The sequence below is a fragment of the Pseudomonas palleroniana genome, assembly GCF_003031675.1.
GTDB lineage: Bacteria > Pseudomonadota > Gammaproteobacteria > Pseudomonadales > Pseudomonadaceae > Aquipseudomonas > Aquipseudomonas palleroniana.
Window position 1 is genome coordinate 55,722 of the sequence record NZ_PYWX01000015.1, and the last position, 57,671, is coordinate 113,392.

General features: G+C 62.2%; 40 protein-coding genes and 1 pseudogene (2 of these 41 cut by a window edge). 7 read left to right on the forward strand and 34 right to left on the reverse strand.

Annotated features, from left to right (window positions below):
* The 19 genes from C9383_RS05260 to C9383_RS05355 all read right to left on the reverse strand — a co-directional run.
* On the reverse strand, positions 1 to 5,114 hold the 5' portion of the coding sequence (locus C9383_RS05260) for a two-partner secretion domain-containing protein (protein WP_090367623.1). The gene continues 4,108 nt to the left of window position 1, outside the view; the window shows 5,114 of its 9,222 coding nt (coding positions 1-5,114); its start codon is at positions 5,112 to 5,114; its stop codon lies off the left edge, out of view.
* 30 nt (positions 5,115 to 5,144) lie between these two features.
* On the reverse strand, positions 5,145 to 6,863 hold the full coding sequence (locus C9383_RS05265; RefSeq protein WP_090367625.1) for a ShlB/FhaC/HecB family hemolysin secretion/activation protein: 1,719 nt from the start codon (positions 6,861 to 6,863) through the stop codon (positions 5,145 to 5,147).
* Positions 6,864 to 7,303: 440 nt separating this feature from the next.
* The gene (gene pgaD, locus C9383_RS05275; RefSeq protein ID WP_060755505.1) at positions 7,304 to 7,792 is read right to left on the reverse strand and encodes a poly-beta-1,6-N-acetyl-D-glucosamine biosynthesis protein PgaD; all 489 of its coding nucleotides are present in this window, start codon (positions 7,790 to 7,792) and stop codon (positions 7,304 to 7,306) included.
* 2 nt (positions 7,793 to 7,794) lie between these two features.
* Complete coding sequence (gene pgaC, locus C9383_RS05280; RefSeq protein WP_090367629.1) at positions 7,795 to 9,135, reverse strand: poly-beta-1,6-N-acetyl-D-glucosamine synthase; 1,341 nt, start codon at positions 9,133 to 9,135, stop codon at positions 7,795 to 7,797.
* A gap of 2 nt (positions 9,136 to 9,137) precedes the next feature.
* Positions 9,138 to 11,135, reverse strand: coding sequence for a poly-beta-1,6-N-acetyl-D-glucosamine N-deacetylase PgaB (pgaB, locus tag C9383_RS05285; protein WP_090367631.1), 1,998 nt, complete (start codon positions 11,133 to 11,135; stop codon positions 9,138 to 9,140).
* Positions 11,136 to 11,147: 12 nt separating this feature from the next.
* A complete protein-coding gene (gene pgaA, locus C9383_RS05290; protein ID WP_090367633.1) occupies positions 11,148 to 13,628 on the reverse strand; it encodes a poly-beta-1,6 N-acetyl-D-glucosamine export porin PgaA in 2,481 nt (826 codons plus the stop codon).
* A gap of 301 nt (positions 13,629 to 13,929) precedes the next feature.
* A complete protein-coding gene (locus C9383_RS05295) occupies positions 13,930 to 15,426 on the reverse strand; it encodes a YdgA family protein (protein WP_090367635.1) in 1,497 nt (498 codons plus the stop codon).
* 148 nt (positions 15,427 to 15,574) lie between these two features.
* Positions 15,575 to 16,207, reverse strand: a complete 633-nt coding sequence (locus C9383_RS05300; protein WP_060755500.1) for a hypothetical protein — start codon at positions 16,205 to 16,207, stop codon at positions 15,575 to 15,577.
* 95 nt (positions 16,208 to 16,302) lie between these two features.
* Positions 16,303 to 17,745 (reverse strand): efflux transporter outer membrane subunit, encoded by a 1,443-nt coding sequence (locus tag C9383_RS05305; RefSeq protein WP_060755499.1) that lies wholly within the window; start codon positions 17,743 to 17,745, stop codon positions 16,303 to 16,305.
* Complete coding sequence (locus tag C9383_RS05310; protein WP_060755498.1) at positions 17,742 to 18,632, reverse strand: efflux RND transporter periplasmic adaptor subunit; 891 nt, start codon at positions 18,630 to 18,632, stop codon at positions 17,742 to 17,744. Before C9383_RS05310 ends, C9383_RS05305 begins: the two co-directional genes overlap by 4 nt.
* Entirely contained in the window at positions 18,629 to 18,838 is a 210-nt protein-coding gene (locus C9383_RS05315) for a DUF1656 domain-containing protein (protein WP_060755497.1), read from the reverse strand. The genes C9383_RS05310 and C9383_RS05315 overlap by 4 nt, the downstream gene beginning before the upstream one ends.
* Positions 18,835 to 20,913: an FUSC family protein gene (locus C9383_RS05320; RefSeq protein WP_090367637.1), complete on the reverse strand. Its 2,079-nt coding sequence runs from the start codon at positions 20,911 to 20,913 to the stop codon at positions 18,835 to 18,837. Before C9383_RS05320 ends, C9383_RS05315 begins: the two co-directional genes overlap by 4 nt.
* Positions 20,910 to 21,320: a MarR family winged helix-turn-helix transcriptional regulator gene (locus C9383_RS05325; RefSeq protein WP_060755495.1), complete on the reverse strand. Its 411-nt coding sequence runs from the start codon at positions 21,318 to 21,320 to the stop codon at positions 20,910 to 20,912. The genes C9383_RS05320 and C9383_RS05325 overlap by 4 nt, the downstream gene beginning before the upstream one ends.
* 137 nt (positions 21,321 to 21,457) lie before the next feature.
* Positions 21,458 to 21,715, reverse strand: coding sequence for a DUF2789 domain-containing protein (locus tag C9383_RS05330; RefSeq protein ID WP_060755494.1), 258 nt, complete (start codon positions 21,713 to 21,715; stop codon positions 21,458 to 21,460).
* A gap of 9 nt (positions 21,716 to 21,724) precedes the next feature.
* The gene (gene cysC / locus C9383_RS05335) at positions 21,725 to 22,336 is read right to left on the reverse strand and encodes an adenylyl-sulfate kinase (protein WP_090367640.1); all 612 of its coding nucleotides are present in this window, start codon (positions 22,334 to 22,336) and stop codon (positions 21,725 to 21,727) included.
* The gene (locus tag C9383_RS05340; RefSeq protein WP_090367642.1) at positions 22,320 to 23,834 is read right to left on the reverse strand and encodes a TolC family protein; all 1,515 of its coding nucleotides are present in this window, start codon (positions 23,832 to 23,834) and stop codon (positions 22,320 to 22,322) included. Before C9383_RS05340 ends, cysC begins: the two co-directional genes overlap by 17 nt.
* 41 nt (positions 23,835 to 23,875) lie before the next feature.
* Positions 23,876 to 31,765: an Ig-like domain-containing protein gene (locus C9383_RS05345; RefSeq protein WP_090367644.1), complete on the reverse strand. Its 7,890-nt coding sequence runs from the start codon at positions 31,763 to 31,765 to the stop codon at positions 23,876 to 23,878.
* 50 nt (positions 31,766 to 31,815) lie between these two features.
* Complete coding sequence (locus C9383_RS05350) at positions 31,816 to 32,679, reverse strand: sulfotransferase family protein (protein WP_090367646.1); 864 nt, start codon at positions 32,677 to 32,679, stop codon at positions 31,816 to 31,818.
* Between the two features lie 86 nt (positions 32,680 to 32,765).
* Positions 32,766 to 34,379 (reverse strand): glycosyltransferase family 39 protein, encoded by a 1,614-nt coding sequence (locus tag C9383_RS05355; RefSeq protein ID WP_090367648.1) that lies wholly within the window; start codon positions 34,377 to 34,379, stop codon positions 32,766 to 32,768.
* 200 nt (positions 34,380 to 34,579) lie between these two features.
* Here C9383_RS05355 and C9383_RS05360 point away from each other — a divergent pair, with 200 nt between their 5' ends.
* Together C9383_RS05360 and C9383_RS05365 are read left to right on the forward strand one after the other, a co-directional pair.
* Positions 34,580 to 35,167, forward strand: a complete 588-nt coding sequence (locus C9383_RS05360) for a phage tail protein (RefSeq protein ID WP_090367650.1) — start codon at positions 34,580 to 34,582, stop codon at positions 35,165 to 35,167.
* Between the two features lie 50 nt (positions 35,168 to 35,217).
* Positions 35,218 to 35,526, forward strand: coding sequence for a hypothetical protein (locus C9383_RS05365; protein ID WP_060755488.1), 309 nt, complete (start codon positions 35,218 to 35,220; stop codon positions 35,524 to 35,526).
* Here C9383_RS05365 and C9383_RS05370 read toward each other — a convergent pair.
* Genes C9383_RS05370 through C9383_RS05385 form a run of 4 tightly spaced genes read right to left on the reverse strand, consistent with a single transcriptional unit; the run spans position 35,502 to position 40,213 of the window.
* The gene (locus tag C9383_RS05370; protein ID WP_090367652.1) at positions 35,502 to 36,017 is read right to left on the reverse strand and encodes a GNAT family N-acetyltransferase; all 516 of its coding nucleotides are present in this window, start codon (positions 36,015 to 36,017) and stop codon (positions 35,502 to 35,504) included. The two genes, C9383_RS05365 and C9383_RS05370, sit on opposite strands and share 25 nt — an antisense overlap.
* A 13-nt stretch (positions 36,018 to 36,030) precedes the next feature.
* A complete protein-coding gene (locus C9383_RS05375; RefSeq protein ID WP_090367655.1) occupies positions 36,031 to 38,127 on the reverse strand; it encodes a site-2 protease family protein in 2,097 nt (698 codons plus the stop codon).
* The gene (locus tag C9383_RS05380; RefSeq protein ID WP_090367657.1) at positions 38,127 to 39,446 is read right to left on the reverse strand and encodes an efflux RND transporter periplasmic adaptor subunit; all 1,320 of its coding nucleotides are present in this window, start codon (positions 39,444 to 39,446) and stop codon (positions 38,127 to 38,129) included. Before C9383_RS05380 ends, C9383_RS05375 begins: the two co-directional genes overlap by 1 nt.
* Positions 39,443 to 40,213, reverse strand: coding sequence for an efflux RND transporter periplasmic adaptor subunit (locus tag C9383_RS05385; protein ID WP_090367659.1), 771 nt, complete (start codon positions 40,211 to 40,213; stop codon positions 39,443 to 39,445). Before C9383_RS05385 ends, C9383_RS05380 begins: the two co-directional genes overlap by 4 nt.
* A gap of 163 nt (positions 40,214 to 40,376) precedes the next feature.
* Here C9383_RS05385 and C9383_RS05390 point away from each other — a divergent pair, with 163 nt between their 5' ends.
* From C9383_RS05390 to C9383_RS05410, 5 genes are all read left to right on the forward strand, one after another.
* A complete protein-coding gene (locus tag C9383_RS05390) occupies positions 40,377 to 42,533 on the forward strand; it encodes a PA5441 family protein (RefSeq protein WP_090367661.1) in 2,157 nt (718 codons plus the stop codon).
* The gene (locus C9383_RS05395) at positions 42,530 to 43,231 is read left to right on the forward strand and encodes a DUF3142 domain-containing protein (RefSeq protein ID WP_060755482.1); all 702 of its coding nucleotides are present in this window, start codon (positions 42,530 to 42,532) and stop codon (positions 43,229 to 43,231) included. The genes C9383_RS05390 and C9383_RS05395 overlap by 4 nt, the downstream gene beginning before the upstream one ends.
* A gap of 82 nt (positions 43,232 to 43,313) precedes the next feature.
* Positions 43,314 to 44,039 carry a hypothetical protein gene (locus tag C9383_RS05400; protein ID WP_090367663.1) on the forward strand — a complete coding sequence of 242 codons (726 nt, stop codon included), beginning with the start codon at positions 43,314 to 43,316 and terminating at the stop codon, positions 44,037 to 44,039.
* A 26-nt stretch (positions 44,040 to 44,065) separates the two neighbouring features.
* Positions 44,066 to 44,740 (forward strand): hypothetical protein, encoded by a 675-nt coding sequence (locus C9383_RS05405; RefSeq protein WP_412047452.1) that lies wholly within the window; start codon positions 44,066 to 44,068, stop codon positions 44,738 to 44,740.
* Between the two features lie 8 nt (positions 44,741 to 44,748).
* The gene (locus C9383_RS05410; protein WP_234016596.1) at positions 44,749 to 45,408 is read left to right on the forward strand and encodes a protein phosphatase 2C domain-containing protein; all 660 of its coding nucleotides are present in this window, start codon (positions 44,749 to 44,751) and stop codon (positions 45,406 to 45,408) included.
* A gap of 7 nt (positions 45,409 to 45,415) precedes the next feature.
* On the opposite strand, the pseudogene C9383_RS05415 reads toward C9383_RS05410, so the two are convergent.
* From C9383_RS05415 to C9383_RS05465, 11 genes and pseudogenes are all read right to left on the reverse strand, one after another.
* Positions 45,416 to 45,616, reverse strand: a pseudogene (locus tag C9383_RS05415) (hypothetical protein); the annotation flags it as partial.
* Positions 45,609 to 47,054 (reverse strand): efflux transporter outer membrane subunit, encoded by a 1,446-nt coding sequence (locus tag C9383_RS05420; RefSeq protein WP_060755478.1) that lies wholly within the window; start codon positions 47,052 to 47,054, stop codon positions 45,609 to 45,611. The pseudogene C9383_RS05415 and the gene C9383_RS05420, both read right to left, overlap by 8 nt.
* Entirely contained in the window at positions 47,051 to 48,109 is a 1,059-nt protein-coding gene (locus C9383_RS05425; RefSeq protein ID WP_090367667.1) for an HlyD family secretion protein, read from the reverse strand. Before C9383_RS05425 ends, C9383_RS05420 begins: the two co-directional genes overlap by 4 nt.
* Positions 48,110 to 48,124: 15 nt before the next feature.
* A complete protein-coding gene (locus tag C9383_RS05430) occupies positions 48,125 to 49,660 on the reverse strand; it encodes an MFS transporter (protein WP_090372281.1) in 1,536 nt (511 codons plus the stop codon).
* 234 nt (positions 49,661 to 49,894) lie between these two features.
* Complete coding sequence (locus tag C9383_RS05435) at positions 49,895 to 50,815, reverse strand: LysR family transcriptional regulator (protein WP_060755475.1); 921 nt, start codon at positions 50,813 to 50,815, stop codon at positions 49,895 to 49,897.
* 51 nt (positions 50,816 to 50,866) lie between these two features.
* The gene (locus C9383_RS05440) at positions 50,867 to 51,718 is read right to left on the reverse strand and encodes an ABC transporter permease (protein WP_090367669.1); all 852 of its coding nucleotides are present in this window, start codon (positions 51,716 to 51,718) and stop codon (positions 50,867 to 50,869) included.
* Positions 51,719 to 51,730: 12 nt separating this feature from the next.
* Positions 51,731 to 52,582 (reverse strand): ABC transporter ATP-binding protein, encoded by an 852-nt coding sequence (locus C9383_RS05445; RefSeq protein WP_090367672.1) that lies wholly within the window; start codon positions 52,580 to 52,582, stop codon positions 51,731 to 51,733.
* A gap of 26 nt (positions 52,583 to 52,608) precedes the next feature.
* A complete protein-coding gene (locus C9383_RS05450; RefSeq protein ID WP_060755472.1) occupies positions 52,609 to 53,502 on the reverse strand; it encodes a TauD/TfdA dioxygenase family protein in 894 nt (297 codons plus the stop codon).
* Positions 53,503 to 53,727: 225 nt separating this feature from the next.
* Complete coding sequence (locus C9383_RS05455) at positions 53,728 to 55,092, reverse strand: HlyD family type I secretion periplasmic adaptor subunit (protein ID WP_060755471.1); 1,365 nt, start codon at positions 55,090 to 55,092, stop codon at positions 53,728 to 53,730.
* Positions 55,082 to 57,238: a type I secretion system permease/ATPase gene (locus C9383_RS05460; protein ID WP_060755566.1), complete on the reverse strand. Its 2,157-nt coding sequence runs from the start codon at positions 57,236 to 57,238 to the stop codon at positions 55,082 to 55,084. Before C9383_RS05460 ends, C9383_RS05455 begins: the two co-directional genes overlap by 11 nt.
* Before the next feature lie 41 nt (positions 57,239 to 57,279).
* Positions 57,280 to 57,671, reverse strand: the end of a protein-coding gene (locus C9383_RS05465; RefSeq protein ID WP_060755470.1) for a TolC family outer membrane protein. It continues 967 nt past the right edge of the window; 392 of the gene's 1,359 nt are visible here — the last part of the coding sequence; the start codon falls outside the window, past its right edge; its stop codon occupies positions 57,280 to 57,282.

Below are 57,671 nucleotides of genomic sequence, written 5' to 3' on the forward strand. Positions count from 1 at the left end.
ATGCTGTCCTGGGCCAGCAGGCTGAGGTTGTTGCCGGCCTCGACCAGGCCGCCCGTGTAAATGCTGCCGCTGCTGACGGCGGAGAGGTTGTTGCTGGCGCGCAGGGTGCCGACGTTGATCAGGTCGCCGCCGGTGACCAGGTTGAGGTCGCGGCCCTGGATCAGGCTGTTGCCGCGCACGTTGCGTGAGTCGGCCTGGGCCAGGTACAGCACGGGCACGAGGACGGTCTGGCCGTCGACCACGCGGTTTTCCATCCACACGATGTCGTGGGTCAGGGCACCGACTTGCTGGCTGGTCAGAGACACGCCGAGGCTCAGGCGCAGGGCGTCTTTGCTGGCGAGGCCGTTGTCCATCAAGTAGCGGAACTGGTCGGCGTCGCTGGCCAGGCCGCCGGCGAGGAAGCGTTGGCCGGTTTGTGCGAGGACGGCGTCGCGGATCAGGCGGGTTTCGTATTGGCCATCACCCAGTCGGCGCCAGGCGTTGTCAGCGTTGTAGCCGAGTTTGCCGAGCATGTAGTCGGAGCTGAAGAAACCGGACGCCGAGGTGAACTCGGGGTTGGTCTCGATCAGGTAGTGGCTGGTAGGGTCGGCGCTCTTGACGAACAGGCCGTACTCGCCCTTGGGCAGTTGGAAGTTGGGCGAAGTGGTGGGGTCGACCGCCGCGAACGCGGTGCCGGTGTAATCCACGGGCACGAAGCCGCCGCCGGGGGCGGCACCGACAACCGGCAATACCGTGCCGGGTGCCTGGGCGCTGGCGTCGTTGGCGTGCTTACTCAGGTTGATGTTGATACCGCCGACGGGGATACCCGTCTGGTCGTCGCCGAGGGTGCCGGTCAACTGGGCCAGGGTGTTGTTATGCAGCGTGCCGTTTTGCAAAGTGCGGGCGACGTTGAGGTTGACGCTGCCGCCGGCTTGCAGGGTGGCGTCGTAGCCGGGGCCGCCGTTGTTGGTCCAGGTAGTGACGTTGCTTTGCTCGACAAAGCGGCCGTCGGAGGAACGCGCCTTGAGCGCTTCGAAACGTGCCACGTCAAAGTTGCCCGCAGCAACGGCGGCATTGAATGCCGGAATATCGTGGAACTCCATCTGGTCCCATTCGCCGGTGTTGATCCTGCTCGGCGTACCGATGGTGATGGTGTTCTGGCCGGTACGGGTGCCGGCGCCCTGGTTGAGCAGATCATTGGCAGTGATGCTCAGATTGCCGTTGGCGGCCAGCAGACTGTAGCGGTTCTGAACGTTGTCGCCCTGAATGACCAGGTCTTTGCCAGACACCAAACGGGCGGCTGCCGAGTCCTTGATCGCCGATTCAAGGTAGGTCTGGTAGATATTGATTTGACCGCGCTTGAACGAGTCGTGACCGCCGCAATGTTGGCCACAAATCCACTCCACACGGCCGCCGGTCAGGGTCTGCCCCAGTTCGAATTCAGCCTTGGCGTTTTCCATGTAGGCGGCGCTGATGCCGATATTGCCTTCACTTTCCACGGTGCCCGAAAGGTTGCTGAAACCGGCTGCGCGCCCGCCATTGACGGCGGCAAATGTCAGGTTGCCCTTGCTGTAGATGTCGCCGTAAAGGTTGCTGAAACTATTGCCGCGCAAGGTCATGTCGCCGCCGCTGAACAGCAGCGTGTTGGCGGCATTGGTGATGCCATTGACTGCGGTGAGGTTCACCGCGCCCTGGGCACCGAGGGTGCCACGGTTGTTGATTTGCGCAGCGGCGATATCCAGTTGCTGGCGGGCGGTGAGGAAGCCGAGGTTGTCCAGGGTGCCGCCCAGGCTCAGGCGCGCATTGGTGGCCGCCAGGCGGCCGCCGTTCTGACTGAGGTTGTTGGCTGCGACGGTGAGTGTTTGCAGGGCCGATACGCGGCCGCTGTTGGTGATATCGCCGGTGGTGATGCTCAGGTCGCCGTCGCTGAGCAGTTCACCGCCGTTGTCCAGGCTCGCCACATTGAGGATCAAGCCCTTGGCGCTGGCCATGCGATCGCCGGCCTTGAGGGCCAGTGCTTGGTCGCTCTTGTAGGTGAGTACTTCGTTGAGTTGCACACGGCCCAGGCCATCGACTTTACCGAATGCCCAGTCGGCGCTGCCCATGCCCTGAATATTGCCCTGGCTGCCGGAGAGGCTCGCGGTGTTGAGGTGGAACAGGCCGGTGCCGGCGTGTTGCAGCATCCCGTTCTGGTTGTTGAAGCTGGCTGCGTCAAGGCTGAAGCCCTGGCTGCCGAATTCGAGGGTGCCGTTCTGGTTGTTCAACGCACCGCTGAGGTTGACACTGCTGCTGACGCCGCCCAGCGCACGCAGTTGCCCGTTGGCGCTGTTATCCAGGTTGCCGCCAGTGAAGGTCAGGCCCTGGTTGGCTTCGATCAGGCCGCCCTGGTTGGTGAGGGTGTCACGTGAGGTCAGGCTGATCTGGTTGCCGCTGAGCTGGCCATTGGCGCTGTTGTCGAGAGTGGCGCCGCTGACGGTCACTTGTTCTTTGCCGAACAGCTTGCCGCCACGATTGGTGAGGGCTTCGACGGTCAGTTGCAGATTGCCGACCAGGCTCGCCATCAGGCCGCCGCTGCTGTTATCGGCAGTGTTGGCGGTGACGCTCAGGCTGTCGCCCTGCACGGTGCCGCCCTGGTTTTGCAGGCGGGTGGTGCTCAGTACGGTGGGGGCGCCGCTGCTGAGGATCAGGCCCTTGCGGTTGCTCAGGTCCTGGCCGCTGTAGCTCACGCCTCCGGCACCGGCCAGCAGTTGGCCGTTGTCGTTGTTCATCTGCTGTGCGGCGATGTCCAGGCGCTTGCCGCGCAGGGTGCCGCCGGCGTTGTTGAGGGTGGTGAGTTGCTTGACCAGCACGCTGCGTTCGCCCGCGTCGATCTGGCCGCCCACGTTGGTGAGCAGGTCGCTGACCTTGAGCACCACGTCGCCGCCATCGCTGACCAGCGCGCCTTTGGTGCTGTTGTTGAGGGTCTGCGCGGTCACGTCAACGGTCTGGCCCAGCAGGATGCCGGCGCTGTTGTCGAAGCGCTCGCCTTGCAATTGCAGCAGGCCTTCGCTCTGGATACGGCCTTGGGCGTTGAGCAATTGGCCCGGGCCTTTGAGCAGCAGGCTGACGCCTTGGGCGCCACCGGCCAGCAGGCCGGCGTTGCGGTTGTCGAGGCCGGAGGCGCGCACGTCGAGGTGGTCGCCCAACACGCGTCCGGCGCGGTTGTCGATGTCGCCACCGGCCACGTCGAGCAGCAGTTGTTTGCCGACGATCACACCGCTCTGGTTATCCAGGTTTGCCGCGTGCAATTCAATATCGCCCTGCCCGGCCTGCAGGCGACCCTGGGCATTGCTGAGCTGTTGCGCGGCAGTGAGGGTGAGTTTGCCGGTGTCGGCGCTCAGTACGCCGCCTGCGTTGCTGCTGAGGCTGCCGGCGGTGACGTTGAGGTCGGTGCTGGCCTGGGCAAAACCCTGGTTGTTATTGAAGGCGTTGGTGACGTTCAGGTTGAGCGCGCCGCCGTCTGCCTGGATCAAACCCTTGAGGCTGTTGTCGAGGGCGTTGGCCTTGACGGTGGTGGTTTTGGCCACCAGCACGCCATTCTGGTTGTTCAGGTTGCCGGCGTTGACGGTCAAGTCGTTGGCGATGACTTGCCCGCCGCTGTTGTTCAGGTCGGCACTGGTCAGCACCAGGCTGCCGCCGGCCATTTCGATACGGCCTTGGCGGTTATCCAGGGATGCGCTGTTGAGCGTGGCGGCCTGGCCTTCACCGAAGCGAATCAACCCGCCGAGGTTGACGATGGCCGGCGAGTTGAGCGCCAGGCTCTGCTCGCCGAACAGGCGTGCGCCGGCACCCTGGTTGGTGAGTGTGGCGCTGCTGACGTCGACGGTCTTGGCCTGGATGATCGCGCCCTGGTTGGTCAGCGCTTGCGCGGCAGTGATCGCCAGCGCCCGGCTGGCCAGCAGGTTGCCGCTGGTGGTGACGGTTTGTGCGTTGACCACCAGATCGCCGGTGGCGTTGCGGCTGTTGTCGGCGGCGACACCGGCTTCGATGATGCCGGGGTTGGTGACGCTGGCCGCGTTGATTTCGATGCGCTGGCCGGCGGCGATGCTCTTGCGGTTGACCAGTGCCTGGGCGCTGGAGACCTGCACGTTGCCGTTGGCGTAGACCTTGTCGGTGAGGTCGACAGTCTGCGCGGTGACCTTGACGTTGCCGGTGGCCGCCGCCTGCGCCATGCTCAGGCGCCCATTGGCATCGAGCTGAATATCGCCGCCACTGGCCGCCAGGGTGCCGTCGAGCTTCACGCCCACACCGGCTTCGGTGCCCACCAGTTTGATCGCGCCGGCATACATGCCGCCCAGGGCCGAGGAGTCAATCGCCAGCTCGGGTTTGGCGCTGCCGTCGTCGGCACGTGCGGTGGCTTTCAGGCTTTGGGCGTCGACATCGTTGCGCCCGGCAACCACGGCCAGCTCGCGGGCGTTGATTTGTGCGTTGATCTTGGCCGAACGGGTGATGATCTCGAAGCGGTCGACGTTGCTGGCGTTCAAGCCTTGGCCATCGATGGTCACGGCGCCGCCGTCGACTTGGTAACGCTGCAGTTGGCCGTTTGCGTCGATCACCGGTTTACCGGTGGTCAGCGTGACATTCGGGGTGTTGATAAAGCCGCAGCCGCTGCAGGTGACGCCATAGGGGTTGGCGACGATGACTTTGGCCGACTGCCCCGCCACTTCGGTGTAGCCGCGCAACTGGCTCGGGCTGCCGCCGTTGACTTCGTTGAGGATGACGTTCGCCGCGCCGCCCTTGAGGTTCGGGTTGCCGACAATGATTCCGCCCAACTGGGTGTTGGTCATGGCACCATTGGCGTTGTTGAGAATCACGCCGTTGGGGCCGACGTTGTAGTCCTTGAACTGGTTATGGGACAAGCCTGCGCCGTTAGGCGTGGCGATGTTCACCACCGGTACGCCATTGCCCGCCTGGCCAACCGTAGTCCCCGGCGTACTGACCACGATGCCTTCGGCCTGGGCCAGCAGCGGCTGCCAGAACAGCGCGTTGGCCAGGATCAACGCCAGGCCGCGCTTGGGCAGGCCGAAGAACGAATCCCGGCGTTTCAGGGCAGCGGAAGGTTGGCGGGCCAGAAAGGCAAAGTGGCGAACATCCATTGTCAAATTCTCGATGTAACGGGCGTTGAATTACAGGAAGAAATCCATGCGGAAGTAGATCGGCGCTTCGCGCTCGGTCAATACAGCGGGTCTTTCCAACGAATGGGCAAAGGTGACGCTGGTGCTGACGTGTTTGCCGCGAGCGAACAGTTCCAGGGAGTTGCTGGATACGCGGCCATGGTTATCGCCGTTGTAGCGGTCGTTGGTAATCACGCCCTGGTCGTAACCAACGCTGGCGCCATACTCAGCGAACGCTGGGCGCAGCCAGTCGAGCGTGACCGGGCGGGCCCAGCGCACTTCATTGCGCCAGTAGCCACCGCTGTCGCCGGTGAGCAATTGGTCTTTGAAGCCGCGCACCGACGATGAACCGCCGAGGCTCATGCGCTGCGGCGAGAACAGGATGTCTTCGCTGCGTTGGCCGGTGGCCAGGCTGCTGAAGCTGAACGACTCGCCCCACAGGCTGAATGGCTGCAGGTAGCTGACCGTGGCGGTGTATTTGCGATAGCGCGAGTTCGGCTGGCGTCGACCAAGCGAGTCGCGCTCATCCTGGGCCTGGGCATCCAACAGGCCGATGCCGTTCTGCACGCCCAGGTCGAGGTTGACGAAAGCACTGCCGATACGTCGCCCGTGGTTGACGCCCAGTTGCAATTCGCTGAGACGGTTGCTGCTGGACTCGGTGCGCACGTCGAGGATGTAGTTGTTGGTGCGCAGGTGGGCCAGGCCGACGTTGACCGAGGTCTTGCTCACGTCATCGCGGTGGATCACCCGCTCGGCGCGCAGTTGGTGGTTCTGGTTGTCGCCGTCCTGCTTGAATTTGAAGTCGTCGGTGGTGCCGTAGGTGCGGTAATCGCTCTCGCTGTAGGTGTAACTGAAATTCCACCAGCCCCACGGCACGTTGTAATAAAGCATGCTGTTTTTCGAGGTTTTCTGGTGGTCGCTGATGGCATCGTGGCCGCCGCGCAGCACCAGTTGGTCGGCCAGGCCCAGCGGGCTGTCCCACTCCAGGCCCGCGCCCCATTGCTGTTCACCGGTGCTGCGTTGCCCGTCGTTATTGCGCGACAGGCTGGCGCGCCAGGGCTTTTGCGGAGTGTTTTTGACCACCACGTCGCTGCCGCCGATCTGCTGGCCGGGGGTCAGTTCCATTTGCGCCTGTTTCGACGGCAGACGGTTGAGCTGGTCCACCAATTGCTCGACTTCGCGCAGGTTCAGCGCTTGACCGACCTTGCCGGGAAACGCCATGGCCAGTTCGCGGTCGGTGACGTTGCTGCCGTCTGCGCTTCGCACCGCTTCGAGTTTGCCTTCCACCACCAAGACCTGGAGGTGGCCGCTGGAGAGGTCCTGCTGCGGCAAGTAGGCGCGACTGGTGACGCGGCCTTTGGCGATGTAATAGTCAGTGATGACCTTGAGCAGTTCATTGAGCTGCGAGACGCCCAGGCATTGGCCGACATAGGGTTTGAGCAGCAGCGTGCGGTCGCTGGCGGACAGGCTGTCGGCGCCCTTGAGTTCGATGTCTTTGATCGGGAAGCAGCGGGTGTCCGCAGGCGTGGCCGGGGCCTGGGGCTTGGCCTCTTTGCCGGGCAGGTCCTTGAGTTCTTCAAGGCGTCGCTGCTGCTCTTCGAGCAGGCGATTCTGCCGGTCACGGATCAAGTCTTGATCGCCCGGCGTGGGGGCGGCGGTGGCGCTGTTCAGGCTCAAGTAGGCGAGCAAGACAGTGCACAGTAAATACCGAGTCCGTGGTAACAAAGACATGTTCGATCCATCGAAAAATCAAGGGGCGGCAAATTAACATCGAAGTTCCAGCGTTCAAAGACACTGGGCTAGTTGCACATTCGCCCGCATTAAACTCATAACCCATTGATTAATAACAATTAAAACCTATCAAAAAACAAACATGCCGATACCGTGAAGGATTATTCCGACAGGTGGCTGATTTTTTGATGGCGATAAGGCGAAGAACCGATTAGTTGCCATTATTAGGCCACTAAGCTCTTGGCGCGTTAGGTTAGTGCGAGGGTTTTGGGAAAAGTTCGCGGGTATAGTGTGAATTGGATCCCATTTATCGGATTCATCCACCGACTGCCCCCACCGCTTTTTTGTAGGAGCGAGCTTGCTCGCGAAAAACTCACAGGCATCGCGCCCCTTCAGGAAGCACGCGTTATCGTTGACATTTTTCGCGAGCAAGCTCGCTCCTACATATTACCGGCGCCTTGGTCTTTTGGCTGGCCGGGCACCAGGGTCAGTGGCGGGCGTTCCACGTCCCGGGACACGTGGGGCTTCACTTCCCCCACGCCACCCTCTTCGTCGTTGTGGATCACCAGCACACCCGGCTTGCGCAATTGTTCCAGGTCGCCTTCGCCCAACTTGAAACTCTCAATCAGAAGCTTGTCGCTCAGGGCATTGGCCTCGGCGCGGCGCTGGGCGAACTTGCGGCCCTTGCGTTGTTGGTAACGCGCCCAACTGATCAGGATCAGCGCGTTGAACACCGCGATCCACAGGTACACCTGCAAGGTATTGAGTGCGGCGAAGATCGGCGCTTCCAGGCGTGGGCCGCCATGGGTTTCCAGCATGGCGCTCATGCCGCGCGCCAGCAGCCAGATCAGACCGGCCCAAGCCGCCAGGGTCAGCAGCACATCGATGAACCACATCACGGCGTTTTGCCGGGTTCTGACCAGTTTCATGCTCACGCCTCCTCTGGGCTAGGTTTGATACCGCGATCCGGGCTGACCCAGCGTGCGCGTTTCTGGTGTTGCTTGAACAACACCTTGGGAAAGCTGACCAGCGTGGTCAACAAGCTGACCAGCCAGAACACCATCGGGTACCACACGGTCCAGAACAGAGTCTTCCACAGGTCTTTTTCATAACGCCGGTCAATCAGGATGCTCACCGCAAACTGCATCAGGCACACCATCGCCAGCACCAGGCCGGTAAACGCCGGGGGCACCAGCGAGTCCACGGCAATCGCCGGGGGCAGCACGATGAATTTACCCACGGCCCAGAAAATCACCGAGAGCAGGAAGGTGAAGGCCCAACCGGTGGACAGGCAGTATTCGAACAGCAGCGGCCACAGGTAACGATGGCGCCATTGCCAGATGCCACGGATGTTCTTGAACAGCACTTCGGCGCCGCCCTGGGCCCAACGCAGGCGCTGCTTCCACAGGCCGCCGACGGTTTCAGGCATCAGGATCCAGCACAGGGCACGGGGCTCGTAGAAGATGGCCCAGTGGTCGAGTTGCAGCTTCCAACTGACATCGATGTCCTCGGTGATCATGTCGGTGCTCCAGTAGTCGATGCGGTCCAGCGCCTTTTTACGGAACGCCACCACCACCCCCGACACCGTGAAGATCCGCCCGAACACGCGCTGGGTACGCTTGATCAAACCGATGATCGAAGAGAACTCGCCCACCTGCACCCGGCCAATCAAGGTGGAGCGTGTGCGGATGCGCGGGTTACCGGTCACGGCGCCCAGGCGCGGGTTATCGAGCATTGGCGCAACCATGTAGGCGGCAGCGTTTTTGTCGAGCAACGCATCGCCGTCGATGCACACCAGGTATTCACTGCGGGCGGCCACAGCACCCATGCGCAGGGCCACGGCCTTGCCTTGGTTCTGCGCCAGGTGCAGCACGCGCAGGCGCGGGTTTTCCAGAGCGAGGGCGTCAAGCACGGCGGCGGTGTTGTCGCTAGAGCCGTCGTTGACCGCGATCACTTCGATATTCGGGTACAGCTGGTCCAGCGCCGCGTAAATGGTCTCGGCAGCGTTATCGCCCTCGTTGTAGCAAGGGACGATGATCGAAATCATCGGGTTGCCGGTCAGGGTCGGCGCCGGGGTGTCCTCCTCCCAGGCCCAGTGGCGCTCCCAATGCAGCCAGAAGTACAAGCCGCCGGCAATCCACAGCCCCGACATGAACAACGGGTAGAAAAACACGAAGTCCATCAGGAACTGCCCGGTGACCAGGAAGATCAAGCCCAGGGGCACGCCCAATACCAGCGCCAGGACGAATAAAGCCAGGATTCTGTCGAACATGATCAAGGATTCCACTGGTTGGAAAGGGCCGGACGCACGGTTTTCAGGTCCGGTGAGTTTTCCAGGAAGTTGTCCGGGTAATAGCCGAAGCTCTTGACCCCCTGGCGTTTGAGTACCCCCATCCATTCAGCCATTTGCGCACCGTCGATGTCGGTCGCCTCTTGAGTACGCCAGTCTTTGGCTTGCAGCTCGAACACCGTGCGTTCAAGCGCGCCGGGGCGGGCTTTGACCGTGGCAACCAGTTTCTCCAGCCAGGCATTGGAGTTTTTCTGCGTTTGGCCTTCCATCAACGGCATGGCCATCGGCGCGGTCCAGTCATAGGTCTGGAGGAAGTCGTCGAGGTTCTGCGCAAACCAGGCTTCGCTTGGCGGGTTAAGCATCGGCTCGGCGAAGATATTGCGCGCGGTCAGCACCTGCGGCCCGCCAATGGCGCGGACCTTGGCCGTCAGTTCATTGGTGAAGTCGATCAGGTAGCGGCTCTTGAAGCGGGTCCAGCGTTGCATCACCGCAGGGTCGGCGCGCAGGGCCGCGATGCTGCCGGGCAGGCCGTTGGCGGCATAGGTCCTGAGCGCAGCGGGGCTGGCGTCTTCGAAATCCGACAGCACCGCATCATCGTGGTACAGCACGCCGTCGATGGCACTGTTGCGTGCCAGGTCCTCATAGAGCTCACCGATGACCTTGCGCACCTGGGGATCAAACGGCGACAGGCGTTTGTATTGATCCGGGTCGAGACCGACCTTGCCGGTCTGCGGATCCCAACGCGTTACGCGGGGCAACTTGGGGTCGAGGGCGAAGCTCAGCACCGGCATCCACGCATAGACGCTGGCATGGGCGCGGGTATGCAACTGCCATGACACGCGGTTGAACAGGTCGGCGCGCACCGGCAGGTGACGGTTGGGGAAGTACAGCGAACGCACCAGGCCGTCACCCTTGGGGTCGGCGAAGGCTTGCAGGAAGACGGTGCCCGCGCCCATGTCCACCACGCGCTGCACCAACTGGTCGAGGTTGCGCGCTTGTTGGGCCGGGTCCGGGTCATACACGTTATCCAGGTCCACATGCAGCACGCGCAGCGGCGCCGGGGTTTGTACCGCGACGATGCTGTTGGCGAAGTGTTCGCCATCCGGGTCGGAGGCGACGAGGAAGCGCGGGCTGTTCATCAGCTTGCCGAGGTCATCGATGCCGTCGTCCAGGGTCAGCGCCATCTGGTAACCCTGCTCTGCGACGAGCGCCAATGTAGTGCCCTTGGCCGCACCGTACGGCCACACCCAGACCCGTGGCGCCTTGCCGGTGACGGTCTGGATTTTTTTCGAGATGGCGGCGATATCGGCACGCATCCGCGCATCGAACTGCGCCTGGGTTTCATAGCGGCCCGTGGCCGGGTCAAAACGCAGGCTGGTCGCGGCCGGCTCCAGGTTGCCCTGAGGGTTGGCCAATATGCCTGTGTGGCTGGCGTCAGTGTGTGCGGCAATCTCCACCAGCCCGGACTGGGACACTTCCCGGATCTGCTGCCAGGTGAGGAATTCTCCGCGCGGCCGTGGCATCCCGGCGAAATCCACCGGCTGATTCATCGGCGTATCAATCCAGTAGCCTACCGGCGCCAGCAACGCCGGCCAGTGGTAGGCGCGCAGGATCGGCATGACCCGCGTGTAAAAGCTGGAATAACCATCATCGAAACTGAGCATGACAGCCTTGGGCGGCAGTTCGGGGCCGCCCCGGCGCGCCGCCAGGATCTGGTCGACGGAAACCGCCTGATAGCCATTCTCGCGCAACCACGCCAACTGCTCGATCAAACGCTCGGTACGCACCGCCACCACGGCCTGGTCGGGGTCGCGGTCGTTAACGTCGTGGTAGGCAATACCCAGGAAGTGGTTTTTCGGCCACGGCGCTTCGTTGGGCGCTATCGGCCGTTCGGCGGGCGGGGTGTAAGGCGCGGGTTGCTGGGCGCAGGCGCCGGCCAGCATTACACCCAGGATCAACAAGCAATGGCGGAGGACGGTCATGGTCGGCTCTTTCTAGAATCGGTAAGTGAGGTCGACGAGCAGACGCAGATCGCGTTCTCGGTCGCCGTCGTAAGGGCGGCTGATCAGGCTCAGGTTGGCACCGACCTCCAGCACATCGTTCCAGAGCAGGCGCTGGCCGTAGCCGATCAAACCGATACCGCCGGTGGAATAATCGCGCTGGCTGTAGGTACCGACACCGACCTGGAATTGCTGGCTCCACTGGGTTTCATAGCGGTGGTAGAGCACATGATTGACCGTGACCGTGGGCAACACGGTGAAGTCCGACTTGGGGTTGAAGTACACCGTGTCGCTCTTGGTGTTATGGCTGGCGCCGACTTCCAGGCCCAGGTCCACTTGCACATGGGGCGAGCGGTAGAGGCCCTCGCGGCCCGTGAGCAAGGCTTCGAGACGGTCGTTGCCGTCACTGAAATGGGACGGGCTCACGGCCAGCTTCCACTCACGGCTTTCGTTGGCACGCCAGCGGATGAAACCGCTGCCGCCATTGGCGGTGATGTCGGCATTCAACGCCCGCAGCGGCGTCGTGGCCAGGAGGTAGCCGAGGCTGCCGCCGTATTGCCAGTTGTCGTTGATGTCGCGAGCAATCGACACGCTCGCGCCTTGTTTGGAACCAAAGCCGTAGGAGTGGTTGGACACCTCGGCTTGCAGGGTCATGTCGCGGGTACGCCGCTCCACGCCGACACGTTGCCAACGGTGTTGGCCGGTGCCTTCGCTGAAGTCGGCGGTGGCGTAGCCGGCCCCTGCGAACAGGCGCCAATCTTCATCGATGGGCGGCGTGTAGATCACGCTTTCAATACCCCAATCGCGGCTGCCGCTCACGGCGCCGACGTCGCCATTATTGCCGCCGCCATAGCTTTTGCCGGTGTAGGCTTCCACGCGCAGCTCGGCCATGTGGTGCACATTACGCAGACGGTCAAGGCGCTGTACCTGGCGGTTGTCCGGGTTGCGCGCCAGCACGTCGTCGGTCAGCGCATCCATTTGCCGCCACTCTTGCAGGTCCATGGCGGTATAGGCCTGGGACACTTCCAGGCCGATATCTCGCGGCGCCTGGGCTTCGGTTTCCTTGAGCGCCGCCTCGGCGCGGCGCGGCCAATCGCGGGCACGGTACATATTGGCTTGGGCCAGCTGCAGGCTGACGTTGCCGGGGGCTTTTTGCACCAGTGCTTCAAGGCCGGCTTCGCTGTCCGGCAGGTTGCCGGTGAAGGTGCTGGCCTGGGCGGCCAGTTGTTGCGCGTCCATCCAGTTGTCGTTGGGGTTGCCGATGGGCAAGCCTTTGAGTTCCTGGCGAGGGCTCTGGCTCTTGGCCAGGTTGTTGGCGACGTCGCGGGCCTCCAGGGCTTTGTCACTTTCCACCAGGGCGTAGAACAGCGCGGTGCTGTCTTCGACACGGTCGGCCGGGTCGGCATCCGGCGCAGCCAGTGCCTGGCGGTACAGCGGCTCGGCTTTTTCCGGCTGGCGCTGGTCGAGGTAAGCGGCGGCGACCCAACGGATGGCGTACGTCGGCAATTGCACGCCCTCGCCTTGCAGGGTTTGGTACTCGCGGATCACCTCGGCGGTGCGTGCCCGCGCCTTGAGGGCTCCCAGGCGGTCGATGCGCCAGCCCACCACATCGTCATGGGCACTGGCGTCCGGCGTCCAACGGGCCAGCAGTTGGTCGTAATCGTTGAGGGCACGGTCAGCGATCACATAACGCTCTTTCTCGCTGCGCGTGGCGAACTCGGCCATCCGCACGCGCTCGGCGGCGAGATCACCTTCCAGGCGGCGCTGGGTCACCGCGTCCAGCACCCCCGGATGCTTGGCCGACAGGCGCAACGCCGGCTCCGGCAAGCGGGCCCTTTGCAGGGCAACCATGTATTCGCGGATCACCTCAGGCTTGCTACCTGCGAGCACGAATGCCTTGTCGAACTCATTCAGGGCATCGTAGTTCAGGCCGGCGCGGGTCAGCGCGTAGCCCAAGGCCATGCGCCGGTTGGCGTCATCCGGCTTGGCGGCCACCAGCGTACGGGTGCGCAACAGCGCTTCGTTGGTCTGGCCGGCGTCGGCCTGGGTCAGGGCCTGGCCCAGTTTCAGGTCGACATTATTCGGCTCGCGCAGCAGCGCCTGCTGGTAGACCGCCAGGGCCTGCGGCCACTGCTTCTGGTTGCGATAAGTACGGGCCACCGTGGCCAGTGCCTGGGTCGTCAGGTTGCGATGTTTGCCTTGGGCTTCGTACACCTTCAGCACTTCGGCGTCTTGCCCGGCCCAGCCGGCGATGACCAGGTGATCGCTGATCTGCCCCGGCGTCTGTCGCTCGACGGGCAGTTGGCGCAGTTGGGTCAGGGCGGGCGTGAAGTTGCCGTTACGCGCTTGGATGATCAGCGCATCGTAGGCCGGATCGGCGAATGCGCAGGCGGGGGTGAGCAACTGGCTGCACAAAGCGGCGCCGATAAGCAGACGTAGACGGCCTGGCGCACTGAGAGGGAGGTTTCGCAGCATGTCGTGAGCTTCCTTACACACGGAAAGCTACAACGATAGGTGGTCCTGAGCAGTTTGCATCAGGGTGTCGGCGTCTAGTGACCCGACCTAGCTTTCCTGTAGGAACTATCCATCAGAAATGTAAGGAAAAGACCTGGCAGGAACAATTGTTCAGAATTAGCCGTGCAGGTGGGAGGGGGCTTGCTCCCGATAGCGGTCCTCCAGTCACCAATGCACTGGCTGAGCTACCGCTATCGGGAGCAAGTCGAATCGTCGCACCGCCCCTCCCACATTTTTTTGACCGTGCTCGCAACCTGTAGGGTTATTGAGCGCGGTTGACGGTGCCGAATTTAGCCATGACAAAGCCGATGAATTGCTCGACGGTCATCTTCTGGCCGTTGAAGGTCACTTCATTGTTGGCGTAATGCAGCTTGGAGACCACGTCGCTACCGACCAGGGTCGCCAACTGAGACCCAACGGCCACGCCACTGACCGTTTCGGCCGTCATCTGCGATTGCTGTTCGATGGTTTGCGGGTCAGTGACACCGCCCAGCTGGGCCTGCAACGCCGCCACGTCCGCCACCATCGGCTTGGAGAGGGTCAGGTTGGCATCCAGCAAGGCCACCATCTGCTTGCCCAGTTCAACCGGCGGCAGTTCCATGGAGGCCGGTTTGGCCAGGTCCACGACCAGGTTGAATTTGCTTTCGCCGTGGGTGGTTTTCAGTGACAGGTTTTCCACCGCCAGTTGTGGCTTGGCGGCCAGCACCTGGTTGACGTTGGTTTCAGCCAGGGTCTGCTCGGCTTCGGTCAACTGCAGTTCAGGCACTGGCTGGCCGGCAGCGGCGGCGGCTTGCACCGGCTGCATCTTGTCCTGGTAGAGCTTGGTCAGCACCAGCATCGCCGGGATATCGACGTTCTTCATACTCAGGGCCATGGCTGCCGAACCAACAGGTTTGCCCTGGTAACCGATCTCGTCGATTTTGTAGTCGACACGGCCGGCCAGGTTGTTGTCCTTGGTTTCGCTGGTGTCTTTCTGCTCGAAGCCCTTGAGGGTCAGCACGGCTTTCTGCGGGCCGAAGGTGACTTTGGTGTCGGTCAACTCAACCGTGTTTTGCCCGGTGTAGAAGCCGAAGGTGGACTTTTGCAGGTTGCTGGCCACGGTCAGGCCGGCCAGCTCGGCTTCGAACGGCTCGCCATTGCCGTCGATGGCGCTGACCTTGAGGCTGTTCATGTAACCGTTGGCCTTGACCTTCTGGCCTTCGGCGGTGCTGTCAAAGTCCAGGTTGGCGCCGGAGAAGCTAACCGAGGATTTGTCGTCCTTGAGCTCCAGCGGCAGCAACTCGAGGTTACCGCTGACCGAACGGCTGTAGCCGATATTGGCCACGCCTTTGAGCGGCGACACGTCTTTGCTGGCAGCGAACCATTTTTCAGTGGTGGCGTTCTTTTCCAGAGCGTAGTGACTGGTCGCCATGACCGGCAGCCACTTCAGCGTGACCAGGCGCGAGAACGGCAGGGGGCCGTGTTCGATATGGTCAACGAACAGCAGCTCGGGGTTCGGGTTGTCCTGGCCGAATACCGTGCCCTGCCCCTTGAGGCGGTAGTGCGCGGTGCTGCTGAACACGCCGCGCTCCAGCGACACCAGCTCCAGGCTCACGTTGCCGTCGACGCCGGCCATGGCGGTCTGCAGTTCCTTGTTGGCGTTCTGGATCGCGGTTTGCAGCACCGGCTCCAATTGCTTACCGGTGTACCAGGCACCGCCTGCACTGACGGCACCGATCGCGACAACAAGACCCAAGAAAACAACGGCTGGCTTATTCATGAAGTGACCTGATCAAATCCTGTGAGAAGTGGGCTGTCTTCCTTGAACCCCGCAGGGGTTGGCTCAAGCCCGCCGAAAACGGGGAAAGATTAGCACTGGCGGCCGCGCACGGCCCAGTTTTCTCAGAGCGATCAAGTCCGCACTTGGTTCAGGAGTACTCCATATCGATCTCATCGAGTTGGTGATCAAAGCTCTTCAGGCGCGCCGTCCAGGTGTAGACCAGCACCTCGAATTCACGGTGGATCACAGCATTGCCCGGGGTGTCGACCTTGGGATCACAGAAGTCCAACTGGTAGCGCTCGCGGGCCATCTGGTTGGCCACGTCCGATAGTTCCCGGGCGTTCTTCAGCCAATGCCTGCCGTCGGCGACCTGCCGGTCGAGGACCACGCACTGTTTTTTCAGGGCTTCGAGGCTTTTTTCCAGGGGCGTGCCGGTGAGTTCGCCCATGACTTCCTGGAAGGTGCGCCCAGGCTGCCAGTAGCTGCCCCAGAAATAGCGGTCGAACACGGTTTCGACGCGGCGCAGGGCGACTTTGGTGTCCCAGATCGCCACGCGGGTCTTACCCTGTTCGAGCAGTTTTCGCTTCACCCGTTGGCCTTGGTACGACGCCCAGGCCACCACGCCGATGGACAACGTGCCGATCACCAGGCAGGCGCTGTCGAGGAACACCATGGCCTTGTCGAGTTGATGCGCGAGCATGACACCGTAGAAATAGGCAGCCGATAACAGCACCAGCGCGAAGAGCACGCACCAGAAAGCGGGAGCATAAGGGTTTTTCATTATTGGAATCCCCATGAGCAAACGCGAGCAGTGAGCCGCAGGCGCCCCTGGTTGGAAAACCACGGGGGCCCGCCTGTCAAAGCATAGCTATTTGCTCAGGGTTTGCTGGCTGGCGCCGCTTGCGTTCGTCCGCTTTCCCAACCACCGCCCAAGGCCAGGAACAGGTCGATCTGGCTCATGGCAACCTGAGTGTTCGCCGCCGCCAGTTGCGCCCGCACGTCGGTGTAGGTACGGGTGGCTTGCAGGTCCGCGAGGAACGATGCACGACCGGCCTGGAAGAAGCGGTGTGTCTGCTCCGAAGCCACCTTGGCCGACGCGCCGGCATCGGCCAGGGCGTCGCGGCGTTGCAACTGCGCCGTATATTGCGCCAGGCCGGTCTGGGTTTCGCGGATGGCGTTAAGCACCACACCGTCAAAGTGCGCAAGAGCGCCCTGGGTGGCGGCTTCGGCCTCGTGAATGCGCGCCCGCGCGCCGTTGGTCGGTACCGTCCAACTGATCAGCGGGCCAAAGCCCCAGCGGTTGGTGGGCGCCGTGCCCAGGTCATCCAGAATACCCACGGTGCCCACGGTGGCACCGATGCTGATGTCCGGGTACAGCGCGCCGGTGGCCACGCCGATCCGTGCGGTGGCGGCGGCCAATTGGCGTTCGGCCTGGCGGACATCCGGGCGACGCTTGAGCAGCGCGGCGCCATCGCCCACCGGGAGCAACTGCGCGATGTGCGGCAGCTCGGCGCACGTGGCGGTGCCGGCCGGCAATTGGTCCACCGGCTTGGCCAGCAACATCGACAAGCGGAACAAGCCCGCCTGCCGCGCTGCGGTATAGCGCGGCATGTCGGCGCGCAGGGATTTGTATTGGGTCTGCGAACGGGTCACCTGGGTTTCATCGCCACGCCCGGCGTCGCGCAGGCGCTGGGTCAGCTGGGTACTTTGGCCCTGCAGGTCGAGAGATTCGTTGGCAATCGCCAGCTCTTCGTTGGCGGCACAGACCTGGGTGTAGGAACGCACCACGTCGGCCACCAGGGTAATGCGTGCGATATCGGCGGCGGCTTGGGCCGCGTCGGCGCTGGCTTGGGCGCTTTCGATGCCGCGTTGCAGAGTGCCGAACAGATCAAACTGATACGAGGTGGTGATACCGACGCTGCCGATGTTCGACACCGGGACTTTTTCCGGGAGCAGAAACGCCTCGCCGGACTCCTGCAAGCGCTGTGCCTCGGCCTTGACCCCGGCATTCCAGCCACCGGCGGATTCAGCCTCCTGGGTCTGGTAGCGAGCACGCTGCAGGTTGGCGGCAGCCACCCGCAAGTCGGTGTTGGAGGCCATGGCCTGACGCACCAGCTCATCCAGGCGCGGGTCTTTGTAGAGTTTCCACCAGTCGGCCGGCACCGGCGCCGACACCACGTTGTGCCCGTCTCCCGCGAGCGGTCCTTGCAGGTCGCTACGGTTGACGGCCGATTGTTCCGGCAGCTTGTAATCCGGGCCTACCGCTTGGCAGGCCGACAGCAACACCCCCAACGCAGCGGTTGCCAGAAGCTGCTTCATGGCTTGGCTCCGTCTTGAGGTTTGTCACCGATGATCGACACCGTGGCCGTACGCCCGGCGATCATGCGGAAATCCGCCGGTACGTCATCAAAGGCAATCCGCACCGGAATCCGCTGGGCCAGGCGCACCCAGCTGAACGCCGGGTTGACGTTGGGCAGCAGGTTGGAGCCGCTGCTGCGGTCGCGGTCCTCGATCCCGGCGACAATGCTCTGCACATGCCCGCGCAGACGGGCGTTGTCACCAATCACGCGGATATCCACGCCCATGCCGACGTGGATGCCATCGAGCTTGGTCTCTTCGAAATAGCCATCGATGTGGAACGAATTGCTGTCCACCACCGACAGCACCGGGCGCCCGGCGGTCACGAACTCCTGGGTACGTGGTGCCCGGTCGTTGACGTAGCCGTCGACCGGGCTGCGGATCACCGAGCGGTCGAGGTTGAGCTGGGCCGCGTCCACGGTCACTTGAGCTTCGGCCAGGGCCGATTGGGCGCGGGCGACGCGGGACTGGCTTTCCTCCAGTTGCTCGCTCGGCACCAGGTTGCCCAGGCCGCGGTTACGTTTGTACTCGCGCTGGGCCTGGGCCAGGGTTTCCTGGCGGTCGGCCACGGCCGCCTGGGCCTGGCGCAGAGCCAGCTTGAAACGGTCCTGGTCGACAGCGAACAGCACCTGGCCCTTGGTCACCAGTTGGTTGTCGCGCACGTCGACTTGCTGGATCAGCCCGGACACGTCCGGAGCGATCTGCACGATGTCGGCACGGATATGCCCGTCACGCGTCCAGGGTGCAAACATGTAGTACATGACCATGCGCCACACAACGACGACCGCAAACGATACGATCAACAGCGTCAGGACTACACGGCCGATGGTCAAAAAAGGTTTTTTCATGTCATCAGGTATCGACTGAGTGAGTCCACGGCGCCCAGCAACAGCGCGTAGAGCCCCACATTGAACAATGCCCGGTGCCAGACCAGGCGATAAAAGTGGACACGGTTCAACAGCCCGTGCACCACCAGGAACAACCCATAGGTAATGCCCATCAGCACCAGTAGCGTGGGCAGGAACACCCCGCTGATATCCAGATCACCGATCATAAAGGCGCTCCATCAGGCAACGGCGCTTGCATTTCGCTGCCCCCAATAAATTCCACGCCGGGCAGCAACGACAGGCGCAAGCCGGCCAGTGCATGCAGCAGATGCAAGCGGGTGTCGTCTTCATCCTGCAGGCCCTGGCCGTTGAGGGCGCGGCGCGTGCGGTCCAGGGTCATCAGCAGACCGCTGGGCGCGGGCAAGCGTTCACCGGCCTTCAGGCATGCCTTGAAGTAACCGCCCACGCCTTCCACCACCTGGTTGAGCAACACCCGGGGTACGCCATAGACACGCGGCGCGTAGGCCAACAGGTCGAGCAGGTTGAGGGCCACGCGCAAATCGCGCAGGGCGGTGCCGGTGTCCTGGTTGATCAGGGCCAGGCGCGGCAAGTGCTGCATCAGGCGGTCGAGCATTTGCACGGCCATATGCCGGTGTTCGGCCAGGGTCGCAGGCTCGGTCAGGCTGACGATGTCGCGCCAGCTGAAACGGGTCAGGCGCTTGGCCGCCAGTTCGGCGCCGAAGGGCCGTGCGATCAGCGTCCACACAAAGGCGAACAGCAAGCCCACGGGCCCGGCCAGGTTGACGTTGGCGAAGTTGAGGAAGTCCGCATCATAGGCGCCCTGGATGCTGATGAACGACGAGGTGTTCACCAGCGTCAACAACATGCCCAGGTAGAAACGCGGTTGCACCGTCAGCGTGCCGATGCAGATGAATGGCACGGCAAACGCCAGCACCAGCATCGGGAAATCGTGCAGGTTGGGCAGTACCAGAAACAGATAGAGGCTGGCGAACAGCACCGACATCGCGGTCCAGAAAAAGAACCGGTAGATCTGCGGCGCCGGGTCGTCCATCGAGGCGAAAAAGCTGCACGCCACGGCGGCCAGAATCACCGCGCTGCCGCCGTCGGTCCAGCCCAGCAAAATCCACAGCACCGAAGCGACGATGATCGCGGTGACAGTGGAAAACGCCGAGTAAAACATCAGGCCACGGTCGAGAAACGGCGTGAGCCGGCCCAGGCGCCAGTGGCGGTACACGGCGCGCCAGGGCTCCTGGCTTTCGCACTGGATGGCGGCTTGCAGGCTGCGACAGTCCTGCCACAGGTCGACCCACTCGGCCAAACGATACAGGGCGTTGGAGAACAACAACGAGTGCCGGTCATCCAGCGCGTCACCCTGGGGTTGCTGAGCGTCGATCTGATCACGCAGGGCGCGCCAGCTTTCCATGGGCGCGCTTTGCTGGGTGGTTTCCAGCCATTGGCGGGCCGCTTCAAGCACAGGCGTAAGGCGCTCGAGAAACTCCGGGGCGCGATGTTCGATGGCATACAGCGCGTCATCCAGGGCATCCACCACCGGCAGCAGGTGGATCATGCGCCCACGCAGCTCCTTGGTGTTACGCACCGTCTGCGGCCGCGCGCCTTCGTGGGGCAGCTGGCCGATCATCAATTCAAGGGTGTTGAAGGTGGCAACCATACCGCTGCGCAAAGTACTGATCTGTTCGGGATCCACGTTGCGTGTCAGAAAACGCTGGCTATAGACCTGGGCGTCGGCAAACCACTTGGCCACCGAACCATCGAACACCGGCATCAGACGACGCGGCCAGAACATCGCGCCCACCACCGCCGCCACGGCGATACCGAGGAAGATTTCTTCGGTACGCGCCTCAGCCACGTCCCACACCGCCAGCGGGTTATCCACGACCGGCAAGGCGATCAGCGGCAAGGTGTAGCCGGCGAGCATCAACGCATAGTTATTCGCGGTACGCAGGTGCATGGACAGGAACAGCAAAATGCCCGTCCAGAGCGCAATCACCACCACCAGCACATAGGGCGACTGCACGAACATCGGCACAAAGAACACTGCCGCCGCGGCCCCCATCAAGGTGCCGATGGCGCGGTACAAGGCTTTGGAGCTGGTGGGGCCGACAAACGGGCTGGAGACGATATACACCGTGGCCATCGCCCAATACGGACGCGGCATTTGCATGAGCATGGCGATATACAGCGCGATCATCGATGCCGCGAACGTACGTACCCCGTAGAACCAATCGCGGGCCGGCGGCATACCGGTAAAAAATCCGTTCAAAGCGACGCCGCCTCAAAGGCACGCAGCACTCGCAGCGCGGCTTCTAAGTCACTGTGGGGAATATCGGCCAGTACGTCATGGCGCAGGCGGACCAGTTGCGCTTCCACGGCTTCCACCAACTCACGGCCACGCTCGGTGAGGCTCAACGCCTTGGCGCGACGGTCGTGAATGTCCTCGGTGCGGCACACATAGCCGCCGCTGCACAGCTGGTCGAGCAGGCGCACCAGCGACGGGCTTTCCATCCCGGAGGCCTGGGCGACTTTGACCTGATGCACACCGTCACCCAGGCGGCCGATCATCAACAGCGGCACGGCGCAGGCTTCGGAGATGCCATAGCTCACCAGCGTAGTCTGGCAGATTTTGCGCCAATTACGGGCGCCCACCACCATGCTGCTGCTGAGGTTCATCTGGAGTTGTTCGAGGGCTTGGGACACTGGATAGTTCGCATACTGTTAGTTTGCTAACTATCAATATGGTGGATCATTCGAATGTCGTCAAGTTTTGATACAAATTTGCGGATGGGTGGCGAGCCTGGTTTTTCACGTTACTCAGTTTTCTGCACCCATCGCCCACCGTGCAGCAGAACGTTCAACTCATCCACCACCTCAGCCCAATCCGCATCATCCAGAATTTCGCTGCGCAGAAATTGCTTCTGGTTGTCGGTCCAGAAAAACGCATCTTCCAGTCTCTGGTCACGCTTGAGCGGCGAATGCACCGCCACGAATTTCTCGATACTCACCGGGTCATCCGGTAGCCCAAGTTGTTTGAACAGTGACGGCAAGCTATGCACTGGCGATTCCATGGGAGCCTCCTAAAAAGACGATTCCCCAGAGTCTAGTTCAGGCGCAAGCCACGCCAACAGCCGCTCGACGCACTGTTGCGCCGACAGCACGCCGGTATCCAATACCAACGAGGCGTGCAACGGTTGTTCGTACGGCGAGCCAACCCCGGTAAACCCTGGCAACTCCCCACGCCGTGCACGGGCGTAATGCCCTTTGGGGTCACGCCCTTCGCACACCGCCAGCGAGGCGCTGCACCAGACTTCCCGATAATCGGCAGCCAGGCGTTCGGCAAACACCGCACGCAGTTCGGCCAGAGGCGCGATCATCGCAAGGATCACGATTTGCCCGTTGTCCACCAGCAGCGCCGCGAGTTCGCTGGCGCGGCGGATGTTTTCCAGGCGGTCGCTGTCGGTAAAGCCCAGGTCTTGGTTGAGGCCGCCGCGCAAGGCGTCGCCGTCGAGCACCAGGCTTTGTTTGCCTTGTTCGAACAGCGCCGCGTGCAGGCCCTGGGCCAGGGTGGATTTACCCGACGCCGGCAGGCCGGTGAGCAAGATCGCCACACCGCGATGCCCATTGCGCGCCTCGCGTTGACGGCGCGTGATGCTCGCCGTCGGCGCCACCAGGTTACTGGGCGACGGCACGCGGCACCGGCGTCGTGATGTTGCCCGCAGCCCAGGCTGACTCACGGCTGGCCAGTGCCGTAGCGATGGTTTGCACGCGGTCGGAGTCCAACTGCTCAGGCAGCGGGTCAAGCCCGGCGCTGGCGAAGATCTGGCCGTAGGCGTTGCGCAGGTCAGCGTAGGCCAGGTCGCGACGCAGGTCCGCCTGCAAGGTGTTGAGTTCGCCCTGGATCAGGTCAAGTTCGCCCAGCCCTGCTGCCTCATGTCGGTTGCGCAGCTGGGTGAGGATTTGCCCATCAATGTTGGCCAACTGTTCGTTGGTCTTGAACTGGCGTACCGCGTCCTGATAGTTGGCATTGGCCACGTAGATCTGCGCCAGCACCGCGATGGACATGGCCTGGCGTCGTGCGGTGGCGACTTCTTCACCGGCCTTGGCCACATCGATGGCGGCGGGTGCGGAGATCACGTTGAACAGGTTCCAGGTGACCTTGGCGCCGTAGTCAGCCCAGCGGTTGTCGGTCAGGAACGAGTTGCTGTCGTAATGCCCCCCGGCTGAAAACTCCAGGCCCGGCAGCAGGCGCAGCATGGCTTTGCGGGTTTCGGCGGCGCTGATACGGGTCTGGTAGTCCTGCTCGCGCAGTTCCGGGCGGTTGGCCAGGGCTTCCTGTTCCAGGCTGGCCAGGTTGACCTTCAACTGCGGCACGCTGTAGTCATCCGGTGTGGCCAGCTTGAGCTCGCTGCCCATGGGCAGGTTGATCAGCGTGGCCAGTTCGGTCTTGGCCAGCGACAACGCGCGGCGCTGCTCCTGCAACTGGCGCGTGGCTTCGATCAGCGAGCGCTGGTAACCCAGCGCCTGCACCGGGTCGCCGATACGCTGTTCGCTCATGCTCTGGCTGTTGGTCTGGGCCTGGTCGACCCGTGCCATCAGGCTGTCGATCTGGGTCAGCAAGCGTTCGGCCGCTACCGCGCGCCAATAGGCCGAGCGCACATCCTGCACGATGGTGTTGATCACCTTGCGCCGACGCTCCTGGATGATCAGGCGCTGGTCGCCCTGCTGCTTGGCGCTGATATAGCTGACGCCAAAGTCGAGCACGTTCCACACCATGGTCAGGTCGGCTACGCGGCGGTCGCGGTCCTGGGAAGTCGACGGCTCCAGGGATTGGGTGCCGGTGCGCACACTCTGGCTGCTGGAGGCGTTGGTGTTGTTGCGCCCGGCATAGCCTGCGGACAAGGCCATGCGTGGCAGCATGTCGAAGCTGGAGAGGTCGGATTGGCGTTTGGCCAGCGCCTCTTCCATCACCTTCAAGCGGCCTTCGAGGTTGTACTTAACCGCACGGGCCATGGCCTGGTGCAGGGTAAGCGGGCCATTCAGCGGCTCCTGGCCTTTGTACATACCTTGCAGATCGCTACGGGCTCGCTGCTCACTGACACTGCGTTCAATCGGTTCACTGGTGACTGCACAACCGCTGATCGCCAGCGCCAGCAGGCTGGCGCCGAACAACTTATGACTTGTTTTCATCCTTGGACTGCCCCTGTTACTGCGCCTGGAGTTAAGTATGTTCAAGCCTGCATTTCGCTGATGCCGACTTGTTGCAGTGCGTGCGCCAGGTCCATTACCTGGCGCTGTTCTGTGTCTTTGAGCTGCTGCAATTGCTGGCCGAGGCTCGGCGCGCCAAACACGCCGCGCAGCCCCTGGGCCGGGTCGCCCTGGCCGTTGATCGGTTTGCTGTCGAACGCTTTGAGGGTGCTGTCATCGCCGTGGGTTTCATGGCTGAACAGGCTCGACAAGGTGCTTGAGCCGAATACCCCACCATCGCCGCCGCCAAAACCCAGGAAACCGTTGGCACTGCCGTCACCGGCACCATCGGTGCCGAACACCTGGGCGATATAGCTGGGTGCCAGCGCGCCGTTGTGGATAAAGATGCTGCCGACCGGTGGCAAGCCTGCACCCAGCTGACGTGGCTCGAACAACGGCGGGAAGCCGATAGGTGAGCCGAGGTTGCCCAGCGGCGCGCCAAACACGCTCGGCTGCAACGGCGCGTTCGGTGCGCCTTGAGGCGGTGCCGGGTTGGTGACGCGGAACAGTGGGTCGCCAGTCAATGCCACGGTATTGATCGTGTAGTTATTGGAGTTGGCAAAACCACTGCCCACGTTGCCCGAAAGGTCACTCACCAAGCGGTTATCGAGGGTAATGAAATTACTCGGATCGTTGAGATTGGCCGTAGGCGTCAACGTCGCCGTCCAGGTCTTGCCGCCATCGCTGGTCGCCAGGTTGGACAAGGCGCCGTTGGCCACACTCAGGTCATCCAGGCTGAAGCCACTGACTTTCTCGCTGAAGGTGAACGTCACGACAGTGGTCTGGCCGACGGTCAGGCTCGGGTTGGCAATACTGATGGTCGCAGTGGGGCGTTCGCCATCGATCGCGTAGTTATTGGAGATCGCAATACCGCTGCCGGCGTTACCGGCGGCGTCGTTGACCTGGCTGGCATCCAGCACGATCAGGTTGGTTGCGTCGGTGATAGCGGCCGTCGGCGTCAGGGTGGCGGTCCAGGTTTTGCCGCCGTCCTGGCTCGCCAGGTTGGACAGCACGCCATTGGCCACACTCAGCTGCGAGAGGTCGAAGCCCGTCACGGCTTCACTGAAAGCGATGGTCACCGTGGTGGTTTGCCCGATGTTCAGGGCGCTGTCGGCCACGGAAATAGTCGCGGTGGGGCGCTGGGTGTCGATGGCGTAGTTATTGGAGTCGGTGGTGCCGCTGCCCGCGTTGCCTGAAGCGTTCTGCACGCCACTGTTGTCGAGGGTGATCAGATTGCTGGTGTCGGTGATGTTGGCCGTTGGCGTCAACGTCGCCGTCCAGGTCATACCGCCATCACTGGATGCCAGGTTGCTCAGGGTGCCATTGGCCACGCTCAGATCGGCAGTGGTGAAACCGTTGACCGCCTCGGAGAAGGTGATGGTGACTTGAGCCGTTTCACCCTGCTTGAGTGCGCTGTGGTCGACCACGATGTTCGCCGTCGGCCGCACTGTATCAATGCTGAAATTGCCCGAAAGGGTAACACCTGTGCCGGCGTTGTTGGCCAGGTCGGTGACGCCCGTGTTGTTCAGGGTGATCAGGTTGGTGGTGTCATGAATGTTGCTGGTCGGGGTGAAGGTCGCGGTCCAGGTGATACCGCCGTCCACACTGCTCACCGCCGACAGTGTGCCGTTAGGGACGCTCAAGTCGTTGTTGTCAAAACCGCTGACCGCCTCACTGAACGTAATGGTCACCAACGAGGTTTGGCCAATGGCCAACGTCGGGTTGGCAAGCACAATACTGGCGGTCGGCGCCTGGGTATCGACGCTGTAGGCATTCGACTGGGTGATGCCCGTGCCACTGTTACCCGCAAGGTCATCGACTCCGGTGTTGTTCAGCGTGATGACGGCTGCAGCATGCGTCACACCAGCGACAGGTGTCAGGATGGCGGTCCAGGTGATACCCCCGTCGGCACTGCTCACGTTGCTCAACGTGCCGTCGGCGACGGTCAGGTCGGCGTTGCTGAAACCGCTGACCGCCTCGCTGAACGTAATGGTCACCAACGAAGTGGCACCGATGTTCAAGCCGTTATTGGCAACGACGATGGTCGCCGTTGGCCGCTGGGTGTCGATGGCGTAATTGTTGGAGTCGGTGGTGCCGCTGCCGACGTTGCCCGAGGCATTCTGCACGCCGCTGTTGTCCAGCGTGATCAGGTTGGTGGTGTCGGTGATGTTGTTGGTCGGCGTGAAGGTCGCCGTCCAGGTAACCCCTCCGTCGCTGCTGCTCACCGCCGTCAAGGTGCCGTTGGCGATGGTCAGGTCGGCGTTGGTGAAACCGCTCACCGCCTCGCTGAAGGTGATGGTCACCAACGAGGTATCACCGATTTTCACCGCGTTGTCCGCCACCACGATGCTCGCGGTCGGCCGTACGGTATCGATGGTGAAGTTGGCCGAGTTGGTGATGCCTGAGCCCGCGTTGCCGGCCAGGTCGCTGACGCCCGCATTATTCAGGGTGATCAGGTTAGTGGTGTCGCGGATGTTGCTGGTAGGGGTAAAGGTCGCCGTCCAAGTCACCCCACCATCGGCGCTGCTCACGGTACTCAGAGTGCCATTGGGCACGCTCAAGTCGCTGTTGTCGAAGCCGCTGACGGCCTCGCTGAAGGTTATCGTCACCCCAGAAGTCTGGCCAATGGCCAAAGTCGGGTTGGCGACCACGATCGTGGCGGTGGGCGCCTGGGTGTCGATGTTGTAGGCATTCGACAGCGTACTGCCTGCACCACTGTTCCCGGCCAGGTCGTTGACGCCCGCGTTGTTCAGCGTAATGACGTCGCCCGTATGGCTTACACCCTGGGTGGGCGTCAAGTTGGCGGTCCAGGTGATACCCCCGTCGGCACTGCTCACGTTGCTCAAGGTACCGCCGGCGACGGTCAGGTCGGCGTTGCTGAAACCGCTGACCGCCTCGCTGAACGTGATGGTCACCAACGACGTGGCGCCGATGTTCAAGCCGTTATTGGCAACGACGATGGTTGCCGTCGGCCGCAGGGTATCGATAACGTAATTGTTGGAGTCGGTGGTGCCGCTGCCGGCGTTGCCCGAGGCATTCTGCACGCCGCTGTTGTCCAGCGTGATCAGGTTGGTGGTGTCGGTGATGTTGTTGGTCGGCGTGAAGGTCGCCGTCCAGGTAATCCCTCCGTCGCTGCTGCTCACCGCCGTCAAGGTGCCGTTGGCAACGGTCAGGTCGGCGTTGGTGAAACCGCTCACCGCCTCGCTGAAGGTGATGGTCACCAGCGAGGTATCACCGATTTTCACCGCGTTGTCCGCCACCACGATGGTCGCGGTCGGCCGTACGGTATCGATGGTGAAGTTGGCCGAGTTGGTGGTGCCTGAGCCCGCGTTGCCGGCCAGGTCGGTGATGCCGGTATTGTCCAGGATGATCAGGTTAGTGGCGTCCCGGGTGCCGACGTTCGGGCTGAAGGTAGCCGTCCAGGTCACGCCGCCATCGGCACTGCTCACGGCACTGAGCGTGCCATTGGGCACACTCAGGTCGCTGTTGGTGAAGCCGGTCACCGCCTCACTGAAAGTGATAGTCACCAGAGACGTCTCACCGGCTGTCAGCGCCGAATCAGCAACCACAATGGTCGCGGTCGGCCGTTGACTGTCGACGGCGTAGTTGTTGGAGTCGGTCGTGCCGCCGCCGGCGTTGCCGGCCAAATCGGCAACGCCGGTGTTATCCAGGGTGATCACATTGCTGGTATCGGTAATACCGGCCGCCGGGGTGAGCGTCGCGGTCCAGGTGATGCCACCATCACTGCTACTCACCGCGCTCAATGTGCCATTGGCAATCGTCAGGTCGGCATTGGTAAAGCCGGTGACCGCCTCGGAGAATGTCACCGTCACCAACGAGGTCTGGCCGATACCCAGGGCGGTGTCCGTCACCACGATAGTTGCGGTTGGGCGCTGGGTATCGATGGCGTAGTTGTTGGAGCTGGTGGTACCACTGCCGGCATTGCCCGAAAGGTTGCGTACGCCGCTGTTGTCGAGGGTGATCAGGTTGGTCGCGTCGGTGATGGCGCTGCTCGGCGTGAAGGTCGCCGTCCAGGTGATCCCCCCATCGCTGCTGCTCACCGCCGTCAAGGTGCCGTTGGCAATCGTCAGGTCGGCATTGGTGAAACCTGTCACCGCCTCGCTGAACGTGATCGTCACCGCAGAGGTTTCGCCAATTTTCAAAGCGCTGTCCGCAACAATGATGGTCGCCGTGGGCAGCACGGTGTCGACCGTGTAGTTGGCCGAACTGGTGGTGCCCGAGCCCGCGTTGCCGGCCAGGTCGGCGACACCGGCGTTGGCCAGGGTAATGACGTTGGTAGCATCGCTGACACCGACCGTCGGCGTGAGGGTAGCGGTCCAGGTGATACCGCCGTCGCTGCTGCTCACCGCCGTCAAGGTGCCGTTGGCGATGGTCAGGTCGGCGTTGGTAAAACCGCTCACGGCCTCACTGAATGTGATGGTCACCAACGTGGTTTCACCGGCGCTCAGCACTGGGTCGGCGATGACAATAGTCGCCGTCGGCCGCTGGGTGTCGATGGCGAAGTTATTGGAGTCTGTCGTGCCGGTGCCGGTGTTGCCGCTCTGGTCGCTGTAGCCGGTATTGTCCAGGGTGATGTGGTTGGCGGCGTTGGTGGTACTCGCCGACGGGGTGAACGTTGCGGTCCAGGTGATCCCACCGTCACTGCTGCTCACCGCACTCAGCGTGCCGTTGGCGATAGTCAGGTCGGCATTGGTGAAACCCGTGACGGCTTCGCTGAAGGTCACTGTAACCAGCGAAGTCTGGCCAATCGCCAATATCGGGTTGGCGACCACTATCGTGGCCGTCGGACGCTGGGTGTCGATCGCCACGTTATTGGAGTTGGTCGTGCCGCTGCCGGCGTTGCCTGCCAGATCCTGCACGCCCGTCTTGTCCAGCGTGATGTGGTTGGTCGGGCTGGTGATACTGGCTGTCGGGGTGAAAGTGGCGGTCCAGGTCACACCGCCGTCACTGCTGGAGACAGCGCTCAAGGTACCATTGGTGATCGTCAGGTCGGCATTGGTGAAGCCGGTTACCGCCTCGCTGAACGTAATCGTCACCAGGGAAGTCTGACCGATAGCCAGGTTGGTGCTGGCAAACACGATGGTCGCATTCGGCCGTACCGTGTCGACGGCATACACGTTGGAACTGGTGGTGCCACTGCCGGCGTTGCCTGCCAGGTCGGCGACCCCGGTATTACTCAAGGTAATCACGTCACCGCTATGGCTCACCCCAGCGCTTGGCGTCAGGGTGGCGGTCCAGGTGATGCCGCCATCGCTGCTGCTCACCGCACTCAGCGTGCCGTCGGCGACGACCAGGTCGGCGTTAGTAAAGCCGGAGACGGCTTCGCTGAAAGTGATGGTCACAAGAGAAGTGCCACCGATGTTCAGCGCTGGGTTAGACACCACAATGCTTGCGGTGGGGCGCACGGTGTCGACGCTGTAGTTATTGGACGTGGTGACGCCGGTGCCGGTATTGGTCGAGGCGTCGGTGTAAAGCGTGTTGTCCAGGGTAATGACGTTGGCACCACTGGTGATCCCGCCCGTCGGTGTCAGGGTCGCTGTCCAGTGGATGTTATCGCTGGTGGCCAGGTTGCTCAGGGTGCCGTTGGAGGCCGTCATGTCGGCCAGGCTGAAGCCGGAGACCGCTTCGCTGAAGGTGATGTTCACCACGGAGGTGCCGCCGATATTCAAACCCGTGCTGGCTACCGCAACCGTGGCGGTCGGCCGTACCGTATCGACGGTGTAGTTATTGGAGGTAGAAGTCCCGCTGCCCGCCAGGCCATTCGACACGCCGGTGACACCGGTATTATCCAGGACGATATGGTTGGTCGCGCTGGTCACGCTCGAATTTGGGGTGAACGTCGCCGTCCAGGTGACGCCGCCATCACTGGAACTGACAGCGCTCAAGGTGCCGTTCGACACGGTCAGGTCGGCGTTAGTGAACCCGTTGACCGCCTGGCTGAAGGTAATGGTCACCAACGAAGTGCTGCCAATGTGCTGGGCCGTGGTGGTGACGACAATGGTTGCTGATGGCGTGGGTGAGTAGGCGGTGTTCAGGGTGCCGCCATCGTTGAAGATATTGTTTACGGCCGCCACGGAAGCGCCCGTGGCACCTCCGCCTGCCGCCTGGCCGCCGGAGCCACTGCCACCAACGTTGCCGCTGAGGGCCGCAAAGTTGGCGGCGGTCATCAACAGCGTGCCTTTGTTCCAGATTGCGCCGACGCCTTTGCCGGCCGCACCGCCCGGGTCGGCACTGCCACCACTCCCACCACCGCCGCCGCCACCACCACCGGCCGCGATGTTATTGGAAATCACCGAAGTGCCGACAACGGTCAGGGTGCCGCTGGTGGCGTTATAGATACCGCCACTGGCCGAGGCACCGGCACGACCCGGCCTGTCCCATCCAGAGCCGCCACCACCGCCGCCGATACTGATAGTGCCGTTGTTCGCCGTGCCGCCGCTCCCACCGTTACTGTAGCCACCGACGCCTACAGCACCGGCCCCCCCTACGTTGCTGCCACCCTTGCCGCCCATATAGGTGGGGCTATAGGAGCCGCCCGTGCCACCGGTGTTGGCGCTACCGGAGGTCCCGGCGTATACCCCCGTACCAGTGCCGGCGATACCGCCGTGGCCTCCGACCTGCCCACCAAGCGCACCGCCGCCACCGCCACCACCGCCGACCGGGCCACCGGCATAAGGCGCGGTCACCCCGCCACCGCCACCGCCACCCGAGGCGGCATTACTGGTCACCGTGACATTATTCAAGGTCAGGTTACCGAAGTTGACGATACCGCCGCCCATCGCAGCTGTGCCGTCGACACCTGCCTGCGCGCCATTCCCGACCGCCAGCCCTTGGGTGATGACCAGGCCATCGAGTGTCGCGGTCACCCCATTATTCACTCTCAGCACCTGGGTCTTGTACTGCCCGCTGAGGGTAACGTCCGCCACGCCGTCGTGGTTCAAATCACCCGCAACCGTGACATTCTTCGTGATCACCAGTTGAGAGTTCAGGTTAACCGTCATGCTTGAGTTGAACGTCACGGTATCGCCCGTCACCGAATCGCTCAGGGCTTGGCGCAATGAACCGGCGCCACTGTCGCCGTTGTTGGTCACCGTAATCGTGGCCAAGCCGTACTGGTACGCCGACATCGCCTGGTACGACAACGCGGTGTGGCTCTCGATGGAGCCCGTGGCAATTTCCAGCGTCCAGTCGCCGCCCCCGCCGGTGCGGTTGGTGGATGCGGCAATATCCCGGCCCGTCAATTGCGCGAGTGAGTCGACAAAGTTCAGCCCCTGGGTGCCCTGCGCCGTGTTGCAGGCATAGATCAGGATGTCGCCACCCACATTCATGTCCTGGCCGATCTGCGCCAACACTTCGCTGCGAGCCGCAACGTTGTCGGCCGACAGATAGGTACTGCCCAGCCACAGATCACCGGTGTTGCCGTGAGCGATAATCTGCACCGAACTCACGCCCTGATGGCTGCCCAGGTAATCGGCCATCTGCTGCAGGCCGTCCTTGCTCGCATCCAGTTGCACGACCTGAGTGCCGGGGGCAGCCCCCTTGAGCAGGTCGGCGGAGTCCTTGACCCGGGCGTCGACGAACACCACGGTCTGCCCCGGTACCGCCACGGGTGCCGGTGTCGCCGGCGCATCGGTTTGGCCATGGGTGTCTTTACTGACGGAGGCATGTTCGGCCGTCGGTGCCTTGGCCGCCGCATCGGCGGTGGCGTGGCTGTCAGCCTGGGCGGCATCGGCCACGGTGGCCGCGACCGCACCGTCAAACAACATGCGCGGCTCCAGGAACATGATCATCGGCGTCGCCAGGGTGTTGGCGCCTGTCGTTGTCTGCCGTGCCTTACCTTTGCTCCACCACATGTTGCTCACCCGCTTGTCGAATGCAGATACCCGCTATGAAAAAACCGCGATCAATTGATCACGGCATCGGCTTTGGTGCGAATTACATTAGCGGCGCTCAAGGTCCCATCCCGCCAAAAGTCCATATGCGCAAACTGCTCGAAGAGGTCAGGCGGCAAGATCGTACGCCGAGGTTGCAGCGCGACCTTGGGTTTGACCCGGTGCAACCCGCTGACGCCCAGCGCTTCGTCGAAGTCCGGTGCGTCATAGCTGAGGTTGTCGAAGTCATGCTCGAACCACGGCTCGCCGATAAATTCGTAGACCAGCCGCATCACGCGCTCAGGCGCCTGGGACAAGAGGTCATAGTCGACGATCAGCATGGAGCCGGCGTTTTCACCGTAGTAAGCCTCTTTGAGGGCCGACCAGGCATATCCCACGAGGCGATTGCGCTGGCCCAGGGTTTCGACGCGGCTGTACACGGTGTTGCGCTCGATATCGTCGTTGAACAATTTGGTGTTCTCAAACGGATTGGCGCGGTAGAGGCGCTCGAGGCTGTCCATGACCCACGCGACATTGCGCACACAGGCAATGACCTTGGCCTGGGGGAACAGGTCGTGCAAGGCGGGCATGCGCGCGCACCACTGGCGATTGGTGTCGAACACCACAGGGGTGGAGGGTTTGTCGCCGTAGTAAGCATCAAACAGCCCGCGCAACAGACGACGGCGGGTGTCCGGATCAATGACCGAGCCAAACTCGCTGCCGGCACTGCATTGCGCCAGCACGCCATTGAACAATGTCCCTACGGGGCTGCTCATGCCCGCGCGAAAGCGTGGGTTCTGCAGCAGGATCGCAGAGAGTAAGGTCGAGCCGGAACGCGGCAGACCGGAGATAAAGTGATACTGCAATCCCTTCACCACTTTGTAGGACAAGTCCATTTATGCCCAAAGCGTAGCTGAGGATTGCAGGGTCCACTAGTGGTTATTTGCCACTATTTCGACATTTTCTTAATGCCGATTCGCAATTAGCGACAGCCCTCAGGCTGCGAAGGCTCTGGGCCGCGACACAGGACAAACAGGCGTGCTCTTGCGCCGCCGCCATCCTGGCGCATCAGTTCGCGCCAATCGGCGGGAATCGGCGCGAAATCATCCGGCGGCTCGGCGCCGCTGATCAGCCACACGCGACGGGTATCCACCGGCAATGCCGACAGACGGTCGAGATAAATGCGCCCGCCGTCCTGATCCACCAGCGTGCCAAAGCCGTACGCGGTCGGCCGAGTCGGCGTGCCGTCAGGCTTGGGTGGCGTGTAGAGCTGTAGTTGGGCGTCGGTCTGGTCGTAATACACGTAGCTGAGGTACCACAGCATGTCACTGAGGACGATGCGGTCGTCTTCCTGATAGTTACGGTTGACGAACTCCACCGGCACGTTGAATTGGTCATGCTCGTCCACCGTGGCGTTGTTCTTCACCCCCAGCAGTTCCACGCTGACAAACAGCACCAGGAACGCCGCGCCCCAACGTGACAGCCGCTTGGGCAAACGGTCGATGGCCAAGGCCACTATGATCGGCAAGCCGAGGGCATACACCGTCAGGTAGCGCTCGATAAACACCGGGGAAATAAACGACACCGCGTACACCAGCAACAGCGGCAGCAGGAAAAACAGCGCCAGCAGGCCGGCCGGCCGATGGGCCTCACGATCACGCCAGGCGGTCGCAACCACGACGCCAATCAGCAACAGCGGAAACAGCCAGAACAACGGTTTCCAGAAATCGAGGCCCTCATCCTGGAGCATGAACTGCCAGACCATCGACGGCACGGAAATCAGCGTGACCGGGTCTTCCCAACCGATATCGCCGCCGACCTTGAGCTGTTCGACGTGCTGGGTCAGGTCCAGCAGGTTCGGCAACCAGGGCAGGTACAGCGCCACGATCAGCGTATTGGCGCACCACCACGACGGGCGCAGGATCAGACGCTGGCCCGGCGCCTGGGACGCGCACAACAGCCCCAGGTAGGCCCAATGCACCAACACACACAAGGCTGTGAAGTAATGGGTATAGAACCCGGCCACCATCAGCAGCACATAGGCCACCAGGTAGCGCGTGCGCTCGGGCTGGCGCACCCAGTACACCAGCGCCAGCGTGGCAGCGAGCAGCCACACGGCCAGCAGCGAATACATGCGCACTTCCTGGCTGTAACGCACGGCCGTGGGGAACAGCGCCAGCAGCACACCCGCCAGTATCGCGGCGCGCCGGGTGGACAGTTGCCGCGTCAGCCAGATCCCCAGGCCTACCGCGACCACACCGGGGATTGCACTCATGCCGCGAATCGACCAGATGCCATCGCCAAACAGCCCGATCCACCCGCGCAACATGAAAAAGTACAAGGGCGGATGCACATCATGGGCCGCGTGAAACCACAGGTCATCGATGGCGTATTCGCTCAGCAACAGGCTCGAGCCTTCGTCGCCCCAGATCGCCGAGGCCGTGAGGCCATAGAAACGCACGGCCATGGCCAGCGCCAGAATCGGCACCCACCATAAACGGCTGAGCCAACCGGCACCTTCCCAAGCCGCCGACAGGCGATTGACTGCGGGAAAAACCCCCACTTTGTTGTCTTGTTCTACCACAGACCGTCGCACCTCAATTCCCCTGATACTGCCCGATTCCCGGGCAAACCCGCCGTTGCGTCAACATGCGCCACTCTAGGCCAAAAGCCCCGGTTTCGCTCGCGGTTTCGCGACCACCGGGCGCCGTGCATCAGCGGCGTCTACGCTCTGCGATGACGCCAGATCAATTGGCGTCACACACCCATAGAGCCATAAGCAAGGATGAACGATCCATGGAAGTATTCATCGGCACTATTCAACCGTTCGCGTTTAATTTCGCCCCTAGAGACTGGGCCTTGTGCGCCGGTCAAACCTTGTCCATCAGCCAGTACCAGGCGCTGTTCGCCCTGATCACCACCACGTACGGCGGCGACGGGGTGCAGTCCTTCAAGCTGCCGGATTTGCAGGGGCGCCTGCCCATCGGCCAAGGCAACGGCGCGAACCTGTCGCCGCGGGTCATCGGCGCGTTCGCCGGGGTCGAGAACGTCACCGCCACGCTGGCCAACCTGCCGACCCACACACATGGCACCGCGGCCTTCACTTCCACCACCACCGTGCAACTGACCAGTGTCACCAGCAACCCGGTCACGGTCCCCACTGCCGCCAACGCGTTTATCGGCGCTTCCGGCCCCGGCCCGGGCAGCGCGACGATCTACTCGGACCAACAGGGCGCCAACCCGGTGACGCTCAAAGGCGTCAGTACCACCTTGACCGGCACCATCGACCCCGCCGGCCAAGGCCAGGCCATGGCCACGATGAACCCGTTCCTGGTGATCAACTTCAGCATTGCGCTGAACGGCATCTTTCCGTCCCGCAGCTAAGCCCTGGCCGAGGCCCACGGGCCTCGGCATTTCTCAAGTGGAGCCGCCTTATGCTGAACCTGATGACCCTCAATCATTTCCAGCCTTTGTTGAACCAGACCAGCGTGCTTTACCTGCCCGATGGTTCTGCATTGCCCATCCAGATCCAACGCCTCACCCACGCCCCCAAGGCCAGCCTGCCTGGCGGCTCACGCACGGCGTTCAGCGTGTTGCTCGAAAGCCTCGTACCGACCGATTTCGTCGACGGCCTCTGCCGCCTGCCACTCGGGGACAGCTGCCTGGAAAACGTGTTCGTATCCCGCGAACCCGCGATGGGCCGCGACACCCAGCGCGGCTATTTCTGCATCGTTTTCAACTGAGACGGGTACCACACCAGGCGCTGCGCGGCGGGTGTCTGTTCCTCCACCTCAAACCCCAGCGCCAGATAATGCTGGCGCGCATGGGGGTTACTCGCCCACACCACCGTCGCCACCGGGCAACACACCTGGGCAGCGGCCTGCTGCACCCCTTGCAACACCGCACGACCAAAGCCTTGCCCTCGCGCGGTAGGGACAAAAGCCAGGTACAACACACGGATTTCAGCAGGCCCGAAGTCGGCGCTCAACGCACCGATGGGCGTGGCCAGTTTCTCGATCACATAATGCAGGGCGCCGGGAAAATGCTCGTCCATCCCTCGTTCCTGCACCTGGAACTGCTGGGCAATCACCGCCTCCACCAACGCTTGCTCGCCATCTATCCATTGCAGATCCGCACGCGCCGAACGGTAGAGGCTCTGCAAAAACGGCCCATCGCTGCTGCGTGACGGGCGGACCACCAAGCCCTGCGCCAGGGCGTCATCCTTGTTCAACATCGTTCAACTCCTGTCAAAACCCGCTTTCCCGCACCCCCAACGCTGCCGCCCGACGCCAGGCGACGCCCAGCACCGACTCACTGCGCCCTTGCAATACCACCACGCCGCGCAGGGGCTGGCGGGGTGTTTGGATCGGTTGCACGCTTTTCAACCGCGCACCGTACTGGGCCTGGACCGGCTCCGGGCGCTGGTTTTCATCACGGCGTACGGCGATTGGCCCATGGTGGTCGGAGGTGAGTGCCTCCTGGTCCAGGTAGGCCACGCCATTGGTGTCGATATCGGTCAATTCGACAGGGATAGCGGCATGCATCGGGTCATCGGCGATAAAGCGCCCGGTGGCGCCCGGGGCTACCCGCCACAACTCTGCCTCGGCCAGGTAACCCCGCAGGCGTGCCCCCTCTTCCACCACTTGCGCGAGCGAATCCTTGGGCGACAGCCAACGGCCCACGCTCAATTGCGGCAACACATCGCGCACCGTGCCGGCATGGGGTGCGCGCAACAGCAACCGCTCGCGCTGGGCGTCCAGGCCTCGGTATTCGGCCAGGGCCTGGGACAGACGCTGATCGTTGATCCCGGCATCTGCCGCCGTTTCAGTGCGCCCGGCCTGGCGACGCATCTGCAACTGCAGAATCTCCACTTCACGGCGCACGATGCTTTGTCGCGCTTCCAGATCCGGCGACTCCAACTCGAACAATACCTGGCCTTGGGTGACGGCCTCGCCATCGGCCACCCGTACCTGCTTGACCCGCGCCGCCACGGGCGCATGCAATGCGCTGGCACGTCCGGCTTCGAGCATGGCCGGCAACTCCACGGCGCTGCGCCACGGCACCACCAGCGCCAGCAGCAGCAACAGCAGGCCCAGGCTGCTGAGCAACACCCGGGGGGCATGGGCCTGGGTGCGACGACTCCACCATTCGCGCCACTCCTTGAAGACCGGCAAGCCGATGAACCACACCAGTTCCACCAGCATCAGGAAGATCCCGAGCAGCTTGAAGAACAGGTGATACACCGCCAGCGCAATCCCCAGGAACAGCGCCGCCCGCCACAGCCACGCCAGGTAACCCCACCCCAGCAAGCGTCGTTGCATCGTCGGCGACCAGGGCTCCGGCGCCGGCTCGCCATAACCGAACAACAGTTCGCGCAGGCGCCAACGGCACAGTGCAAAAGCGCGGCCCTGCAAGTTATCCACGCCCCACCAGTCACTGATCAAAAAGTAACCATCAAAACGCATGAACGGGTTGAGGTTGATCGCCAATGTGGTCAGCCAAGTCGCGCTGGCCAACATGAACGCCGCCGTGCGCGCCGGACCGTCGGGCAACAACGACCATGCGAGCAGGGCAATGCACGCCAGCAACAACTCGGCCATCACCCCGCCGGCTCCGATCATCAACCGCGCACGGCGATCATTGACCCGCCACGCGTCGCTCACATCGGTGTAGAACATCGGCAGCAACACCATGAACGCCACGCCCATGCTCTGCACCCGGCACCCGGCGCGCTTGGCCATGAAGGCATGGCCGAATTCATGGCACAGCTTGGCGAAAAACAACGCCACACCAAATGCCAGGGCGCCGCCGAGGCTGAACAGGTGCGGGAACGTCGCCAGGAAACGCTGCCAGTCGCGTGCGACCAGGAACACGCCCAAGCCCAGGATGATCGGCAAACCGTAACGCAACAATCCCGGGCCGAAGCGCGCCAGCCAAGGCCATACACGGTTGAGAAACGCATCCGGGCGCCACAACGGAATGCGGAAAAACAGGTACTGATGCAGCAACACCTGCCACAGGCTGCGCTTTTGCGCGGCCGCTTTATAGAGGTAACTCGCCCGCTGCTGCGGGTCGAAGGCGGCGATCAGGTCATGGGCACGTAAAAAGCTCAGCAACTCCTCCACTTCGTGACCCTCCAGGGGCAAACCCGGTTCGCGGTTGGCGGCCTGCAGGACTTTTTCCGGATCGCCCAGCGACCAGTGACGCAACAAACGAATCGCGCTGGCGCCAAGTTTGAAATAGCGCCCACGTACCGGGTCGGCCAGGGTCCAGCGCGGCGAGCCGTCCAACGCGGCGCCGGCGGCGGACAGTTGCAGGTCTTCGCGCAGCCTGGGCAGGCTCATCAGAGACCCACGCTCTGGCGTAAGCCTGCCAGCGGCCGGCGCAGCAGGTACAGGGCCAGCGGCGCCCGCTCTCCATAGAGTTTCGCGGTACCGCGCAGGCCGATACGGGGCGGCGCATCATCGAATTGCGCATCGAGGCGATAGGCCAACTGCCCACCCGGTGTGGGCTGCGCTTCATAGGCGACCCGTTGCAGGGTCGCGAGGTGACGTTGCAGCGGGTCGCTGTCGAGAAACAGCGCGACCTGGGCATTGGGCGCCAAGGCAATCGCATCACCCACCGCCAATTCAATGCGCAACTCCGCCTGGGCCGGATCGGCGATCTGCAACAGCCGCTCGCCGGTTTGCACCGGTTTACCGGTCCAGCGATCGGCATCTGCGAATACGGCGATCCCGTCGCGTTCGGCGCGCACTTCGCTACGTTTGAGCAGCTCACGTGCATAGTCACGTTCAGCACGTTTTTGCTCGACGCGGGCGGCCAGCAGGTCAATCTTCGAGCTGGACTCGGCATCGGCAAAGGCACGCTGGGAATTGGCCTTGAGCTCCGCCTCGGCCACGCCCAGCGCACGCGCGGCCACATCGGCCTGGGCCGTCAGCGTGGTGCTTTCAAAGCGCAGCAACAGGTCGCCGGTTTTCACCGTCTGGTTAGGTTTGACCAGGAACTCCGCGATCACCCCATCCAGCGGCGCCGCGACGACTTGCCCGGCCAGCGGCACCACTTCGGCGGGCGCCAGCACCGACTGATGTACCGGGATCAGCAGCGTCAGCAGCAACGCCACCACCGCCGCTATCTGGCGTTTGCGGGTCAGGCGCAAGCGCCACGGCTGGCGCGGTTGCAACGCATGCCAGGCATGGCTGCAAGTGTCGCCCAGTTGCGCCAGCAGTACTTGCTCGGCCGGGCTCCACGGCGTGTCCCGCGCCAGCCACAGGCCGCCGAACACTCGGCCCTGGGGGTCAACCAACGGCAGCCAGAACACATGCCCGGCCGACAGGCCCTGCCAATCGGCTTGCACCGCGCCACTCAATTGCTCAGCCGGCACCACCCGTGCGGTCTGGCTCAACGCCAGCTTGTGCAACTGCGCCACCGCTTGTTCGACAAAAGCCACGAACGGCGCGTTGGGGTCGACGCTGCTCACCGCCGTCACCGCCCGCACCTTACCGGCGATCAACAGGGCGGCATGGCGATAGCCAAACAGTGGTTGGCCATCGTTGACCAGGCTGTAGGCCAGTTGCTCGGTGGTACGCGCCGCACGAATCTGACGCTCAAGATCGAGAAACTGCGCAAACACGCGCTCGGCGTGGCCCGCCATCGGTGCGTTCATTGCAGTTGCGCAAAGCGGGCAGTACCGCTCATGCCTGCCAGCAGCCCGGAAGCGTTCGGCAAGGTGGCGACCAGCAGCAGTGTCTGGCTGCCTTCATCAATACGAGCACCCAGGCGCTTGACCGTGGCCGTGAATGCCTGACCGGTTTCGTCGGGAGTGAAATTGAAGGTTTGCCCGGGCTTGAGTTTGCCCATCCAGCGCGACGGCACCCGCAGGTGGATTTCCAGGCTGTGGTTATCGACGATCTCCAGCAACGGCGCCCCGGCCGATACGCTTTCGTAACGCTGGACCTTGCGCTGCACCACTTGGCCGTCATACGGCGCCAGCACGCTGCAGCGTTTGACCTGTACTTGATAAACCTGGGTTTGAGCCTGGGTCTCGGTGAGTTTGGCTTCGGCGCGGGCCACTTCAAAACGCCCGACGGAGTTGAGTGCGGCCAGTTGTTTGTTGTGGGCAAGCTCCTCACCGGCGCCACGGCTGGCGGCCTGGGCGGCATTGAGCTGGGCCTGGTAGGCCGAGCAGTCGAAGCGCGCCAGAGTGTCGCCCTTCTTGAACGATTCGCCCTCGCTGAAGGGCAACTCGACGATCCGCCCCGACAGCTCGCTGGCCAGCATCGCCTGGTCGCGGGCACGCAACACGCCACGCGCCTCGTCGGCGCCGGTCGCCGCCGCAGAGGGGTGATCCAGCAACGGGTCGTCCGCCATGGCCAGTTGCGTCAGGCCCATCAGACATGAAACTCCAAACACCCAACTACGTAACGGCTCCATGCGGTAACTACTCCCTGATGATGTCGGCAGTCTAGGGCAGGCAAATCAAATTGCCACTACCTAAAACGGATAAATCTGAATTTATTGTAGGGCGCTACCGACGTCTTCGCAGGCGTACGTTATGATTGCGACCCTCCAAGGACTCAGGATCAAAGGACACGTCATGCGCATCGGTTTTCTGCCTCCTCTGGGTCTGGCGTTGCTCGCCGGCCTTTCCTTCCAAGCCCAGGCCAGCGGCGATGATTCGTGCTACCCCGACTGGCGGGTATCACGCGACAGCCTTGAAGGCTGCAGCAACCTGCCCTTCCTGAGCCCGGGCAATGACAGCCGGGTCAACCTGCGCCTGTTACTGGCAGATAAACAGGCGATGCCGCTGACACCCAACGCACTGAATGAAACCGACCTGGAGCAAGGCTTCGGTCCGGTGCCGTTCCCGGTGTATCGCCTGACGTCCAATGACACCCCGCCCGCAGAAGCAGACGACTCCTCGGCCCCCGGGCTTGACGAACTGCTCGCGCCATTGGGCATCCAGCGCGGCGATAGCAAGGCCGCCGGCCAAGCCTTCCTCAGCGGTGAAGGCAGCCGTTGCCGCAGCAATGATGACGACAGCGCCGCGGCGTTTATCGGCCAGGTCGTCAAGGCCGACATGCCGGCGGCCGAGCGCGACGTGCTGGTCAAAGCCCGTGTGCAGTTGCTCGCCACTTGCGATTGGAATGGCCAGGTCGTGGAGCCGCAACAGATTCAGTCGCCCGAAGGCCAACTGCTGCGTACCTATCTGCAAGCAGCCGCCGACTTCTACAGCGGGCGCTTCAGCGACGCCGAACGCGGTTTTGCCGCTGCCGGCAGCAGCGCCCTGCCCTGGCTGAAAGAAACCGCGCTGTACATGACCGCCCGCACCTCGCTGAACCAGGCACAGGCCGAGGCCTTCGACGAATACGGCATGCCGAAGCTCGAGCGTGTGGACAAGTCGGCCCTGAGCAACGCCGAAGAGGGCTTCCTCGGTTACCTGAAAACTTATCCACAGGGCGCGTACGCTACCTCGGCCCGCGGCCTGCTGCGCCGGGTGTACTGGCTGGCGGATGACACCGACAAACTGGCCGAGGCCTATGCGTGGCAACTGACCCAGGCGACGGATACACAGCGCAACGCGTCGCTGGAAGAACTGGTGGAAGAAGCCGACCTCAAACTGTTGATGGTCAATCGCAGCACCGTGCAAAACCCCATGATTCAGTTGGTCACCGACCTGATGGCGATGCGCGCCCATACCCCGCCGGAACTGACTCGCGAAGAGCTCGACGGGCAGAAAGGCGTGTTTGCCAATGAGCCGGCTCAGTTCGACTACGTACAGGCGGCCTACGCGCTGTACGTCGAGCATCAGCCCGACAACGCCTTGAAGCTGTTGCCCAAGGAAGTGCCGTCGAGCCTGGATTATTTCGCCTTCAGCCAACAGATCTTGCGCGCATTGGCCCTGGAGGAGAAAAAAGACTGGAAAGCCGCCGAGTCGCTGTGGCTGCAATTGCTGCCGCTGGCCAAGCTGCCACTGCAACGTGACCAACTGGAATTGGCCCTGGCCATGAACTACGAACGCAGCGGCCAATTGGCCAAGGTGTTTGCCGCCGACTCGCCGATCAGCGCCCAGCAAGTGCGTTACATCCTGCTGCGCAACGTGGCCGGGCCGGACCTGCTGCGCCAACAACTGGCCAAGGCCAGTGACCCCGTGGAGCGCAACACCGCGCAATTCGTGCTGCTTTATAAAGACCTGCTACACGGCCAGTTCGCCGACTTCGCAGCCGACTTCAAGCAACTGCCGGCCCCGGCGCCCGAAGACAAGCTGGGCACCAGCCTGGGCTACGTCTATACCTCAGGCCAGAGCCTGAAAATGTTCCAGTGGAACGGGGACAAAGCCGAATCCGGCTATGCGTGCCCGAGCATCGCGCAAACCGCAGCAACCTTGCAAAACGACGCGAAAAACCCGCAGGGCCTGAATTGCTTCGGCGAGTTCATCCTGCGTAACGGCCTGGACGGCATGCCGCTGGAACAAGCCCGCGCCGCCGGCAGCCTGGGCAGTACGGCGTCGGACTTCAAAGGTGAAACCTTCTCGCGGCTCGACGGCTACAAACTCGTCATCGCCAACGCCAAGGCTCCGAAGAACGACAAGGCCTATGCCCTGTTCCGCGCCATCAACTGCTATGCGCCGTCAGGCTATAACAGCTGCGGTGGCAATGAAGTTGAACCGGCCGTGCGCAAGGCGTGGTTCCGCCAGCTCAAAACCAGCTTTGCCGACACCGAGTGGGGCAAGTCTCTGCAGTACTACTGGTGAAGCACCTGTGGCTCGGCTTGCTGCTGTTGGCAAGCCCGGCTTTTGGCGCTGTTGACGCCCGCGACTATGACGCCTTCTGGCTATGGAGCGGCGTCACGCCGCAGCCGGTACTCAAGCAGGCCAAAACCCTGTACATCCTGCAGGGCCAGATCAACTCCACCCGCCGCGCGCCACAGCGCGGCGTGCAATTGATCGCCCAGGGCATCAGCGTACCGCGCCTCACCCAAGGCGAGGTCTGGGTGGTCTACCGTGCCCACACCTTGCATTGGCCGGAGCAGATCTACACCCAAGTGTTCGGCCAGGTGCAACGCTGGCGCGACGCCGGCAACCCGGTGGTCGGGATCCAGATCGACTTCGACGCCCGCACCCAATACCTGCATGAATACGCAGCCTTCCTGCGCGACCTGCGCCAACGCCTGCCCGCCGACCTGCGCCTGAGCATCACCGGCCTGATGGACTGGAGCAGCAACGCCGACCCGGCGGCCATCGCCCAGCTCAAGGGCGTGGTGGATGAGGTGGTGGTGCAGACCTATCAGGGCCGCCATAGCATCCCGGATTACGCGGCGTACTTACCTCGGATGAATCGATTGGGATTGCCGTTCAAGGTGGGGCTGATTCAAGGCGGGGAATGGGAAGCACCGGGGTATTTGCAAGGGAATGAGTGGTTTCGAGGGTATGTGGTGTTTTTGCAGAACTGACAAATTTCTTGACATGGGTGCCGTAGACATGAAAGTTTTTGTCCACAGTCCATGGACGGTGGACACTGGAATGCGAGCATGAATGAAAAGTCAAGACATTGTAATACTCTTCAAGCTGATTAGTCTGGACCTGCAGGCCAGAGGCGAGAGAGTCAAGAAGCGAGAGTTCACGCTCAAACGCGACTTTGAGGAAGCGATGCTGCTTGCACCGGAGGCATCCCCAGACTACTTGGATCACGTTCTCAATCTGCGCCTTACAGGAAATAGTGAGAAAATCGAACTTTCACCTGTAGAGAAATGGGAAGGATGGGAGGACAGCGAAGACGCCACCACTCCACCCAACCTTGAAAGCTATTCAGTCAGGGCCTTGTCGGCTTCCCTCGCACTGAGCAAGAGCGAAGTATCCAACTCGCTTAATCGCTGCCGGGAGATTGGTCTTATCTTCACCGACTTATCGAGTGGAAAACCAACCGTCAGAAACACCGCTCTACTGGACTTCGTAAAATATGCAATTCGCTACGTATTTCCCGCCAAGCCAGGTCCTATCGTACGCGGCATTCCAACCGCATTTGCCGCCCCAATAATGGCAGGCAAGGTCATGAGTGGTGGTGATCTCATCCCCGTCTGGCCCGACGCCAACGGGAAGAGGAAAGGGCAGCAAGTGCTGCCTTTATTCAAAACCGTACCGGTAGCAGTCAAAAAAGATGAATTGCTCTATCACTTCCTTGCACTAGTGGACGCCATTCGCATCGGTGGTCCTCGTGAAACCAAAATCGCTGACGCCATGCTACGGGAGTGGATCTTATGACATCGAACCGGGAAATGATGTTGCAAATGCTTGAAGAAGTCGCCGATGCGCTGGGCAGTGACCTACGCGAGCATGTAGCGTTTGTCGGTGGATGTACAACCATCTTGCTTATCACTGACGAATACACCTTAGAGTCGATTCGCGGCACGGATGATGTTGACCTAGTCATTCATCTGACTGGCACCGCCGACTGGTATCGCCTGGAAGAAAATTTGAAACCCCGAGGCTTCAAAAATACCGGCCAGGACTCCGTCACCTGCCGCCTGAGACTAGGTCATCTGAAGGTCGACTTCATGCCAACGGATGAAAAGGTACTGGGCTTTTCCAATAGCTGGTTTGTCGGCGGATTAGAAAATGCCGTCGACTACAAACTCCCCAGCGGAACACTCATCAAGACATTTGCCGCTCCGTGGTTTCTCGCCGCAAAACTACAGGCATATCAAGGACGAGGTCGGGGTGACATGCTGATGTCCAATGATATTGAAGACATCGTCGCGTTACTGGACGGTCGGGAAGAACTCATTCAAGAAGTGGCGCAAGCACCGATCGAACTGCGCCGTTTTGTAAGCGAGCAGTTTGAGGCGTTTCTGAAGTTACCCGCATTTCAGGACGTGATCCAAAGCACCGCTCAGGACTCTGATCGCGAGGCGTTGCTTCTCGAACGATTAACGACCCTGGTTGGATTCGGAGTGCCTACTTGATCCGGTACTTGAGCCTCAGCCGTCAAGGTGCTGACAGAGCCGAAAACTGCGATGTCAGCGGCTCAGCACAGAACTCGGACGCTTATCTCTACGTGATCGCCGATGGCTCCTCTAAGCCGAACAGTGGCGAATTGGCGAGAACACTGACCCGCTACCTTCTTGAGTCCTTTACCCGTGCAGCGCCCTCCATCGCATCATGTCCTGACAAGGCAATGCGGTTGGCACTTACCTTACTCGACGACGTGCATTCAAACCTTTCCGCAGACTTTCCATTTGCCTCCACCAGTTACCTGACGCTACTGGTAGTGGGGCAAACGGCCGTTTCCATTCACGCAGGGGACTGCTGCATAGGCTACTTGGACGACGATCAGCGGGTGAACTGGCTCAATGCTCCCCACTGTGGTCCCAACTGGAGAGGTGATTTGAGCCACTCAGCCATCGCCAGCAACCCCGCGCGCAAAACCCTGCTCAACTGCATGAGCCACCGTCGTGCGCATGAGCCTCACATTCAAACCCTGCAGATCATCAAAGACACAACATGGATACTGGCAACCGATGGGTTCTGGGCAGAGCTGTCAGTCGAAAACCAGATCAAGGCTATCGCTGAGCAGACCCTTGATGGGCACTCAACCGAAGATGACGCCACCTTTATGTTATTGCGGACCTAGCACACGTCTACCAGTCGTAGGTCAGGCTCGACACCACCGTGCGCCCTTCACCGTAATAGCAATCCAGGTCACCGGTGCACTGCGACACGTAGGTCTTATTGGTGAGGTTCTGCACGTTCATCGCCAGTTTCACGCCTTTGAGTTGCAGCGGTGACTGACCCAAGTCGTAGCTCAGGTTGGCGTCGTAGACACTGTATGATTCAGCGCTGCGCGGTTTGCTGCGGGTACACCGATTCCCAACCACCGCCCAAGGCTTTGTACAAGCCAACCATCGCCAGCGAAACGCCGGTGGAGCTTTCCACCCATTGCTCCTGCGTCGCCAACAAAGCGCTTTGCACGGTGAGCACGTTGACGAAATCCACTACGCCTTCAACGTACTGCTGCTGTGCCGTGGTCAGTGCGATCTGGTTCTGGCGCACGGCTTCGGCAAGGCTGTCGCGTCGCAATTGGCTGGCGTTGTAGCGAGTCAACTGGTCGTCGATTTCGTGCCAGGCCCGCAGCACGGTTTGCTGATACGCCAGCGCCGCTTCCTGCTGCTGGGCTTCGCGCAAATTCAACATGCCTTGCAGGCGCCCGCCATTGAACAGCGGCAAGCTCAATTGCGGACCGAAGGCAAACGCGCGAGAGCCCCAGGAGCCGAAATCGGCGAGTTGCATGGCCTGCGAACCGAGACTGCCGGACAGGGTGATACGCGGGTAGAAGTCGCCCTTGGCCACACCGATGTTGGCGGTGGCTGCATGCAAACGGGCCTCGGCCTGACGAATATCAGGGCGACGCTCCGCGAGTTCCGACGGCAGGCCTATAGCGACCTGGCGCTGGGTTTGTGGCACGGCGGCGTCCTTGGACAATTGCGCATGCAGCGCCTGTGGCGGCTCGCCCATCAGCAGGCTCAGGGCGTTGATTAGCTGGTCCTGGCGTTGCTGCAACTCCGGCAGGCGCGCTTCGATGGCCGCTACCTGGGCAGCGGCTTCGGCGACGTCCAGATCCGTGGCCACACCATCGGCCAGGCGCAATTGCGAGAGCTTGAGGCTGTGGCGAGCGACGTCGAGGTTTTGCTCAGTGACGGCGCGGGTGTTCTGTACGCCACGCAGTTGGATGTAGTCCTGGGCCGTCTCGGCAAGCACCGAAAGCAGCACGGCGCGGCGGTCGTCTTCAGCGACTTGCAGCGTAGCGTCGGCAGCTTCGGTTTCGCGTTTGACCCGGCCCCAGAAGTCCAGCTCCCAAGCGGCGGAGAAGCCCGCATCCCACTGGTTGAACGCTGCGCGACCGTTCTCGCCGGACGGGTCACTCAAGCCTTTGCCGCTGTTGCGTTTGCGCTGATAGCCGCCCGCTGCAACGAGGTTGGGATAACGCTCAGCGGTGGTCACTTGGCGCACGGCGCGGCTTTGTTGCAGACGGCTGCTGGCCAGTTTCAGGTCAAGGTTGTCGGTGAGCGCACGACGGGTCAGCGCCGACAGTTGTGCGTCGTGAAACACGTCCCACCAGCGCTCCTGCAACGGGTCGGTCACTGCACGGCTGGCAGCCTGTCGCCCCTGGGGTTGGCTCCATTGCGTGACGTGTGGACCTTGGGGCCGTTGGAAGTCCGGGCCAACGGTACACGCGCTCAGGCTGATAAGGCTCAAGGTAAGCCAGGCCATCTGTCTCATTGCTGGACCACCTCACGCGGCTGCGCGACTGCATGCGTGTCGACGCTGGCTTCCACCGACATACCGACGCGCAGACGCTCGGTCAGCGGCTGGTTGGATTCGAGGACAATCTTTACCGGAATCCGCTGTACCACCTTGGTGAAGTTACCCGTGGCGTTATCCGGTTTGACCGAGGCAAAGGTCACCCCGGTGGCGGGCGCAAGGCTTTCCAGATGCCCCTTGAGCAACTCGCCGTCGAGGCTGTCGACACTGACCTGCACCGCCTGGCCAGCCTGCATATGCGACAGTTGCGTCTCCTGGAAATTGGCCACTACATAGGCCTCGGCCAACGGCACCACCGCCAGGATCTTGCTGCCCGGCGTCACATAAGCGCCCACCCGTACCGCACGCTCGCCGACCATGCCATCTACCGGCGCAACGATGCGGGTGTAGGACAGCTGGTAACTGGCCATTTCCAGCGCGGCCTGGGCACGCTTGAGTCCACCTTCGGCGGCATCACGCTGAGCGGTGAGAATCTCCACCTGCTTGCGCTCGGCTGCCAACACCGCCGTGGCTTTGGCCAGACGCGCGGTGGCCTGATCGATGCGGGTCTTGGCTTGCTGGGCGTTCTGCACCGTGCCTGCGCCGACACCAGCAAGGTGGTTGTAGCGATTCAACTCGTGTTCGGCGAAGGCCATTTCGGCGCGATCAGCCGCCACCGTAGCCTGGGCCTGGGCGATCACCGAGCTTTGGCGCTCCAGGGTCGCGTTGGCGTTTTTCAATTGGGCCTGGGCCACCAAGGTATCCGCATCAGCCGCTTGGGCGGCGGCGCGAAAATCGCGGTCGTCGATCAGCGCCAACAGTTGGCCGGCTTTGACGCGCTGGTTGTCTTCCACCAGCACTTCCTTGATGAAGCCCGCCACGCGCGGCGCAACCAAAGTGAAGTCGGCGGCGACGAAAGCGTCGTTGGTGGTCTGGCGCTTGTTGGCCAGAAGCTGCGGCACGGCCAGGTAAACCAGCACACCCACGGCGAACACCGCAATAACGGAGACGGCTATTTTGTCTTTGCGTTTCATGAGAAGTCCTTTGGGCTAGGTCGGTGCGCGAGGCGGAAAGATCCGCGTGGGCATCCAGAAAATCAGCAGGATCAACGCCACCGCGACCGCGGCCATGACGTAGTAGAGATCTGAAGACGTGAGCACCACGGCCTGTTCGTGCAGGCGCCGGGCCAGGCCAGGTGAGTCGCCGTCGGCCAGGGGCGAGTTGCCCAGGCGGTCCACCAACAGGGTCGAGTGAAAATGCAGGCGCTGTGTGGTCAAGGTATCCAGCACGGCGGTGGCGACCACGGCGGCGAGCCCCTTGATGGTGTTGAACCAGGCCGAAGCGTACGGCCCGTCCATCGGCTGGATGCTGCCGGTGGAAAGCATCAATAGCGGCAGCACCGCCATTGGCTGACCGAAGATTTGCAACAGGTACCAGCCATAGAAATCGTCACGAACCCACGCCGAGGTCAGGTGCGAACTGCCGACGCAACACAGCACCAACAGGCTCAAACCGACCCCCAGCACCCACCGGCAATCGACCCCGCGCAGGTTGCACAGCGCCGCCACCAACGGCAGCGCGATCAACTGCGGCAGTGCCATCAGCAGCATCACCGGCGCGGTTTGCAGTGGGCGATAACCCTGGACCTGGGCGAGAAAACTCGACGGGATAATGATCACCGACGTCAGCACCACCAGCACGCCAGCCAGCACGATCAGTGCAAACGCCAAGTTGCGCAGGCCGAGCATCTGCAACTTGAAAAACGGTACCGGGTGCGACCATTCATTGAGCATGAACAGCACCAGCAACAGACTGCCGCCACTCAACAGGAAGGTGATCAGGCCCGACTCGAACCAGTCCAGGCGATTGCCCTGCAACAGGCCGATCACCAGCATGCAGATCGCCGGGAACCCCAGCAGCAAGCCGCGCCAGTTGAACTGTTTGAAGCGCTCCAGGCGTAGCGGATCTTGCGGCAAGCCGTAGGCCACCGCGGCCATGGCCAACAGGCACGGTGCGACTATCTGCCAGAACGCCCATTGCCAGCCGACGTATTCGGTCCACAACGCCGCCAGTGGCGTACCCAGGCTCGGGCCGAAGGTGGCGGTAAGCGCATACCCGGCCAAGCCGTACAGCTTGACGTTGGCCGGCAGGAAGCGCAGCGCCACGGTCATCAACATCGGCGGCAGCGCGCCACCCGCCAGGCCTTGAACCGTGCGCAGCACCAGCAGGCTTTCGTAGTTCGGCGCGAACGGGCACAGGATGCCAAGCACCGTAAACAAAGCGATCGCACACAGCGTGAAGCGGCGCAGGGAAAACGTCACCGAGCACCAAGGCGCAAAGGCCATCGCCGCCACGGAGGTCGCGGTGTAGGCGGCGACCAGCCAGGTGCCTTCGTCAAAGCCGAGGTACAGCGCACCCCGGATGTCGGCGAGGGCAACCTTGGTGACCATCTCGTTGAGACCAGATACGAGTACCGCCAGCAGCACGCCGACCAGGCCGATGATGATGCGCGGGCCGAACGCCGGTGGCGTAAGCGCGGTCGGTTTGGCTGCGGCCTGGAGAGCGGGGGCAGCGAGGGAAGTCATGAACAGGCAGCTCGGCATTAGAAATACCGGAGCAGTCTAATCAGGCAAATCCATGACAAAAAGTTACTTGTTGGAAGGTTATAAGTGCGTCAGACGCAATCCATGTGAGAGGGGGGGCTTGCTCCCGATGGGCCGCGCAGCGCCTCAAAATTGGGACTGCTATGCAGTCCATCGGGAGCAAGCCCCCTCCCACAGGAGCCCCCTGCCACTGTTTTATCCCTCCCGCCTCAGGAATCAGGTCGGCTGGGCCTCCAGCCACGTGGCATGGCAACTCGCGCGCATGGTCTCGCGCAGCCATTTGTGGGCCGGGTCTTTGTCGAAGCGAGGGTGCCAGGATTGAGCCAAGACCAAGGTCGGCAGGGAGATCGGCAGCGGGAAAGCCCGCAACGGCAGGTTCAAGCGATTGGCGCTGTAGAGTGCTTCCTTCGGCACCGGCAGGATCAGGTCGGAATCGGGCAACATGAACATTGCCCCATGGAAACCCGGGGCGATCATTGACACGCGGCGTTCCAGGCCCTGCGCATTCAGCGCCGTATCAATCGGGCCACGGGAGATGCCGCGCCGCGAGATACTGATGTGGGAATAGCTGGCAAAGCGCGCAGCGGTGATCTCTTCGTCAAACAGCGGGTGACCTTCCCGCGCCAGGCCGATGAAGGTGGTGGAGAACAGGTTCTGCACTTTCACCTCAGGACTGGCGGGCATGGTGTTGCTCACGCGCAGATCCAGCCGCCCCTCGCGTAGCGCTTCGTCGTCGGTGTCGCCCTCGGGCACAAAGCACAGCTCGCACAACGGCGCCATGCGTTCCATGGTGTCAAACAGACGACCGCCATACACGCCGATAAAGAAGTCATTGGCGCGCACGCTGAAACGGCGGCGCAAGGTGCTCAGATCCACCTGATCCGCCGAGCGGAATAGCAGCGCCGCCTGCTCCACCACGTTGCGCACCTGGCCTTGCAGCTCAATAGCCTTGGGCGTCGGCACCAGGCCACGTCCGGCGCGCACCAGAATCGGGTCGCCCACGGCCTCGCGAATACGTGTCAGGGTACGGCTCATGGCGGCGGGGCTGAGGTTCATCCTGCGAGCGGCACCCACTACGCTGCCCTCGTCGAGCAAGGCGTCGAGGGCGACCAGCAGGTTCATATCCGGTAGTTGCATGCCAAGCACTCGTGATCAGTGGGGAGTGAATGGGGTGCAATCCTAGCAGGGTCAGGAGCGCTGCATGCCCCAACGCTTCACCGTAAGCCGTTCGAAGGTGTTGAACACCAGGTTTTCCACCAACAGGCCGATCAAGATCACCACGGCCAACCCTGCAAACACCTTGTCGGTGTACAGCTCATTGCGGTTCTGGAAGATGTACCACCCCAACCCGCCCTTGCCGCTGGTGGCGCCGAACACCAGCTCGGCGGCGATCAGGGTGCGCCAGGCAAATGCCCAGCCGATCTTCAGGCCGGCCAGGATCGAAGGCAGCGCCGCCGGGATCAGGATGAACAGCACGAAGCGCATGCCCTTGAGCCCATAGTTGCGTCCAGCCATGCGCAGGGTTTCGGAGACACCGAGAAAACCGGAATAGGTGTTCAGCGCCAAGGCCCACAACACCGAATGCACCAGCACGAAAATCAAGCTGTTCTGCCCCAGGCCGAACCACAGCAGCGCCAACGGCAACAGCGCAATCGCCGGCAGCGGGTTGAACATCGAGGTCAGCGTGCTCAGCAGGTCGCGACCCAGCTGGGTCGACACCGCCAGCGTGGTCAGGGCAAACGCCAGTACGATGCCGATCAGGTAACCCTTGATCAACACCGCCAGCGAGATGCTGACCTTACTCAGCAGTTCACCGCTGAGCAGGCCGTCGAACAGCGCCTGAGTCGTTTGCAGAACGCTGGGCAGTAACAGGTCGTTGTTCTGATAACGCGCGACGGCTTCCCAGAGGATCGCCAGCACGACCAGGATCAAGCCTTTGCGCAGCCAGCCTTGTTGCCACAGGCGTTGACGCAACGGCAGCTCGCGCTCCACGGGAACGCTGAGCAGCGGTTCGAGGTTGATTTCAAATTCCTGACGCATGGGCAGCCCCTTTCAGTAAGCGATGCGGATATCGGCGAAACCCAACTCGCGCTCGGCTTCAGGCGCTTCGTCGAACAGCAGGCGATGAATGCGCTGCGCCGATGCCTGGAATTCCACACCGCCAAGGCTGTGCAGGTCGTATTGATGGCTGTGGACTTCAGCACGCACCCGCCCGGGGTGGGGCGACAGCAACAGAATGCGATTGCCCACCACCAAGGCTTCTTCGATGGAGTGCGTTACGAACAGCAGGGTAAAGCGTACTTCTTCCCACAGCTGCAGCAATTCTTCCTGCATCTTGCGGCGGGTCAGGGCATCGAGGGCGGCAAAGGGTTCGTCCATCAGCAGGATTTTCGGCTGCATGGCCAAGGCGCGAGCAATGGCTACACGGGCTTTCATGCCACCGGACAGGGTGTGCGGATAAGCCTCGGCGAACGCACTGAGGCCGACTTTTTCGAGGTAGTGCAGCGCCCGTTCTTCAGCGTCGCGGCGCTTCAGGGTTTTGGACGCCAGCAAGGGAAACATCACGTTCTGCTTGACGGTTTTCCAGGGCGGCAGTTGGTCGAACTCCTGGAACACCACGATACGGTCCGGGCCTGGTTGTTCGACTTTTTGCCCCAGCAGGCGGATCTCGCCTTCACAGGGTTTGATAAACCCGGCGATGGACTTGAGCAACGTGGATTTGCCGCAGCCCGATGGGCCGAGCAACACGTAGCGGTCGGCCGGATCAATCTCGAAACTGACTTGGTGAGTGGCACGCACCACACGCTCGGGCGTGCGGTATTCGAGGCTGACGTTGTCCACCGCCAACAACGGTTGAGCCGTATTCAGAGTGCTGGCCGCGTGGCCTTGCAGGGGCGCGTTCATTTCATCTCTCTTGCCGGGAATGGGATTCAGAACGGCGCATCGCCCTGGATAGTGGTGCGAAACAGCTTGCGCCGCAGGTGGCTCGGGCAGCCGGCGGCGAGGTGAATCAACGAGCGGTTGTCCCAGAACACCATGTCGTGGGGCTGCCACTGGTGACGGTAGATGTTTTGCGGCAGCACGCTGTGGGCGTACAACTGGGCCAGCAGATCGCGGCTTTCGTCTTCCGGCAGGTCGACAATCCGCGTGGTGAAGCCTTCGCTGACAAATAACGCCTTGCGCCCGGTTTCCGGGTGGGTGCGCACAATGGGGTGCACTACTTCGGCGACCTGAGCGAGTTGCTCGGGGGTCAGGGTCGGGCGCCAGTTGCCCTCGAATTTGGTCTCGCTGTAACGCGCCGTGTATGAGTGGGCAGCGCTGCGGCCCTCCACCGCTTTGCGCAAATGTTCAGGCAGTTGGTCCCAGGCTTTGTGCATGTCGGCAAACAGCGTGTCGCCACCTTCGGACGGCAACTCCTGGGCGTGCAGCATCGAACCCAGGCTGGGCAGTTCCTTGTACGACAGGTCCGAATGCCAGAACTTACCCGCATCGCCCAGGCCGATGGATTGGCCGTTTTCGATGATGTTGGAGACGATCAGGATTTCCGGGTGATTGGCCAGCAGGAACTGTTTGAGCACATGGATCTGCAGCACACCGAAACGGCGGCTGAAGGCGATCTGTTGTTCGGGGGTGATGCGTTGGTCACGGAACACGACGACATGGTGATCCAGGTGCGCGCGGTGGATGCGGGCGAAGTCCTGGTCGTTGACCGGGCGCGACAAGTCCAGGCCGATGATCTCGGCGCCGACGCTGCCAGGGAGTGGGCGGATCTCGAAGAGTTGGGCGGTTGAGGTCGCTGTTGGAACAGTAGAGGTGGCGGACATGTGGGCACTCCCGGTCGGACTGGGGAGTGACTTTATAGATATAAGAACTGGCGATTAAATACCGTTAAAGAATATCTATATGCATTGGGTGCGGGGTTGTGTGGGGAGGCTGATGGCCCTATCGGGAGCAAGCCCCCTCCCACACTTGACCGAGTTCCAGCATAGGAATGCGGTCGAGTGTGGGAGGGGGCTTGCTCCCGATGAGGCTCATTCAGGCGCTACAAGTCAACGCTCGTGCAACGCCTCGGCCCGCGCCTTGATGATCGGCTTGAGCAGGTAGCTCAGGATGCTCTTCTTGCCGGTGATGATGTCCACCGACGCGACCATGCCCGGGATGATCAACAACGGCTTCTCATCGGTTCCCAAGTGGCTGCGGTCGGTGCGCAGGGTGATCATGTAGTAGGTGGTTTTCTTGTCTTCATCGGTGATGGTGTCGGCACCGATGCGTTCGAGCTTGGCTTTCAGGCCGCCGTAGATGGTGTAGTCATAGGCGGTGAATTTGACGATCGCTTCCTGCCCCGGGTGCAGGAAGGCGATGTCTTGCGGGCGGATCTTGGCTTCCACCAGCAGCGTGTCGTTCAGCGGCACGATCTCTACCATGTCGCTGCCCGGCTGGATCACGCCGCCGACGGTGTTGACCAGCAATTGCTTGACGATCCCGCGCACGGGCGAGGTGACCAGGGTGCGGCTGACCCGGTCTTCCAGGGCGCGGCCGGTGGACTCGGCCTTGTTCAGTTCGGTGCGGGCTTCGTTGAGCTGGGTCAGCGCTTCGCTGCGGAACTTGCCACGGGTTTCGTCGATCTTGCGTTGTACTTCCTTGATCGCCGACTCGGCCCGGGGGATCGCCAGGGTAGTGGCGTCCAACTGGCCGCGGGTTTCCATCTCGGCACGCTTGAGGCGCAGCACTTCCACCGGCGACACCGCACCCTGGGCCACCAGCGGTTCGGACATGTTGATTTCCTGGCGTTGAAGGGACAACTGGCTGCGGTACTGGCTTTGTTTGGAGGTGAATTCACGCAGTTCCTGCTGGCGTTGCACCAGTTGTTCCTGCAAGCCGCCGACTTCGTCCTTCAACTGCTGGCGGCGGCTGTCATACAACGAGCGCTCACTGGCAGCCTGGTTGGGCGCGGCCTTGAGCACATCGTCGGGGATGTTCAGCGGGCGGTCATCCACCTGGGCACTCAGGCGCTCGACGCGCAGTTGCATGGCCAGGCGCAGGGCTTCGGTTTCACCGGCATTGGAAACAAAACGCGTGTCATCGAGGCGAATCAACGGCGCGCCGGCTTCCACCACCTGGCCTTCCTTGACGTACAACTCGGAGACGATACCGCCTTCCAGGTTCTGGATTTTCTGCAACTTGGACGAGGGGATTGCCTTGCCGTCGCCACGGGTGACTTCGTCGATGCTGGAGAAGCCTGCCCACGTCACCAGAAAGATGAAGAACGCGATGATCGCCCAGATGGTCAGGCGGATAACCCGCGGCGCATCTTCGACCAGTGCTTTGTTGACTTCGGGCAGGGGCTGACCCTGCAGCGAATCGGAACCTTTGAAATAGCGGCCAACCGCGCTTTTGATGGAGTTAAGCAACACTGATCTGCCCCTTTTTCAGCGCTTCCATGACCACGGCTTTCGGGCCGTCTGCGAGGATCTGCCCACGGTCGACCACCAGCAGGCGGTCCACCAGCGAGAGCAGTGAGGCACGGTGAGTGACCAGCACGATGGTCTTGTTTTGCACCACGGCTTGCAGGCGCTGTTTCAGGCGCTCTTCACCGGTGTTGTCCATGGCGCTGGTGGGTTCGTCCAGCAGCAGGATGGGCGGGTTGAGCAACAGTGCACGGGCCAGGGCAACGTTCTGGCGCTGGCCGCCGGAAAGGTTTTGCCCGCGCTCGCCGACCTGCAGTTCATAACCCTGCGGGTGCAGGCGGGCGAATTCGTGCACGCCGGCCAGTTCGGCGGCCTGCAGGACCATTTCGTCTTCGACATAGCGTGCACCGCACACCAGGTTGTCGCGCAGCGTACCGGCGAGCAGTTGGATGTCTTGGGCCACGTAACCGATGTTGTGGCGCAGTTCGCTGACGTCGATCTGGCGCACATCCACACCATCCACCAGCAAGGCGCCGGAGTCCGGCTGATAAAGGCCGACGATCAGTTTGGCCAGGGAGCTTTTGCCCGAGCCGCTGCGGCCGATGATGCCGATTTTCTCGCCGGGCTTGATCACCAGATTGATGTTTTTCAGCGCGGCGTTCTGTTGATTCGGGTAAGTAAAATTAAGGCCCCGGCATTCGATGGCGCCTTGCAGCGTGCGGCGGCTCATGGGGCGCTCTTCGAAATTGCGCTCCTGGGGCAGCTCCATCATCTGGTCGGTCGACATCATGGTGACCTTGGCTTGCTGGTAACGGGTCAGCAGGCCCGACAGCGAAGCCAACGGGCTCAAGGCGCGGCCGCTGAGCATGTAGCAGGCGATCAGGCCACCCATGCTGAGGTTACCGTCGATGATCTGGTACACACCGAACACGATCATGATCACGCCGGCCAGTTGCTGGATCAGCAGGGTCATGTTCATCGACAGGCCCGACAGCAACTTCACCCGCAGTTCAAGGCGGCTCAAGGTGCCGATGGTCTGTTCCCAACCGTACTGGCGCTCGCTCTCGGCGTTATTGACCTTGACCGCGTCCAGCCCGGCGAGGGTTTCGATCAGGCTCGACTGGCGCTCGGCGGCCAGCGCCATGGTGCGCTCCATGGTCGCAACGAGTGGTTTCTGCAGGGCATAGCCGATGCCCAGGGCAATCGGGAACGCCAGCACCGGAATCCACACCAGGTGCCCGCCGAGAATCGCGATGACCAGGAAGATCAGCAGGGTGAAGGGCAGGTCGATCAGGCTGGTGAGGGTCAGCGAAGCGAGGAAATCGCGCAGGCTCTGAAACTCGTGGATGTTCTGCGCGAAGCTGCCGACCCGTGCCGGGCGGTACTTCATGGACATGCCGACAATGCGCTCGAACAGCGTGGCCGAGATAATCAGGTCGGTCTTTTTGCCGGCCAGGTCCAGGCACAGGCTGCGCAGGCTTTTGAGGATCAGGTCGAACAGATAGGCACCGCAGATGCCCACTGCCAGCACCCACAGGGTGGCCGTGGCCTGGTTCGGCACCACGCGGTCGTACACGTTCATCACGAACAGCGGCGCGGCCATCGCAATGATGTTGATCAGGAAGCTGGCGGCAATGGCGTCGGTGTAGAGCCAGCGCGAACGCATCAGCGTGTCACGGAACCACGAACGCGCCCGAGGAATCAGGGTGCCGTGGTTGACGTCGAATTTGTGCTGCGGCTGGGCGAAGAAAACCTTGCCGGCATAATCGCCAGCCAGTAACTCGCGCTTGATGATGACTTCACCGCCGTCGCTTTCGCTGAGCAGGATGCGGGCTTCGTCTTCGCCTTGCCAGCCTACCAGCACGGCACTGCGCCCCTCTTTGAGCAGCAGCAACGCCGGCAGGGCAATCGTTGGGATCTGTTCCAGCTTGCGTTGCAGCAACCGCCCCTGCAGGCCCGCCCGCGCGGCTGCACGGGGCAGCAACTCGGCACTCAACCGCTGCGAAGGCAGCGGCAGGCCGGTGGTGAGCATGGCCGCGCTGGCCGGTTTCTGGTGCAGGGCGCACAGCGCAAGCAACCCGTCGAGTAACGGGTCGTCGTGCAGCGTGCGTGGATCATGGTTGAGATGAACTCGACTGACTTCGGATTCCACGCGGTGCACTCTCGACTAACAGATGGGGCTATGGGGACGGCTCAATTCATCCCAGGCAGTTGGACGTTAGGCTTCACGTCGGTCTGCACGACGGAGGCCATCGGTGGGACCACTCCCTGGCTCTTGAGCAATTCGCCCATGGTCGCCTTGATTCGATACTGAGTAAATAACTGAATGTTCTTGATCTCTTCCAGACGACGGGAAGCGGTGAATAATTCGTTCTCACTGTCGAGCAAATCGAGCAGGGTTCGTTGGCCGAGGCTAAACTGCTGCTGATAAGAGGTACGCACCCGGGTGCTGTGGTCCACGTACTGCTGGGCCACGGGCAACTGCGCGTTGGCGTTGTTCAGGGCGTTCCAGGCCAGGCCCAGTTCTTCGTTGAGCTGGCGCAGGGCGTTGTTGCGGATATCCAGGGCCTGGTTGGCCTGGTATG

Coding starts and splice junctions, on each gene's coding strand:
- C9383_RS05360 (WP_090367650.1), top strand. CDS start 34,580: ATGGAAGTATTCATCGGCACTATTCAACCGTTCGCGTTTAATTTCGCC.
- C9383_RS05330 (WP_060755494.1), bottom strand. CDS start 21,715: ATGGAATCGCCAGTGCATAGCTTGCCGTCACTGTTCAAACAACTTGGG.
- C9383_RS05450 (WP_060755472.1), bottom strand. CDS start 53,502: ATGTCCGCCACCTCTACTGTTCCAACAGCGACCTCAACCGCCCAACTC.
- C9383_RS05435 (WP_060755475.1), bottom strand. CDS start 50,815: ATGCAACTACCGGATATGAACCTGCTGGTCGCCCTCGACGCCTTGCTC.
- C9383_RS05390 (WP_090367661.1), top strand. CDS start 40,377: ATGCGCATCGGTTTTCTGCCTCCTCTGGGTCTGGCGTTGCTCGCCGGC.
- C9383_RS05400 (WP_090367663.1), top strand. CDS start 43,314: ATGAAAAGTCAAGACATTGTAATACTCTTCAAGCTGATTAGTCTGGAC.
- pgaB (WP_090367631.1), bottom strand. CDS start 11,135: ATGACCGTCCTCCGCCATTGCTTGTTGATCCTGGGTGTAATGCTGGCC.
- pgaA (WP_090367633.1), bottom strand. CDS start 13,628: ATGCTGCGAAACCTCCCTCTCAGTGCGCCAGGCCGTCTACGTCTGCTT.
- C9383_RS05370 (WP_090367652.1), bottom strand. CDS start 36,017: ATGTTGAACAAGGATGACGCCCTGGCGCAGGGCTTGGTGGTCCGCCCG.
- C9383_RS05380 (WP_090367657.1), bottom strand. CDS start 39,446: ATGAACGCACCGATGGCGGGCCACGCCGAGCGCGTGTTTGCGCAGTTT.
- C9383_RS05420 (WP_060755478.1), bottom strand. CDS start 47,054: ATGAGACAGATGGCCTGGCTTACCTTGAGCCTTATCAGCCTGAGCGCG.
- C9383_RS05425 (WP_090367667.1), bottom strand. CDS start 48,109: ATGAAACGCAAAGACAAAATAGCCGTCTCCGTTATTGCGGTGTTCGCC.
- C9383_RS05375 (WP_090367655.1), bottom strand. CDS start 38,127: ATGAGCCTGCCCAGGCTGCGCGAAGACCTGCAACTGTCCGCCGCCGGC.
- C9383_RS05445 (WP_090367672.1), bottom strand. CDS start 52,582: ATGAACGCGCCCCTGCAAGGCCACGCGGCCAGCACTCTGAATACGGCT.
- C9383_RS05345 (WP_090367644.1), bottom strand. CDS start 31,765: ATGTGGTGGAGCAAAGGTAAGGCACGGCAGACAACGACAGGCGCCAAC.
- C9383_RS05365 (WP_060755488.1), top strand. CDS start 35,218: ATGCTGAACCTGATGACCCTCAATCATTTCCAGCCTTTGTTGAACCAG.
- C9383_RS05430 (WP_090372281.1), bottom strand. CDS start 49,660: ATGACTTCCCTCGCTGCCCCCGCTCTCCAGGCCGCAGCCAAACCGACC.
- C9383_RS05265 (WP_090367625.1), bottom strand. CDS start 6,863: ATGTCTTTGTTACCACGGACTCGGTATTTACTGTGCACTGTCTTGCTC.
- C9383_RS05350 (WP_090367646.1), bottom strand. CDS start 32,679: ATGGACTTGTCCTACAAAGTGGTGAAGGGATTGCAGTATCACTTTATC.
- C9383_RS05440 (WP_090367669.1), bottom strand. CDS start 51,718: ATGCGTCAGGAATTTGAAATCAACCTCGAACCGCTGCTCAGCGTTCCC.
- C9383_RS05305 (WP_060755499.1), bottom strand. CDS start 17,745: ATGAAGCAGCTTCTGGCAACCGCTGCGTTGGGGGTGTTGCTGTCGGCC.
- C9383_RS05325 (WP_060755495.1), bottom strand. CDS start 21,320: ATGAACCTCAGCAGCAGCATGGTGGTGGGCGCCCGTAATTGGCGCAAA.
- C9383_RS05315 (WP_060755497.1), bottom strand. CDS start 18,838: ATGATCGGTGATCTGGATATCAGCGGGGTGTTCCTGCCCACGCTACTG.
- C9383_RS05310 (WP_060755498.1), bottom strand. CDS start 18,632: ATGAAAAAACCTTTTTTGACCATCGGCCGTGTAGTCCTGACGCTGTTG.
- pgaC (WP_090367629.1), bottom strand. CDS start 9,135: ATGTTCGACAGAATCCTGGCTTTATTCGTCCTGGCGCTGGTATTGGGC.
- C9383_RS05405 (WP_412047452.1), top strand. CDS start 44,066: ATGCTTGAAGAAGTCGCCGATGCGCTGGGCAGTGACCTACGCGAGCAT.
- C9383_RS05300 (WP_060755500.1), bottom strand. CDS start 16,207: ATGAAAAACCCTTATGCTCCCGCTTTCTGGTGCGTGCTCTTCGCGCTG.
- C9383_RS05295 (WP_090367635.1), bottom strand. CDS start 15,426: ATGAATAAGCCAGCCGTTGTTTTCTTGGGTCTTGTTGTCGCGATCGGT.
- C9383_RS05340 (WP_090367642.1), bottom strand. CDS start 23,834: ATGAAAACAAGTCATAAGTTGTTCGGCGCCAGCCTGCTGGCGCTGGCG.
- pgaD (WP_060755505.1), bottom strand. CDS start 7,792: ATGAAACTGGTCAGAACCCGGCAAAACGCCGTGATGTGGTTCATCGAT.
- C9383_RS05385 (WP_090367659.1), bottom strand. CDS start 40,213: ATGGAGCCGTTACGTAGTTGGGTGTTTGGAGTTTCATGTCTGATGGGC.